Here is a 43,271-nt window from a genome sequence, read left to right on the forward strand (position 1 = left end):
CCGCCGACTTTGAAGGTCGCCTTCTCCCCGGATACGGCGGTCAAGGTCGGCTCAGCCAGGGTTTTCATGACCCCCGACTGCTCCATGGCGTTGACATAGGCCTGCAGTGCCGACGAGCCGATCTGAAAGCCTGAATTCGACAGCTGCTTGCCGAGACCGGTGAAATTGTCGCTGAGCGCACCGTAGCTGATGCCGTTGCTGCCGCCGCTGCCGACCATGTTGACGCCGAGCTGCTTCATCACGGAGCGGCTGACTTCGGCGACCGTGACCTTCAGCGTCACCTGGTCGTCGCCAATGATCTGCAGCAGGTTGACGATCTTGCTGGTGCGGCGCTCCTGGTCCGGATTGTCGATGTCGACACCGCTCTGGGCCGAACCGCCGGCTGCGGTCTGCGAATATTGTCCCGTCGTCGCTTCACCACCGGAAACGAAGATCGTCGCCAGGTCTACCGCGCGCTTTGCATCCAGCGGCGTGTCGACCGTTCCAGTCAGGACGACGTTGTCATTCAGCAGTTCGACCTTGATGGCCGACGTCGGCAGGAAGCGTCTGATATAATCCTCAAGACCGGCAACGTCACGTTCGACGGCCAGGTCAAGACTGACGATCTGCTCGCCATTGGGGCCGAAGACAAAGATGTTCGTCTCGCCGACCGACTTGCCGAACAGATAGATGCGCCTTGCGGTGCGAGTCACCGCGTCGGCAACCGCCGGGTTGGCCACGAGAATGTCGTAGGCATCGCTCGGCAGGTCGATGACCACCGACTTGTTGAGGCCGAGCTTGACGCGCTGAGTGGCCGTCGATGCCGTGACCTGCGCGTTCTTTGCCTCGACGACGCTGCCTTGCAAATTCGATCCGACGAGCAGCAGGCCGAATGCCGCGGCTACAATTGCCGGCAGTTTGCCACCTAGCCTCATTTCCTTGCTCCCACTTCGGAAACTTCGCCCGACTTGATCAGCCTCACCGTTCCTCTGCGGCCATTGCCGGAAACGAGATAGTCGGCCTCACCCAGATTTTTTTCCTGCGTGTCCGCGACCGCCCGCAGCGCCAGGGTCAGGCGATCCGCCATCTGCTGGGCGACGGTGATGATCTCCGCCTGCTTGGGCGTCAGTTCCAGCGTGGCGGTCTGACCCACCCTGGTCTTCTTGCCTTCCTCGTCCTCCTGAATGGTCTGATCGATGGCCAGGACGCGGATGTTCTTGAGGATGGTCTCGGTGTTGAAGCCGGCGGCGCCGCTGGCGGCATCGGCCCTGCGGGTCATGATGACGTCGACGAAATCGTTGGGAAGAATGAAGCCGCCGGCCGACGTATCGGCCGAGATGGCCGTGGCGACCGCCCGCATGCCGGAAGGCAGGATCGACGACATGAAGCTCTGGCCCTCGCCGATCAGCTTGGACCGCCGCAGCGGTTCTCCGGCATACATCGCCACACGGGCAACGGAACTCTTCAGCTTGTCCAGTGCCTCGGGCTCGGCCGTGCGGGTGATGAAATTCGCGTTGACGCCGTCGGCGGGCCAGGATTGCCAGGCGATGTTGTTTTGGATCGGGCTACCCATCGGAACGTCGCCTGAAAGCACAAGCACATCCTGGAGTGCCACCGCCGGGGCCTGAGGGCCGGAATCGACGACGACCTGGGGCGGCGGTGCCACCATGTTCTTCGCGACATAGCCAGCGCCACCCGCCGCGGCCACCGCCACGCTCAGAATTATCAATCGCGATGCTGGCATTTGTCCGAACCCTTGCCCTGGCAAACCACGTAGCCAAGCCGGACTTTGCAGCGGCAATCGTCAAAACAAGGTTAATGTAATGCTTACGATCGTGATTAATTTAAGGTTTACATAAATTAGCCGGAATGTGGCCTGACCGGCCAAAATGGCCGGGCCAGCCCTGTTGAGAACGAGGTTTCGGCAATGCTGACGGACAACAAAATAAGATCGCGCTCAGGTCGCCAGCCTGGCAAGCGCCCATGCCATCAAGGGCGAATCCGGATAGGTCAGCAAGCCGCCAAGGCCGAGCGCGACACCGTAGGGAACACCTTTTTCCTCGTCGGCGAAATGGCGCAGAAACGGATTTTGGCCGGTAACGGCCGCAAGCAGCGACTTCCGGTAGAGGATGATCGCCAGCGTCAGCAGGCCGCCGATGATTGTCGAGGCGACAAGATACTCCACGAGATTGACATTGACGCCCATCCACATCGCGGTGGCGGCCAGAAGCTTGGCGTCGCCGCCGCCCATGCCGCCCATCGCAAACAGGCCGAACGTCACGGCCAGGACCAGGGCGCCGGCGGCGAAATGTCCGCCATAGGCCGCCCAGTCCATGCCTGTCAGGGGCGCGACCAGCGCAAAAACGGCGACAAGCAGCACCGGCACGCGATTGGCGATCGTCATCGACAGCATGTCGGAGATCGCGGCAAACAGCATGCAGAACGGAAAAACGACGAAGATCAGGGCTTCAAGCATCGGCGCCACGCCTATTGTCCGATTTCATAGGGCTCAATCTAAGCATGTTCGATTAACGATTGATGAGGCCAGGAACGAAAAGACGACCTATATTGGCAGCGGCATAGAAAAAGGGCCGCCACGCGGCGGCCCTTTTCCAGAAATGTAATGCAAGTGCTCGGCGATAAGCCGATCAGCTGCCGCTCGGCGTGCCGTTCAGGGTGCTGCCGATGTTGGTGAACTTGGCGTTCAGCGCATTGCCGAGCGTGCCGGCGCCAGTGATGATGGCGAGCGCGATGAGAGCGGCGATCAGACCATATTCGATCGCGGTCGCGCCGGATTCGTCCTTCACAAAACGTGCGATGAGATTAGACATTCGAGAGCTCCTACTCCACGTGTTACAGCACTTCCGTCAACTTCTGTGATGGTTGATCGGATGCTGCCAATCTATGGAGAAGCTCTTTCGATCGGCTTAAGAAACAGCCTTACCGATTCCTTTCCCGGTTCGAACATATTGCGTGGTTAACCTCGGGCTAATGTACCGCTGAGCCTTCCAGACCCGGGTTTGGTAGGCTTGCGACCCGACCGGACCGCGCGTCGCGGACGCCCTTGGCGGCCATTGCACGATTGGCAACATCGCATGCTTAACCGTTGGTTCACCAATCTCGTTCATGTTCCGTTGATCAGTCCGCCTGCGTGGAGCGCCTCAATGGCCCAGCCGAGATCGTCAATCCTGATTGCCGCGCTTCTTGCCGCCACGACCTTCGGCACGCCCGCCATGGCCGGCGCCGGCATCGAGGTCACGATGAACCAGGCCAAGATCGTCAAACTGTCGCGTCCCGCCGACACCATCGTGGTCGGCAACCCGGCAATCGCCGACGCTTCCGTGCAGGACGCATCGACGATCGTGCTCACCGGCAAAGGCTTCGGGGTCACCAATCTGGTCGTGCTCGATACGGACGGCAGCCCCATCGTGGACGAGCAGGTTACCGTGGTGCGGCAAGCCGCCTCGTCCGTGCGCATTTACCGGCGCGCCGAAATCCAGACGATGTCGTGCACACCCTATTGCGAAAGCTCATACAAGAGCGAGGCGGAGAAGTCTTCAGAAGCGGAGATGAGCGTCAGCCGATAGGTGGCGTTGCCGACTGCCGTTCCGGTTATTGTCTGGTTAAGAGGCCTGCGCCGACTTTAACGATCATCCAAACCGGACCTCAATCGGTTTGCGCTAATGCTCCTTCCGAGACCACATAGAGATCGGCAGGATCGGACATGAGCAAGGAATTCGGTCGCGCAGGCGACCACAGAGTGAGACGCCCAAGGTTTTTCGCCCGCTTCCTTCGTGACCGGCGCGGCGCCACGGCAATCGAATTCGCGATCCTTTCAGTCCCCTTCGCGCTGCTTGTCTTTGCCATTCTGGAAAGCTGCATCTCGTTTGCCGGCCAGGAGGTGATGGCCAACGTCACCGACGATGTAGCGCGCAAACTGCGCACCGGCCAGTTGGGGGCGGCTGACGTTGCCGGAACCAATTTGCGGGACATGATCTGCACGAAACTGCAGATCATCGTCTCCCAGGATTGTCCCAATCAACTGCTGGTGGATCTTCGCCAATATACATCGTTCGCCGATGCGGCCACGGCAGGCTTCAAGATCCAGAACGGCGATGTCGTACTGACGAAAGGCACCGCAACCCAATCGTTCTCAGTGACAGCGGGTGCGGCGGAGTCGAGGAACATGCTTCGGGTCTTCTACAAGTGGCCCATCATGACCGACCTCATGGCGCAGTCGATGGGCGGCAACAAGACGCTGCATTTCGCATCGGTGACCTGGCAGAACGAGCCGTTCGACAACTGAGCGGAATGCACGAGCAGTATAAGAAAAGGGTAATGGGCATGATGCGTGCGGGGGCACATCTTATGATTACGGGAGTTTGGCGGAAAGCAAGTCGATTCTGGTCCGATCGGCGTGGCATCGCGGCGGTTGAATTCGCGTTGATCATGCCGATTCTGCTGATCATGTACTTCCTCACGATGGAAGCGTCGCAAGCCATCGAGACCAGCAAGAAGGTCAGCCGTATCGGCAGCATGGTGGCCGATCTCGTCACCCAGCAGACGAACGTCGCCAAGGCGGATGTCGACGCCATCATGCAGATCGGCAGCGTCACCCTTCAGCCCTACAACCGCTCAGACCCGACCATTACCATCACGGCAATCCAGGTCTCGGCCGATGCGACGCAGGCACTGGTGGTCTGGTCTCGCAAATTGGTCGCTGGTGTCGCCAGCGCGGGCGCCGCCGCGACCACCGAGACAACGGTCCCAGCGTCGCTCAAGGTCGCCAACACGTTTCTCATTCGCGTCGAAAGCAACCTCGGCTACACGCCGGTCATCGCGTGGAGCGCGAGCAGTCAACAGAAGCTTGGGCTGACCTCGGCTTTCAGCAACATAACCATGGGCGAAACCTATTACCTGCGCCCCCGCAGAAGCATGGCGATCCCTTGCAGCGACTGTTGAACACAGAAGCAGCCAGGCGCTGGGCAGGCCGCTCCAGCTACTGCTGCGGCCCACGGTCCGAAACGAAGCGCACGATAGCAGCGGCCATCTCGTAATCTTTTGGCGCCACGCGAGCGAAGCCGCCGGAATGTCTCGATTCCAGGAGGTCGTAGATATCGGGCGTGGTCGACTTGAGGTTGGTGAGGAACACGGCAAGCCGGCGCTTGGCTTCCGGGTCGAGATCACTGCGGACCGCATGGGGGCCGTATCTCAACAGGCCCGACGTCCATACGATCCGAAGCGCCGTCACTGAGACCCCTGCCGCCTCCAACCTCGCCTGCGTGCCCGACGGTTCTCGCAGGCCGTCGGCAGCGGCCGTCACCCAGCCGAACAGGCCATCGGCCTTGCCGTCGACCAGCATCGTCTCGGCCGCCGCGGCCGAATCGGCATGGACCAGAAACGGTGCATCTTCCGCGATCTTGCGGCCCTCCGCGGCCAACGCCGCCAATGGCAGGAGAGAACCGCCGACGCTGTCCGAAGGCGCCATGGCGATACGATGGCGGTCCATCGCCCCCAGGGCAGGCAGCTTGCCGTCTCGCGTCAGCAGAACGGAGCGGATGCCGATCGCGCCGTCTGAATCGACCGGAGCGACAAGCGGCTCGATACATAAGCAGCGCTGCGAAGCCGTCGCATAGGCGGTGGCCGAATAGATTGCATATTCGATGCGGGCATTGGCCTGCGCCTCGATCAGCGCGGCATAGTTGCGGGCAACGACAAACTCGACCTTCATGCCCAAGGCCTTGGTGTAGGCGTCGGTCAACAGTGCCAGCCCCGGAACGGAGTTGCCGGCGCCTGGCTCGGCAACGATGCCGATGCGAAACGTGCCGATATCATCGCGCCACTCGGCATGCGCCGGATTGGACCAGAGCCCGACCTGCGCCAGCATGAGAGCGGCATAAATCTTCAGCGCAACCCTCATGACAGGAACCACGGGTCTGTTGTCCTCGATCCATGCCCATGCCTGGGGGCATTTGTGCATGCCGTTGCCCGAAACCGCTGCGCACCTTTGGGCGACATGCAACTCTGCTTGTGCATGTCGTTGTCCCAAAACCGCTACGCACTTTTGGGCGACATGCACCAGACTATCACGCCAAGCCGTTGCCGTTTGGTTTCCGAATTGCCAATGAAGTCGCGGAACCCTATGTCTGGTCGGTCAAACTGGCAACAACTCGATGGCGCGAGCCTTTCTCTTCGTCCTGGACTCATTCGGCATCGGTGGAGCGGCCGACGCCGACCGCTACGGCGACGCCGGCGCCAACACATTCGCGCACATCGCAGAAGCCTGTGCAGAGGGCCGCGCGGATCGCGAAGGGCTTCGCAGTGGACCGCTGTTTGTCCCCCACATGGCCTCGCTCGGGCTTGGCAAGGCTGCCGAAACCGCGACGGGGCTAGGCTTTGCCAGCAGCGGGGCGGATCTGCTCGCCACGGCCTTCCACGGCGCCGCGCAGGAGGTTTCGAGCGGCAAGGATACACCATCGGGCCATTGGGAAATCGCCGGCCTGCCGGTGCGTCTCGACTGGGGATATTTCCCGGATACGGTTCCCGCCTTTCCGGCCGAACTGACCGAGGCTATCATTCGCGAAGGCCAGGTGCCGGGCATTCTCGGCAATTGCCATGCGCCGGGCACCGAGATCATCGAGCGCTTCGGCGAGGAGCACATCCGGACCGGCAAGCCGATCTGCTACACGTCGGTCGACTCGGTCCTGCAAATCGCCGCGCATGAAGTCCATTTCGGCCTCGACCGGCTTTATGAATTCTGCCAGGTGGTGCGCAGGCTGGTTGACCCGCTGAGGATCGGACGGGTGATCGCGCGGCCATTCGTCGGCGAAACCACCGCCACTTTCGAACGGACATACAACCGTCATGACTACGCCGTGCCCCCGCCGGAACCGACCCTGCTCGACCGGCTGACGGCGCGTGGCAGCCGTGTCATCGCCGTTGGCAAGATCGGCGACATCTTCGCCCATCGCGGAATTTCGCAAGTGCGCAAGGCGGCAGGCAACATGGCGATGTTCGACGAGGCTCTGGGTGCGATGGATAATGCCGGCGACGGTGACCTCGTCTTCGCCAATTTCGTCGACTTCGACACCGAATTCGGTCACCGCCGCGATGTCGCGGGCTATGCTGCCGCGCTCGAGGCCTTCGACCTGCGGCTGCCGGAGGCATTTGCGAGGCTGCGGCAGGGCGATCTTCTCATCCTGACGGCCGACCACGGCAACGACCCGACCTGGGGCGGGACCGATCACACGCGCGAGCGCATTCCGGTGATCGGCACTGGACCGGGTCTCAAGGGCGGCGACATCGGACTGAGAACGACATTCGCCGACATTGGCGAGACCGTGGCCGAGCATCTCGGGCTGGCGCCCGGACGCTACGGCACGTCTTTCTATACGGCGATCGGCGGTCATGCCTGAATTGCCGGAGGTCGAAACCGTCCGGCGCGGGCTGCAGCCGGTTCTGGAAGGCGCTACCATCGCCCGCGTCGAGGCGCGCCGACCGGATCTGCGCTTTCCATTTCCCGAGAAATTCGCGCAGCGGCTGACCGGCAAGACGATCACGGCACTCGGCCGCCGGGCCAAGTATCTGACGATGGACCTGGAAGGCGGCCCCATGCTGATCTGCCATCTCGGCATGTCGGGCTCATTCCGCATAGAGACGGCCGATGGCAGCGACATGCCCGGCATCTTCCGGCACGACCGCTCGAAGAGCTCCAATCACGACCACGTCGTCTTCCATATCGTGTCTCCGGCCGGTGCCCGGTCCCGCGTGATCTTCAATGATCCGCGCCGCTTCGGCTTCATGCTGTTTGCGGAAGGGCTGCCGGACGTTCATCCGATGCTGGCTGGACTTGGCGTCGAGCCAACCGGCAACACATTGGACGGTGCGCTGCTCGCCTCATTGATGAAGGGGCGGCGATCACCACTGAAGGCAGCGCTTCTCGACCAGAGGCTGATCGCCGGGCTCGGCAACATCTATGTGTCGGAGGCGTTGTGGCGTGCCGGCCTGTCGCCGCTGCGCGAGGCGGGCACGATCGCCAGGCCCGGAAAGAAAGCCCAGGCCCAAAGCGAACACCTCGCGCAAGCCATTCGTTCGGTGATATCGGATGCGATCGCAGCCGGCGGCTCCTCACTGCGGGACTATATGCAGACCGATGGGTCGCTGGGCTATTTCCAGCACGCCTTCGCCGTCTACGACCGCGAGGGGGAGGCCTGTTCCAAACCCGGGTGCAGCGGCCACATCGAACGTGTCGTGCAGAGCGGCCGATCGACCTTTTATTGCCGCACATGTCAGCGATGAGTCAGAGTAATTCCAGGAAAAGTGGGAACGGTTTCCCGTTCGGAATTGCGTCAAGACAGAGAGATGGAGCGGTTCAGCGTTTCCGTGAAACGATGGACCGCTCTAGGCGAGCGTGAGCAAGGAGAAGCAGCCATGGCCTATGAGACGATCATCACCGAGACGCGCGGCAAGGTCGGGCTGATCACGCTGAACAGGCCGCAGGCGCTCAACGCGCTGAATTCGCAGATTCTGACCGAAGTGGTGGCAGCCGTGAATGGGTTCAGCGCCGATCCCGGTATCGGCGCCATGGTCATCACCGGTTCCGAAAAGGCTTTCGCCGCAGGCGCCGACATCAAGGAGATGCAGTCCATCTCCTACGCGGACGCCTACGCCCAGGACTTCTTCGTCGGCTGGGAGGAACTGACGCGGGCGCGAAAGCCTATTATCGCGGCGGTAGCGGGCTATGCACTCGGCGGCGGCTGCGAGCTGGCGATGATGTGCGATTTCATTATCGCCGCCGACACGGCCAAATTCGGCCAGCCCGAGATCACCCTCGGCGTCATTCCAGGCATGGGCGGGTCACAAAGGCTGACCCGCTTCGTCGGCAAGTCGAAAGCGATGGACATGTGCCTGACCGGGCGGATGATGGATGCCGCCGAGGCCGAGCGTTCTGGCCTGGTGTCGCGGGTGGTGCCTGCCGGCGAGCTTGTCGAGGAGGCGCTGAAGGCCGCAGCCAAGATCGCCGCTTTCTCGCTACCATCGGTGATGATGGCGAAGGAGGCTGTCAACCGCGCCTTCGAGACGACGCTTGCCGAGGGATTGCGGTTCGAGCGCCGGCTGTTTCACTCGCTGTTTGCACTGGACGATCAGAAGGAAGGCATGGCGGCCTTTGCCGAGAAGCGGAAGCCGAATTTCACCAACCGCTGACGCCAATCCCTTGGCTGCGAAGAAGATGGCTGCTGGCCGCCAAAAAGAAGGCCGGGCAGCGTTGACGCGCCGGAAAAGCTGAACTATAAGCCGCACCAACCGAGGCGGCCCCGTGGCTGCCCGTTTGTTTTTTGCGCCCTGCGGCATCCCGCATGCGCCGACCAGATCAGAAGAGAGGCATCATGGCCAATACATCCTCGGCCAAAAAGGCAACGCGCAAGATCGTCCGCCGCGCAGCGATCAACAAGAACCGCCGCTCGCGCGTCCGCACCTATATCCGCCAGGTCGAAGAGGCGCTTGCCTCCGGTGACAAGGCTGCCGCACAGGCCGCCTTCAAGATCGCGGAGCCGGAATTGATGCGCGCCGCGACCAAGGGCGTGATCCACAAGAACACGGCGTCCCGCAAGGTGTCGCGACTGGCTCAGCGGGTCAAGGTACTGTCGGCCTGACATTACTTGCCTAGACTGACGTTCTTCGAACCCGGCCGTTTGTGCCGGGTTTTTTCGTTTGCCGGCAAGCACTTAAAAAGAATGTCCGGAAACGCCGTCTTATGCGGCATTTCACAATTAGGAATAGTTTGCCGGCATATGCATGCCTGCTGGTGATCGGCATGCTTGAAACGGCCGACCTAAAGATTCTTAACTATCAGAAATAGCTTATATCTTTCAGTTACTTACAGATGGTGATCCACAGCTTGTCCACACCGGACCGGCCCGATCGGGGAGAAGTCGCTGTCAAGCGAATTATTTCAGAATATTTCTGTCAGCGCCCGGTTTTTCATATTCGCCGGAAAAGGGTTTGAATCACAATGGCTTTGTTAAAATGTGCCGTCGCGGCACGCCACTCGAACCCGCCTCCACTAACCAGATTCCTTAAAAATCCGTTAGACGTGGCCTTGCCCTATCCACAGCGATTTCGGTAGTGTCGATCTATCGAAAGGGACGGGCTCTGGCTCTTAACCCAAGCCTGAATCGGCCAGCTTAAATTGGCGGGATTTGCAACGCGGATCAAGTCCGCGGACGGCTTTGGTTTGTCTTTTTCGATACGGTAGGGGACTGGCGTAACTAGACATGGCAGGTAGACGGCGCGCCGGCGCTCTTTTCGCCGGGCGGTGTTGTATTGCCCTGACATACCCAACGCGGACTGGCTTCCATGGGCCAGCACCGGTTCCCACGGATAATGGGCGACGTTCATCTGCCGGCGGCGGCAGCGGACATCGTAGCAAAGACTTAGGTCGCCGGAACCGGATGCAGGAGGCGCATCCCCGGTGGAAAACATGTACGGAAGGACAAGGAAAAGATCATGCAGAGCGGCATTGAAAGGGAGCTTACGGGCGACCTCCCATTTCCTGGAACTTTGATCGGAGCAAACGACATGGCGGTGTCCAGCGACGCGGAACAGAAATTCGACCGGGTCAAGACCCAGTTGAAGGCGCGCCTGGGAACCGAAGTCTATTCGAGCTGGTTTGGCCGCATGAAGGTCGCCGAGGCTTCAAAGGGCATCGTCCGCATCTCCGTGCCTACCGCCTTCCTACGTTCATGGATCAACGGCCACTATCTCGACCTCATTTCCGAACTGTGGAAGCAGGAGGATGCCGATCTCCTCAAGATCGACATCGTCGTGCGCACGGCAACCCGTCAGGGACGCAGCCAGGCCGAGCCAGAGGTAACGCCAGCACGCAGCAAGATGACACGGCAGACGCAGACGGCACTTGCCGCCGGCACAGTCAGCCCCAGCCGGGTGGAGCGCGCACCGGCTCCGCGTCCGGGCACACCGATCGAGAGCGAATTTCGCCACAACGTGCTGGGGTCGCCGCTCGATCCGCGCTACACGTTCGGCTCCTTCATCGAGGGACCGTCGAACCGGGTGGCCTTCGCCGCCGCCAAGGCGGTAGCGGAATCGCAATCGAGCGCAGTGCGCTTCAATCCGCTTTTCCTTCACGCAACCGTCGGGCTCGGCAAGACACATTTGCTGCAGGCCATCGCTGCGGAATCGCTGAAGCAGAACCCCAAGTCGCGCGTCGTCTATCTCACGGCCGAGTATTTCATGTGGCGCTTTGCCACCGCGATCCGCGACAACAACGCGCTGACGCTCAAGGAACAGCTGCGCGACATCGACCTGCTCATCATTGACGACATGCAGTTTCTGCAGGGCAAGTCGATCCAGCATGAATTCTGCCACCTCATCAACATGCTGCTCGACAGCGCCAAGCAGGTCGTCGTCGCCGCCGACCGGCCGCCATCGGAACTGGAATCGCTCGAACCGCGGGTCCGTTCGCGCCTCAATGGCGGTGTCGCGCTTGAAATGTCGGCGCCCGATTTCGCCATGCGCCTCGGCATGCTCAAATTGCGCCTTGCCACGGCCAGGAGCGACGACGCATCGCTCGACATTTCGGAGGAGATCCTCAATCACGTCGCCCGCACCGTGACCGGCAGCGGACGCGAGCTGGAAGGCGCCTTCAATCAGCTTTTGTTCCGTCAATCCTTCGAGCCGCAGATCACCATCGACCGGATCGACGAAATCCTCGGCCACATCTATCGCACCGGCGAGCCGAAGCGTGTCCGTATCGAGGACATCCAGCGCATCGTGGCGCGTCACTACAATGTGTCGAAGACCGAATTGCTGTCCAACCGGCGCACGCGCACCATCGTCAAGCCGCGGCAGGTCGCTATGTACCTGTCGAAGGTGATGACGCCGCGCTCGCTACCCGAGATCGGACGGCGTTTCGGCGGCCGCGATCACACCACGGTGCTGCATGCCGTGCGCAAGATCGAGGACCTTTCCGGCAACGACAACACGCTGGCGCAGGAACTTGAGCTTCTGAGGCGGTTGATCAACGACCAGGCCTGATCCTCCGGGGATGGCCGAGCCGGAACAATACCGAAATTCAATGGCTTGCCAGTGCGGCGCTGGGCCTGGATCGGGCCCGTGGCGCCGCCTGGAAGCGATCTGGATTTCGGTTTTACGACACTGGCTCGCGGACTTCGGGCGCGTTATCCCCAGAAAGCCCGCGTAGCCGGCCTGAACCGGTGGCGCGGGCTTGCGTTTGCTGGTTTTTTCCTGTCAGTTTACGCAGATTCTGAGCCTGTTCAGACCTTTCGCGGGACGCCGCTCACTGGTGACCCGTCATTCATTCAAGCGAGCCTGTTTCGTCATGCGTGTTATCCTGGAACGGTCCAATCTCCTGAAGTCGCTCAACCACGTCCATCGCGTGGTCGAGCGGCGAAACACCATACCGATCCTGTCCAACGTGCTGCTCAGCGCCGAAGGCGCCAGCCTTGAAATGAAGGCGACCGATCTCGACCTCGAGGTGACCGAAGCGACACCCGCCAAGGTGGAGCGCGGCGGGGCGACGACAGTCCCGGCACATCTGCTCTACGACATCGTGCGCAAGCTTGCCGATGGCGCCGAGGTGATGCTGAAGACGGACGAGGACGGCAACGCCATGACGGTGACGTCTGGCCGCTCGAGCTTCCGCCTTCAGTGCCTGCCGCAATCCGACTTCCCGGAGCTCTCGGCCGGATCGTTCTCGCATATCTTCCGTCTCGACTCGGTTGCCCTGAAAGGCCTGATCGAGAAGACCCAATTCGCCATCTCCACCGAGGAGACGCGTTATTACCTGAACGGCATCTATCTGCACACGCATGAGGTCGGCGGCAAGTTGAAGCTGCGCTCGGTAGCGACCGACGGCCACCGCCTGGCGCGCGCCGAGATCGATGCGCCAGCGGGTTCCGAAGGCATGCCGGGCATCATCATTCCGCGCAAGACGGTGAGCGAGTTGCAGAAGCTCGTCGACGATCCGGATGTCGCGGTCACCACCGAACTGTCGGACACCAAGATCCGCTTCACGATCGGCAGCGTGGTTTTGACCTCGAAGCTGATCGACGGCACCTTCCCCGACTATCAGCGGGTCATTCCGACCGGCAACGACAAGAAGCTGATCATCGACCGCCAGAGTTTTGCCGCCGCTGTCGATCGCGTCTCGACCATCTCTTCCGAACGCGGCCGCGCGGTGAAGCTGTCGATCAGCGAGGGTCAGGTGACGCTTGCGGTCAACAATCCCGATTCAGGCAGCGCCACCGAAGAGCTGTCCGCCGACTATTCATCCGATCCGATCGAGATCGGCTTCAACGCCAAGTACCTGCTCGACGTTGCCGCGCAACTGACCGGCACGGAAGCCAAGTTCATGCTGGCCGACGCCGGCTCGCCGACGCTGATCCACGACATGGCCGACGAGACCGCACTCTATGTGCTGATGCCGATGCGGGTGTAGCGGCGCGGTGTCAGCACTTCGGTCCTGTTGTGGACCGGCAAGCGCGATATTTACGGCAACTTCTAGAGCAATTCCAGGAAAAGTGTGAAGCGGTTTTCCCGGGAAAAGCGCATAGCGCTTTCCCTTGGGAATTGCGTTAAAACAAAGAGATAGATTGGTTTTGCGTTTCCGTGAAACGATGGAACGCTCTATAGGCGGATAGCGGTTGCCGGCACAGAACCACATAAGTAAGCTTACACTTACCAATTTCCGAAACTACGCGGCGCTGACGATCGATCTGGCGCCAGGTGCCGTGGTTTTTTCCGGCGACAACGGCGCCGGCAAGACCAATCTCCTCGAAGCAATCTCCCTTTTGACACCGGGGCGTGGTTTGCGCCGCGCCCCTTACGTGGATGTCGCACGCGAGGGCGGCGACGGCGGCTTTGCATTGCATGCCCGGCTCGACGGACCTGACGGCCAGGTCGAGATCGGAACAGGCATTTCCGGCGGCGACACCGCCGGCGAAGGCGGCAGGCGGGTGCGCATCAACGGAGCGTCGGCGCGTTCGGCCGAAGACATGCTGGAATGGCTGCGCGTGGTGTGGCTGACGCCAGCCATGGACGCGTTGTTCACCGGACCGGCCGCGGATCGCCGGCGATTTCTCGATCGGCTCGTGCTGGCGATCGATCCCGGGCACGGGCAACGTGCGATCGACTACGAGAAGGCGATGCGCGGTCGTAACCGTCTGCTTACCGAAAACTCCCGGGACGACCGCTGGTTCGACGCTATCGAGACGCAGATGGCCGAAACCGGCGTGGCGATAGCCGCGGCGCGGGCCGAAATGGTGCGCCTGCTCGCCACCATGATCGACAGGCTGCCCGACACGGGACCATTTCCGCGGGCCGATATCGGCCTTTCGGGCGATCTGGAAGCCGAAATCGCCGCCGCGCCGGCGGTCGATGTCGAGGAGCGCTTCCGTCGGACGCTTGCCGGGGGCCGTGAGCGCGATCGCGCCGCCGGGCGCACCCTCGACGGCCCGCACCGTTCGGATCTGGTGGTTGGACACCGCCCCAAGGCGATGCCGGCCGAACTCTGCTCGACCGGCGAGCAGAAGGCACTGCTGGTCGGCATCGTGCTGTCGCATGCAAGGCTGACCGGCGAAATGTCGGGCATGACGCCGATCCTGCTGCTCGACGAGATCGCCGCGCATCTCGACAGCGGGCGGCGCGCGGCGCTGTTCTCCATCCTGGAGGAACTGAACTGCCAGGCGTTCATGACAGGAACCGATGCTGCGCTGTTTTCCAGTCTCCAGGGACGCGCGCAATTCCTGACTGTCGACCATGGGACGGTTGGGCCAACCGAAGGCCCCTGACAAGGTTTTTCCGTCCCTGTATGATCAGGCAATGACCACTGCCGCCCTGACCGCAGACGAGATCGAACGCTATGCCCGCCACATCGTGCTGCCGGAGATCGGCGGCGCCGGCCAGCAAAGGCTGAAACAGGCCCGGGTGCTGGTCATCGGCGCTGGCGGACTGGGCGCGCCGGTGCTTGAATATCTTGCCGCCGCCGGCGTCGGCACACTCGGCGTGGTCGATGACGACACCGTTTCGCTGTCCAACCTGCAGCGCCAGGTCATTCACGGTACCGACACTGTCGGCCTGCTGAAGACCGAGAGCGCCAAGGCGGCAATCGCTCGCATCAATCCCAACACCACAGTCGAACCGCATACGTTCCGGCTGACCACGGACAATGCGCCCGCCCTCGTCGCCCGCTATGACATCGTCGTCGACGGTTCCGACAATTTCGAAACGCGCTATGCCGTGGCCGATGCCTGCGCGAGCGAAGGCAAGCCGTTGGTGCATGCCGCCGTCGGACGCTTCGATGGTTCGGTAACGGTGCTGAAGCCATTCGAAGACGGCAAGGACGGCAAGCCCAACCCAAGCTATCGCGATCTGTTTCCCGAGGCGCCACCGCCGGGCCTGGTGCCGTCCTGTGCCGAAGCCGGCGTGCTTGGCGCGCTGACCGGCGTCGTCGGTACGCTACAGGCGATGGAGGCGATCAAGCTGATCACCGGCGTCGGCGAACCGCTGGTCGGCCGGCTGCTGCTCTATGACGGGCTGGCGGCGCGCTTCGACACCATCCGCTACAAGAGAAGCTGAATTCTTGGACCGGAACGAAGCTGTCTCCATCACGCGAATCCCGGTCGATTTCGAACGGTGGGACGATGTGCTCGCACTGATCATGTGTGCCTTCGCCTCGATGGACGGCATCATCGACCCGCCCTCCTCGGCCCACCTTTTGACCGCCGACAGCCTGCGGGACAAGGCGCGGCAGGAGACCGGCCTCGTGGCGGTGCAGGGCGACAGGATCGTCGGCTGCGTCTTTGCCCTTGAGAGGGCAGCGGACCTTTATGTCGGCAAGTTCGCGGTCGCGCCGGACCGCCAGGGACAAGGCATCGGCCGGCGGCTGATGCAGGCGGTCGAAGACCTTGCCCGTAGCCGCGGCAAGGCCGCCGTCGCGCTTCAGACGCGGATCGAGCTGACCGGGAATCATGAGGCCTTTGCTCGCCTCGGCTTTCGCGAAACTGAACGGACGGCGCATGAGGGCTATGCCAGGCCGACCTCGATCACCATGCGCAAAGCTATCTCGTAAGGTTTATCTTACGGTTTGTGGGCCGCGACAGCGTCAGGTCCTGAGCGGCAGCACCCGATCCGGCGGGCGGTGGCCGTCGACGAAGGCGCGGATATTGATGATGACCTTCTCGCCCATATCGATGCGGCCCTCGAGCGTCGCCGAGCCCATATGCGGCAAAAGCACGACCTTGTTCTTGGCGGCGAGCTTCAGCAGCTTGCTGTTCAAAGCCGGCTCATGTTCGTAGACGTCGAGGCCAGCCCCGGCGATCTTGCCGTCCTGAATCAGCTTGACCAGCGCTTCCTCGTCGATGATGTCGCCACGTGCGGTGTTGACGACATAGGCGGTCGGCTGCAGCAGCGCCAGCCGCCGCGCCGAAAGCAGATGGAAGGTTGCCGGCGTCGAGGGACAGTTGACCGAGATGATATCCATGCGGGCCAGCATCTGGTCGAGGCTTTCCCAATACGTCGCCTCCAGCCCGTCCTCCACGGCCGGCAGCACGCGGTGGCGGTTGTGGTAGTGGATCGACAGGCCGAAGGCCTTGGCTCGTCTGGCGACGGCGGTGCCGATTCGCCCCATGCCGACAATGCCGAGCCGCTTGCCCCAGATGCGCCGGCCCAGCATCCAGGTCGGCGACCAGCCAGCCCATTTCTTGTCACCGGTGAGCACATTGGCACCTTCCGCCAGCCGCCGCGGCACCGCCAGCATCAGCGCCATGGTCATGTCGGCGGTGTCTTCGGTCAGGACATTCGGCGTATTGGTGACGGTGATGCCCCTCTTGGCCGCGGCCGCGACATCGATCTTGTCGACGCCATTGCCAAAATTGGCGATCAGCTTGAGGTTGTCGCCTGCCTGGGCGATCAGCGCCGCGTCGATCTGATCGGTTACCGTCGGCACCAGCACGTCGGCTTCCTTGACCGCGGCAACCAGCTCCGGCTGCGTCATCGGCCTGTCCTCGACATTAAGCCTGGCGTCGAACAGCTCGCGCATACGGGTCTCGACCGGGTCGGGCAGCTTTCGCGTGATGACCACGAGAGGCTTCTTTTTGCCTGCCATTGTTTCCCTCGTTGAGACCTCTTTAACCAAGACCGGCGAAACTGAAAGCCGGTCGCGGTGCCGATTACTCCATGTAACAAGCGGTGCCGCCGAAGACAAAGAAAAAGGGGCGCCGAGGCCGATGGGCAAGCGCCGAAAGGAATGAAAGTGTCTGGTTTCGCGTCGCTTCGCCTGACCCTCAGCGCAGCATTTCTCGGCGCTCTGCTTTATTCTCCGCTTGCCGTGGCGCAGAGTGCCGCTGCACCTGCCCAGGGCGTCGTCACGCTTGGTCCGAGTGGCCTGCCGCTGCCGCGCTTCGTCAGCCTGAAATCCGGCCGTGTCAACTCGCGCGTCGGTCCCGGGGCCAACTACTCGGTCGACTGGATGTATATGAAGGCCGGCCTGCCGATGGAGATCATCCAGGAATTCGACACATGGCGCCGCGTGCGCGATGCCGATGGTTCGGAAGGCTGGATCAACCAGTCGCTGCTTTCCGGCCGGCGCACCGCAATCGTTGCCCCGTGGCAGCGCGGCAAGGGTACCCAGATCAACCTTCTCAACAGCCCCAACAAGGACGCAAGGGTGGTCGCGATGGTCGAGCCGGGCGTCATGGGCACGATCAAATCCTGCGACGGCCAGTGGTGCGAAATGACATTCGATGGCCACACAGGCTGGCTTGCCCAGTCGATCGTCTGGGGCGCCTATCCCGGCGAACGGGTCAAGGACTGATTCTTGACCCAGAATCTTAACCCCGATCCTTCACGGCCCGGTTTGGGTGTGTTGAAATTCAGGTCAGCCTAGCGCCCGATACGGCCGAGATGGGTGTCCTGAAAGCCGGTTGGCAGCTTCAGGCCATAGGCCAGCGCACGGTCGATGGCGATGTGCGCGATCCAGATCAGCGCAACCGCCATCGCGGCCGCATTGCCCCACATGTGCTCGCCGAGCAGCAACAGCACGGGCACGGTAAGGGGGCCTCGCCGGTCATTCGCGGCGTTTGGGGCGCAGCCTCACCACGATATCGACATTGGCGATCTCCATCCCTTCCGGCGGCTCCGGCAGGTTGGCGACCGTCACCGGACCACTGTCGATGTCGAATATGCGGTTTTCGCCTTCGATGTAGAAATGGTGGTGGTCGGAGGTGTTGGTGTCGAAATAGGTTTTCGCGCCCTCCACGGCGAGGATGCGCAAAAGTCCCGCCTGGGTAAACTGGTGAAGGGCATTGTAGACGGTGGCCAGCGACACCGGCACGCCGGCGGCAACCGCCTCCTCGTGCAGTTCCTCGGCCGACAGATGCCGGTCGCCCTTGGCGAAAAGCAGATCGGCCAGCGCAATGCGCTGACGCGTCGGCCTCAGGCCGGCTTCACGGACCCGCTTGTCCACAGCGACATTTTCCTTCCGGCCGTCCAGGTCCATCTTCTCGTCGAACCCCACAGTTCCGCCCCAAGACACGCCCAGAATGGCAAAAAAATGAACGTCTGCCGAAACCGGACCTCTCAGGACATATATTCTGTCGTCCGAATGCGATCAATAGCGCGCATTGACCCAGGCAGACGAGCAGGCTAAGCGCAAACGCCGGTTTCCGGCCTGAAACAGATTGTGTTAGGAAACCAACGACAAGGGCACCCGATAGCCCGGAACGATATGGGGATGAGATTGATGGCGGGTAAATCCAGCTACGAGTACGACGAATTGCTGGCCTGCGCCCGCGGCGAACTGTTCGGACCGGGCAACGCCCAGCTTCCCTATCCGCCGATGCTGATGTTCGACCGCATCACCGAGATCAGCGAGACGGGCGGCGCCTTCGAGAAGGGTTTCATCCGCGCGGAGTTCGACATCAAGCCGGACCTGTGGTTCTTTGCCTGCCATTTCATCGGCAATCCGATCATGCCGGGGTGCCTCGGCCTCGACGCCATGTGGCAATTGACGGGCTTCTATCTTGGCTGGCTGGGCGAACCCGGCAAGGGGATGGCGCTGTCGACCGGTGAAGTGAAATTCAAGGGCATGGTCACGCCCTCGGTGAAGAAGGTCGAATATGGCATCGACTTCAAGCGCGTGATGCGGGGCCGGCTGGTGCTCGGCATCGCCGATGGCTGGCTGAAGGCGGATGGCGAACCCATATACGCGGCAACGGATTTGAAAGTCGGTCTGTCCAAGCAGTCGGCGGTTGGCTGACCGGCATCCCTGGCCAGCTCTCTGGCCAGCACCCCTGGAAGGAGTTGCGAATGAGACGTGTCGTAGTCACAGGCATCGGCATTGTGTCGTCGATCGGCAACAATGCCAACGAGGTGCAGACCTCTCTGCATGACGCCAGATCCGGCATCAGCTTCTCCGATTCCTTCGCCGAACACGGCTTCCGCTGCCAGGTCTGGGGAGCGCCGACGCTCGATCCATCGGCCATGATCGACCGCCGTGCGATGCGCTTCCTGAGCCAGGGGGCTGCCTGGAACCATGTCGCCATGGATCAGGCGATCGCGGATGCGGGCCTCGGCGAGAGCGACATCACCAATGAGCGCACCGGCATCGTCATGGGATCGGGCGGGCCATCCACCCGCACCATCGTCGAAGCTGCCGAAACGACGCTGAAGAACGGCAGTCCCAAGCGCATCGGTCCGTTCGCGGTGCCGAAGGCAATGTCGTCGACTGCATCGGCGACGCTTGCCACCTGGTTCAAGATCCACGGCGTCAACTACTCGATCTCGTCGGCCTGTTCGACCTCGGCGCATTGCATCGGCAATGGCTATGAATTGATCCAGTGGGGCAAGCAGGACATCATCTTTGCCGGCGGCCACGAGGATCTCGACTGGACGATGTCGGACCTGTTCGACGCCATGGGCGCGATGTCGTCGAAATTCAACGACAAGGCATCGACCGCTTCCCGCGCCTATGACGCCAATCGGGACGGCTTCGTCATCGCCGGGGGCGCCGGGGTGCTGGTGCTGGAAGAGCTTGAGCATGCCAAAGCGCGCGGCGCGAAAATCTATGCCGAGATCGTTGGCTATGGCGCGACGTCGGATGGTCACGACATGGTTGCCCCTTCAGGCGAGGGCGCGGTCCGTTGCATGCGCCAGGCGCTGGCCACGGTTTCCACACCGGTCGACTACATCAACACCCATGGTACCTCGACGCCGGTGGGAGATTCCAAGGAAATGGGCGCGATCCGCGAGGTGTTCGGCTCAGAGATGCCGTATATCACCTCGACGAAGTCGCTGACCGGCCATTCGCTGGGCGCGGCTGGCGTGCAGGAATCCATCTATTCGATCCTGATGATGCAGGGCGGCTTCATCGGCGAAAGCGCCCATATCGAGACCCTCGACCCCGAATTCGAGGGCATGCCGATCGTGCGAAAGCGCATCGACGACGCCCGGATCGACACTGTCTTGTCCAATTCGTTCGGCTTCGGCGGCACCAACGCCACGCTCGTTTTCCAGCGCTATTCCGCATAAGGATTTGCCGGCCATGGACGGATTGATGAAGGGCAAGCGCGGGCTTGTCATGGGTGTCGCCAACGATCATTCGATCGCCTGGGGCATCGCCCGGAAATTATCCGAACATGGGGCGGAACTCGCCTTCACCTATCAGGGTGATGCCTTCGGACGCCGGGTCAGGCCGCTGGCCGACAAGCTCGGCGCCTCGCTGGTCGTGCCGTGCGACGTCGAGGACAGCGATTCTGTCGCGGCCACGTTCGAGACTCTGGGCAAGGAATGGGGCGGGCTGGATTTCGTCGTCCACGCCATTGGCTTTTCCGACAAGAACGAGCTGAAAGGCCTCTACGCCGACACCAGCCGGGACAATTTCGTCCGCACCATGGTGATCTCCTGCTACTCCTTCACCGAGGTCGCCCGCCATGCGGCCACCTTGATGAAGGACGGCGGATCGATGATCACGCTGACCTATGCGGGGTCGGTCCGCGTCATGCCGAACTACAATGTCATGGGCGTCGCCAAGGCAGGGCTTGAGGCGAGTGTCCGGTATCTTGCGAACGACTACGGTCCGCGCGCCATCAGGGTGAACGGCATATCGGCTGGACCGGTGCGCACGCTTGCCGGCGCCGGCATTTCCGATGCGCGCCACATGTTTTCCTACCAGCAGCGAAACTCGCCGCTGCGCCGCACGGCGACCATCGACGAGGTCGGCGGCTCGGCGCTTTATCTGTTGTCGGATCTGTCTTCCGGGGTTACCGGCGAAATCCACTATGTCGATTCCGGCTATCATATCGTTTCCATGCCGACGCTCGACGAATTGAAGCAGACCGACGGCGGACGAGACTAACGCCTTCCGGCCAAAGGTGCGCGACGGTTTTGAAATGGCGGACATTTGAAGACACGAAGCTTAAAGCGCGCCAACTGAATCGTTTCAGCGCCAGGCGCATTGATCCGCTCAAGAAATACTTTCGGTCCAATAAAATTGGATTCATTCGCGGAAACTCATTTTAAGGAGATATCCGCTAGAAAGCCCCGTACTCAGGGGAACTTTCAATGCTCGCCGTCAGCAACCCGAAGCGAACACCGGTGTTCCGACTGCTCACCATAGCGAGTTCGGGTCTCGGCAGTTTCGTCCTCGGGCTCTGGGGCCTGAAGCTCGGTCTCGGCGATGGTTTTGCCGGCATCTCCGCGGACTTGATGGTCCCGGTGATGGCCGCTCTTTGCGCACTGGCGGCGTCGGTCGCCGCGATGTCCTTCTTCGCCGGCGTCGATGAATCGGCGGATTTCGTCTTCACGGAAACCCATTTCGACAAGCTGACCGGCCTGGTGGCACGCCCGGCGATGGTCGGCAAGATTGCCGAGGCGGCATGCGCGACCAGCCGGACCGGCGAGCCGATGTTCCTCATCGATATCGACATCGACCGCTTCAAGCAGATCAATGACGCCATCGGCTACAGCCAGGGCGACGAGTTGATCCGCGCCTTCACCAAGCGCTTGAAGACGTGCGTGCCACCGCGCGCGCTGATCGGACGCATCGGCGCCGGTGAATTCGCGATCCTGCTGCCCGACAATCAAGTCTCAGGGTCCTTGGAAAGCACCATAGAGAGACTCATCGACGAGATGATGGAGCCCTATGATCTCGGTACGCACCTGCAATCGGTCAGCCTGTCGGTCGGCATCGTGGCGATGCCAAAGGACGGCGTCGATCCGGTCCTCATCCTGCGCCGCTCCAATCTGGCGCTGCAGAACGCGCGCGCCAGCGGCGTCGGCAACTGGTCGGTCTTCCATGCCGAAATGGGCAGGGTCGCCGACCATCGCCAATGGATCGAATCCGAACTGCACATAGCCTTCGAGCGTGGTGACTTCGACCTTCATTACCAGCCGCAGCTCGATCTCCCGACCGGCCGCATCGTCGGGTATGAAGCGCTTATCCGCTGGCGGCATCCGGAACGCGGCATGATCCCGCCGATGGAGTTCATTCCGATCGCCGAGGAAACCGGCATGATCGGCCCGATCGGCGAATGGGTGCTGCGCAAAGCCTGCAGCGACGCCCGGCATCTGCCCGACGATTGCTTCGTCGCCGTCAACATCTCGCCCGTGCAGTTCATGACCAAGGACTTCGTCGGCATCGTGCGCGACGCCATGACGAGCACCGGCATCAAGCCGTCGCGGCTGGAGCTGGAAGTGACCGAGACGGCGATGATGCAGGACCGCGACCGCGCCGCCGCCATCCTGAAGGAGCTTGCGGATATGGGCATCTCGGTCGCCGTCGACGATTTCGGTACCGGCTATTCCAATTTGAGCTACCTGATCGATTTCTCGTTCGGCAAGCTGAAGATCGACCGGTCCTTCGTCAGCCGCCTCGACACCGATTCCAGCTCGGGTGCGGTCGTCTCGACCATCGTCGGGCTGTCGCGCGCGCTCGGCGTCAGCATCATTGCCGAAGGTGTCGAGACCGAAAGCCAGGCGACGCTGCTCAGGGCGGCCGGCTGCGAGGTGGTGCAAGGCTATCTTTACGGCAGGCCGGCCCCCCTCAAGATCAGGGTCGGCGACGTGCATGTCACCGATGAGGTCCGACGCGTCGCCAATCTGCATTGAACGCGGTGCATTGTATCAACGACGAGCGACAAGCACCTTGAACATGCCATCGCGGGCGAGTTCGGCATGGCTCGAAAAGGCGGCCGCCAGGATCGGCTCATAGGGAAGCTGGCGGTTGGCGACCATGAACAGCCGCCCACCCGGCTTCAAGGCCTTGGCCGCCGCGCGGATCATGCCGGCGCCGATCTCCGGCTCGGCCGCCCGACTACGGTGAAAGGGCGGGTTCATGGCAATCGCGTCGTAGCGCTTCTCGACAGGTTCCTTCAGCAGATCGATCCAGAAGAAGTTTCTGGCGATCGACTGGGTGACCCCTGCCAGATTGAGCTTCGCGGCTTCGAGCGAGGCGAAATCGGCCTCATAGAGGTCGAGCGCCGAAATGCCCGGTGAGCGGACGGCGATCTCGGCAGCCAGATACCCCCAGCCGGCGCAGAAATCGGCAATGTTGCCACGCAGATCATTGGGCAGGTTCTCGACCAGCAATTTGGAGCCGGTATCGATCCGGGCGAAGGAAAACATGCCGGGCCCGGTGGGGAACCGGTTTTCAACCAGCAGAGCGGGATTGGCGGCGCGCAGTTCTTCCGCGGCGGCGAGGTCCGCGGGACGGCGTAACCAGAAGGCGATGCCGTGATATTTTGGCAGATGGCCCTCCAGCGGCACAAGTTCGCCGACGCGCTTGCGCAGGCTGGCAATGCCATCATCCTTGCCGCCGCCAACGACGACCAAGCCGCCCGGCGCCACACGCTCAAGCGCCTGCGCGAGGCGCACTTCGTTCAGACCCCGATGTCGCCCGGCCAGCACAAGTGCCATATCGAAGCCATCGCCTTCCACTTGCGCGGTGACGACGCAGCCAGACGCCTGCAGCGCGCTAAAATGCGGCCGAAAGCCCTGCACGAGGTGAAGCGTCGCCTCGAAGCCTTCAGGCAGGCGAAAACCCGGCTCAGCGCCGAGAAACAGCACGCGCTCGCCCTTTCCCGGCAAAGCAACAGCCTCGGCCTCGAAGGGATGGAAAAGCGTCTTCAACGGCTCGGCGGACATTGTTCGATCTCGACTTGTCTGGGCGATTTGAGAGTGAAAACCGGGGCTGAAATGAAAACGGGCGCGACATAAGCCGCGCCCGCTTCAATTCATGAACTCAAGACGTTCAGGCGGCGTTTTCTTCGCCTTCGGTCTTCTTGTCGCGGGCGAGTTCCTTGCCGGTGGCCTGGTCGACGACCTTCATCGACAGGCGGACCTTGCCGCGCTCGTCGAAGCCCATCAGCTTGACCCAGACCTTGTCGCCTTCCTTGACCACGTCCGAGGTCTTGGCGACCCGGTCGTTGGCAAGCTGCGAGATGTGGACGAGGCCGTCACGCGGACCGAAGAAGTTGACGAAAGCGCCGAAGTCGGCGGTCTTGACGACCGTGCCTTCGTAGATCTCGCCGACTTCCGGCTCAGCGACGATGGTGTGGATCCACTTCTTCGCCGCCTCGATCTCCTTGGCGTTGGACGAAGCGATCTTGACCGTGCCGTCGTCCTCGATGTTGATCTTGGCGCCGGTCTTTTCGACGATCTCGCGGATCACCTTGCCGCCCGAGCCGATCACGTCACGGATCTTGTCGGTCGGGATGTGCATCACTTCGATGCGCGGTGCGAACTCACCCAGTTCCGAACGCGCGCCGGTCAGAGCATGCGCCATTTCGCCGAGGATGTGCTGGCGGCCATCCTTGGCCTGGTCCAGCGCGATCTTCATGATCTCCTCGGTGATGCCTTCGATCTTGATATCCATCTGCAGCGAGGTGATGCCGTTCGCGGTGCCGGCGACCTTGAAGTCCATGTCGCCGAGGTGATCCTCATCACCAAGGATGTCGGACAGAACGGCGAAACGCTCGCCTTCCTTGATCAGGCCCATGGCGATACCGGCGACCGGCTTTGCCAGCGGCACGCCGGCATCCATCAGCGCCAGCGAGGTGCCGCAGACGGTGGCCATCGACGACGAACCGTTGGACTCGGTGATCTCCGAGACGACGCGCAGAGTGTAGGGGAACTGGTCGGCACTCGGCAGCATCGGGCGAATGGCGCGCCAGGCGAGCTTGCCATGGCCGATTTCGCGGCGGCCCGGCGAACCCATGCGGCCGGTCTCTCCGACGGAGTAGGGAGGGAAGTTGTAGTGAAGAAGGAACTTCTCCTTGTACATGCCGGTCAGCGAATCGACATACTGCTCGTCCTCGCCGGTGCCGAGCGTGGCAACGACCAGCGCCTGGGTCTCGCCGCGGGTGAACAGCGCCGAACCGTGGGTGCGTGGCAGGACGCCGACTTCAGAGACGATCTTGCGGACTGTCTTCAGGTCACGGCCATCGATGCGCGAACCGGTGTCGAGGATGTTCCAGCGCACGACCTTGGCCTGGAGTTCCTTGAATACCGAACCGATCTGCTCGGAGGTGTACTTGGCATCTTCGCCTTCGGCCGGGGCAAACGCTGCCTTGACCTTCGCCTTGACGGCATCGACGGCGGCGTAACGCTTCTGCTTGTCGACGTTCTTGTAGGCATTGCTGAGTTCGTCACCGACGATCTTCAGCATCTCGGCTTCAAGGGCGGAATAATCCGGCGCGGTGAAGTCGCGCGGCTCCTTGGCGGCGACTTCGGCCAGCTTGATGATGGCGTCGATGACCGGCTGGAAGCCCTTGTGGCCGAACATGACGGCGCCGAGCATCAGCTCTTCGCCCAATTCCTTGGCCTCGGACTCAACCATCAGCACGGCGTCGGTGGTGCCGGCGACGATCAGGTCGAGCTTCGATTCCTGCATCTCGTCGACATGCGGGTTGAGCACGTATTCGCCGTTGATATAGCCGACGCGGGCGCCGCCGATCGGGCCCATGAAGGGCACGCCCGAGAGCGTCAGGGCAGCCGAGGTGGCCACGATCGACAGGATGTCGGGATCGTTCTCGAGGTCATGCTGGACGACGGTGACGACGATCTGCGTGTCGTTCTTGTAGCCGGAGGCGAAGAGCGGGCGGATCGGGCGGTCGATGAGGCGGGAAACCAGCGTTTCCTTCTCGCTCGGACGGCCTTCACGCTTGAAATAGCCACCCGGGATCTTGCCGGCGGCGTAGGTCTTTTCCTGGTAGTTGACGGTCAGCGGGAAGAAATCGAGGCCGGGCTTCGGCTCCTTCATCGAAACAACGGTGGCGAGAACCTTGGTCTCGCCGTAGGTGGCGAGCACCGCGCCGTCAGCCTGGCGTGCGATCTTGCCGGTTTCGAGGATGAGCGGACGGCCGCCCCATTCGATTTCCACTTTGTGGTGATTGAACATGTCTTGTCCTTAATATGAGGAAAGGGCCGCGCCGTTTCACGGTGCGCGGATGCCCTTTCCCTGGCTTCCTTTCTCGGGCAGCCACGGGCAAGACAACGGGAAGCTCGGGTAATTTCGGCGCGGCGAGCGCGCGCGAGCGTCCTGCAATCCTGCCCCATGACCGTCCATGGGCGGTTTCGAGTGCCCTCTGCACGATCGAAACCGGGTCTGGCCAGTCGATGCGACTGGCAGAATGCGCGACCGGCGGGCTCTCCTTCGAAAGCCCGCCGGTCAATTCGTCAACGGCGCAGACCGAGCTTCTCGATCAACGTCTGGTAGCGCGCGTCGTCCTTGCGCTTGAGATAATCAAGCAGGCTGCGGCGCTGAGAGACGAGAGCAAGCAGACCACGGCGGGAATGGTTATCCTTCTTGTGGTCCTTGAAATGGTCGGTCAGGTTCTTGATGCGCTCGGAAAGGATGGCCACCTGGACTTCCGGAGACCCGGTATCGCCCTTGGCGGTTGCGAATTCACCCATCAATTCCTGTTTGCGCTCGGCAGTAATCGACATCGTGTTTTTCCTTATCTGTTTGAGGAAACGGGTCGCCCTCAGCCGGGATGTCGTCCAGCAGGGGCCGGTGCAAGCAAAGCGTCACAGCGCTATGCTGCGGCGCATATAGTGCAATTCCCCGGAAAACACCAGCCCAATTCACCAGCCGGCTTTTCAGGCCCAAAATGGCAGGTTTATCCTTGTCAAAGCCATTTCTTCCATTTGAAGAAGGCGATCAGCCCGAACGCGACAAGCGCCATGAACAGCAGCGACAAGGGATAGCCATAATAGGCCTTCAGTTCCGGCATGTTCCAGGGCGAAGACTCCGGGTCGAAATTCATGCCCCAGATGCCGACCAGGAAGGTGAGCGGCATGAAGATGACCGATACGATGGTGAGATAGCTGATGACGTCGTTGGTGCGCGCCTGGCTCAGCGACAGGTGCATCTCGATCAGGCCGGTCAGCATGTCGCGCTGGGTTTCGACCAGTTCGATCAGCCGCAGCGCATGGTCGAGCGTGTCGTTGAGGAAGATCTTGGTCTCGGCCTTCACGTAGGGCACGTCGTTGCGGATCAGCGTCGCCAGCGCATCGCGCATCGGCCAAAGCACGCCTTTCAGCACGTTGGCGTCGCGCCGCAATTCATGCAGTTGCCGCATCTGATGCTTGTGCGGCGAATGCAGCATCTCGTCCTCGATGCTGTCGACCGTGTCGCCGGCGGCCTCGATCGGCGGAAAGTAGCTGTCGACGATGGCGTCGATCAGCGCATAGGCGAGGTAATCGGCACCGCGGGCGCGCAGCCGGTTGGGCGCCGAACTTTCGATGCGCTTGCGCACCGGATCGAACGGATCGCCTTCCCGCTCCTGGAAGGTGACGACGAAGTTGCTGCCGAAGAAGACGGCGATCTGCTCATAGCGATGCGAGGTGACGTCGTCGATCATCCTGACGACGACGAAGGCATGGTCCTCGAAGAAGTCGACCTTCGGCCGCTGGCCGGTGTTGACGACGTCCTCCAGCGCCAGCGGATGCAGGCTGAAAATGCGGCCGATCTCCTCGATCAGCGGGATGTTGGCGAGGCCGGTGCAGTCGAGCCAGAGGACCGGCCATTTGTCGCAATGGGTGTTGAGGTCGTCGATGCTGGCATTTTCGATGGTCTTGAATTTTTCGGGCGAGATCAGCGTCAGCCTGAGTTCGCTGCGACGCGCCGAGGGGTCGGCGATCAGCGTGCCCGGCGACGCACCGACTGGCGGCCGCCGCGTCTTCACCGGCGCACGCGTCTTCACGGTCTCAGTCTTTGCCATATGCCCCTCGTGCGAGTCCTCGCCTTGACATTAGACGACAGGAGTCACCCGGCAAAGACCCGCTTGGGCTTGAACATGCCTTGCTCGATGGCACCGATGGCGACCAGCTTGCCGCGCGCCGTGGCGCAGGCTTCCTCGGCTTCCACCGGTGCATCGCGGCCGCGGATGATGACTGGGTTGCCAAGGCGGATCTTGGTCGCCGCATCGTCGCTGATGGCGATCTGCGGCAGGCAATCGAGGGCAGCCGATGTGTCGACCAGGAGCGCATCGATGGCATCGAAGTCGATTGGCACTTCCACCTTGTCGGCAGCCTCTGCCGTGTCGACGGCTACCGTAGCGTCGGCGATATCAGTCGCGTCCGCGTTTCCCTCCACCACGCCGAAACGGGCAGCTTCCAACTCGGCGATGGTAACGAAGTCCTCCGAGGTGAACGGTTCGACCTCGACCCGGCGCAATTCGCTGATATGGCCGAAACAGCCCATGTCGCGGCCCATGTCGCGGGCCAGCGAGCGCACATAGGTGCCCTTGCCGCATTCGACCTCGAAAACAGTGTGGTCGGCGCCATGCTCGACAACGTCCAGACGGCCGATCTCGATCTCTCGCGCGGGTATGTCGACCGTCGCACCGTCGCGGGCCAGATCATAGGCGCGCTCGCCGGCGATCTTGATGGCCGAGAATTGCGGCGGCGTCTGCATGATGACGCCGGTGTATTTCGGCAGCAGGGCGAGCACCTCGGCTTCCGACGGACGCAGATCGGACTCCTTCGTCACCGGACCTTCGAGGTCATCGGTGGAGCGCTCCTGCCCCCATGCGACGGTGAAGCGATAGATCTTGGCGCCGTCCTGCACGTAGGGAACGGTCTTGGTGGCCTCGCCAAGCGCGATCGGCAGCATGCCGGACGCCAGCGGGTCGAGCGTGCCGGCATGGCCGGCCTTTTCGGCCTGGAACAGCCATTTGATCTTGGAGACGGCTTCGGTCGAGCCCATGCCGACCGGCTTGTCCAGGATCAGCCAGCCCGAGATCGGCCGGCCCTTCTTCTTGCCGCGGCGCGCCACTATTCGGTGTCCTTGTTGTCGTCTTTGTCCTGGTCCGCGTTTTGCTGGTCCTCAGGACTCAGATCGCGCGCCACTTCCGGCGATTTCAAGAGGTCGTTGATCCTGGCGAAATTGTCGAAGGAGGTGTCGAGCTTGAAGCGAAACTCCGGCATGAATTTCATCTGCCGCAGCGCGCCGGAAACACGGCCACGGATGAATTTCGCATGCTTGTTCAGCGCCTCGACCACCGCATCGGTATCCTTGGCGCCGAGTGGCGAAACGAAAGCGGTAGCGACCTTCAAATCGGGCGACATGCGCACTTCCGAGACCGACACCACGGTGTTCTCGATCAGCGGATCGATGATCTCGCCGCGCTGCAGGGTTTCGGACAGCGCATGGCGCACCTGTTCGGCGACGCGCAGCATGCGCTGGGATGGGCTGGATGTGGTTGGACGGGGCATTTTTCTCTATCCTGAAGCGTGAGGCGCGGGATGGGACCGTGCCGCATGTCTCATATGGGTCGTTCTCAATAGACCTCGGGCGGCGGCCTTTCGGCCACCGCCCGGTATGGACAAGTCACTCGAACTCAGAGTGTCCGGGTCACCATCTCGACGCGGAAGCACTCGATGACGTCGCCGACGCGCATGTCTTCGTAGTTCTGGAAGGCCATGCCGCACTCCTGGCCGCCGGGGACTTCCGAAACTTCGTCCTTGAAGCGCTTCAGGGTCTTCAGCGTCCCTTCGTGGATGACGACGTTGTCACGGATCAGGCGCACACCCGCGCCACGCTCGACCTTGCCTTCGGTGACACGGCAGCCGGCGATCTTGCCGACCTTGGTGATGTCGAAGATCTCGAGGATCTGCGCGTTGCCGATGAAGGTCTCGCGACGCTCCGGCGACAGCAGGCCCGACAGAGCCGCCTTCACGTCATCCACGAGGTTGTAGATGATCGAGTAGTAGCGGATCTCGATGCCGGCCGCCGCTGCAGCGGCACGCGCCTGGACGTTGGCGCGGACGTTGAAGCCGATGATCGCGGCACCCGAAGTCTCCGCCAGCGACACGTCGCTTTCGGTGATGGCGCCGGCGCCGGCATGGACGATGCGCGCACGCACTTCGTCGGTGCCGAGCTTGTCGAGCGCGGCGTTGATCGCCTCGATCGAGCCCTGCACGTCGCCCTTGATGACCAGCGGAAATTCCTTCAGCCCGCTTGTCTGCAATTGCGACATCATCTGCTCGAGCGAACCGCGCTGGCCGGCATGCTTGGCAACCGCCTTCTCGCGCGCCAGGCGCTGGCGGTATTCGGTGATCTCGCGGGCACGGGCCTCGTTGTTGACCACGGCGAAGCGGTCGCCGGCCTGCGGTGTGCCCTGCAAGCCAAGCACTTCCACCGGCATCGCCGGCGGCGCTTCCTTGATCTGCACGCCACGATCGTTGACCAGCGCACGCACCCGGCCCCATTCGTTGCCGGCAACGAGGATGTCGCCCGGCATCAGCGTGCCGGTCTGCACCAGCACGGTGGCGACGGGGCCACGGCCCTTGTCGAGCTGGGCTTCAATGACAACGCCTTCGGCGGTACGATCCGGATTGGCCTTCAGGTCGAGAATTTCGGCCTGCAGCAGGATCGCCTCGAGCAGCTTGTCGAGATTGGTGCCCTTGGTCGCCGACACTTCGACGTCCAGAACTTCACCGCCCATGGATTCGACGAAAACCTCGTGGCGCAGCAGTTCGGAGCGCACTTTCTGCGGATCGGCATCATGCTTGTCGATCTTGTTGATCGCCACGATGATCGGAACGCCGGCCGCCTTGGCATGGCTGATCGATTCGATCGTCTGCGGCATGACGCTGTCGTCGGCGGCAACCACCAGGATGGCAATGTCGGTCGCCTGGGCGCCACGAGCACGCATCGCCGTGAAGGCGGCGTGGCCGGGCGTGTCGATGAAGGTGATCTTGTGACCGTTCTTCTCGACCTGGTAGGCGCCGATATGCTGGGTGATGCCGCCGGCTTCGCCGGAGACGACATTGGCGTTGCGGATCGCGTCGAGCAGCGAGGTCTTGCCATGATCGACGTGACCCATGATCGTCACGACCGGCGGACGCGAAACCAGGTCCTCGGCATTGTCGGCGATGTTGAACAGGCCTTCCTCGATGTCGGACTCGGCGACGCGGCGGACCGTGTGGCCGAATTCGGTAGCAACCAGCTCGGCCGTGTCGGCATCGATGACGTCGCCCGGCTTCAGGATCTGGCCCTGCTTCATGAAGAACTTGACCAGGTCGACCGCGCGCTCGGACATGCGTTGCGCCAGTTCCTGGATCGTAATGGTCTCTGGCAGGATCACTTCGCGCATGACTTTCTCGCGCGGCTCATTGTGCATCGCGCGCTTGAATTTTTCCTGGCGGCGACGCATCGACGACAGCGAACGGGCTCGCGCGTCTTCGTCGGACAATGCTGAATTCAGCGTCAGCTTGCCGCGGCGGCGGTCTTCCTCGGCCTTGGTCGGCTTGGCCGGACGCGCCACTTCGGGCGTGACCGGACGGCGCACCGGTGCGCCGGCACCAACACGCTTCGGCTTGGCCACTTCCTCGTCATCGACCGTTGCCAGTTCGGCAGCCAATGGCGCGCGTCGACGGGCCTCTTCCTCAGCCCGACGGCGGGATTCGGCCTCGGTCTGCAACCGCGCCTCTTCCTCGGCCTGGCGGCGTGCGGATTCATCGCGTTCGCGCTTGCGGCGCTCTTCGTCCTCTGCGCGACGCTTGGCATCCTCGGCGGCGCGCTGGCGGTCCTCGACCTCGCGAACCTTCGAGCCCTCGAGCGCCCTGCGGCGCGCTTCCATTTCACTGCGCGACAGTTCGTTCAGCACCATGCCGCTGCGTTCGACCGGGGCCGGCGGCGGTGGTGGCGCCTTCGGTGCTTCCGGCACGACGACGGGTGCGGCCACGACCGCCGGCTTCGGTGTGAAGACGGGGGCGGCAACAGGCTCCGGCTTGTCGCCGGGCATCGAGAACTTGCGCTTCTTGGTTTCGACGACGACCTGCTTGGTGCGGCCGTGCGAGAAGTTCTGGCGCACAGTGCCCTGTTCCATACCGGGGCGCTTCAGCGTCAAGGTCTTCTTCGGCGTCACACTCAGCGTATTGTCGTCACCCGATTTCGTATCGCTCATTCCATATCCTCTGCGGCATCATCTTCGTCAGCAACAGCCGCAAGCATTGCCAGATCGTCCGGGGAACCGCCCCGATACCGGTCGAGCGCAACCATGCGCTTCTGGACCGCCCTGCCCGCGTCTCCCGCGAGAACGGCAGCATGTATCACATTTGTACCCCCCAATGCCAAGCTCAACTCGACCTCGGAGAAAAGTTTGTAGGCAAGGATGGCGGGCCCGCCGAGATGGACTGTCGCCCGTCGCGCCTGGCTGATCTTGCGCACGCCGTCATCGGACGCCTCGGTCGCGTGGAGCACGAAAAGCGCCAATCCGCCGCGAACAGCACTTTCGACCTTGGTAGCACCAAGCGAAATTGCGCCTGCCTTACGGGCAAGACCAAGCATGCCCAGAGCGTGCCTGGAAAGCAGCCCGTCGATCATGCCGCCAAGATCGGGCGGCACGACCACCTGTGCCTTGAAGGCGCGGGCAAAGAGGTTCTTCGCCGCAGCCTTGTCGATATGTAGGCGGTCGGCGCTCACCCAGCAACCGCGGCCGGGCAGATTTCTCTTGATGTCGGGAACGACGGCCGAATCCGGGCCGACGACGAACCGGATCAGATCATCCGGTTCGGCTTGTTTGCGCGTAACGATGCAGGTGCGATCGTTCATCTCGTCCAGGGGCGGGTTCGGTGCGATGCGGTTTCACCTCACGCACCAACGGCTTCGTCAGCCGAGACTTCTTCGGCTGCAAGCTCGTCTTCGGTGATCCAGCCGGCCTTGAGGCGGGCGGCCAGAACCATCTGTTCAGCGTCCGCGCGGGTCACGCCATGATTGGCCAGCACGCCCGGATAGACCTTTGTCTCGCCGTCCTTGCGTTCCTTCCAGCCGGTCAGGTCGTCGGCGGCATAGCCGGCGAAATCCTCGATCGTCTTCACGCCGTCCTCGCCAAGCGTCACCATCATGGCGGTGGTGACGCCGGGGATTTCGCGCAACTCGTCCGAAACACCGAGCGCCTTGCGCTTGTCATCGTGCTCGGCCTCGATCTTCTCCAGATATTCGCGGGCGCGGGTCTGGATTTCCGAAGCGGTGTCCTCGTCGAAACCGTCGATCGAGGCGATCTCGCCGGAATCGACATACGCGACTTCCTCGACGCTGGTGAAGCCTTCGGAGGCCAGCACCTGGCCGACCATCTCGTCGACGTCGAGGGCTTCCATGAACAGCGACGAACGCTCGACGAATTCCTTCTGGCGACGCTCGGATTCTTCGGCCTCGGTGAGGATGTCGATATCCCAACCGGTCAGCTGCGAAGCCAGACGCACGTTCTGGCCGCGGCGGCCGATGGCCAGCGACAGCTGGTCGTCGGGAACCACGACTTCGATGCGCTCGGCATCCTCGTCGAGCACGACCTTGGCGACTTCCGCCGGCTGCAGCGCGTTGACGATGAAGGACGCCGCAGAAGGCGACCACGGAATGATGTCGATCTTCTCGCCCTGCAATTCGCCGACGACGGCCTGGACGCGGCTGCCGCGCATGCCGACGCAGGCGCCGACCGGATCGATCGAGCTGTCGCGCGAGATAACGGCGATTTTGGCGCGCGAACCCGGGTCGCGGGCGACCGATTTGATCTCGATGATGCCGTCATAGATTTCCGGCACTTCCATGGTGAACAGCTTGGCCATGAACTGCGGATGGGTACGCGACAGGAAGATCTGCGGGCCGCGCTGCTCGCGGCGCACATCGTAGACATAGGCGCGGACGCGGTCGCCATATTTGTAGTTTTCACGCGGGATCAGCTCATCGCGGCGGATGATCGCCTCGCCACGGCCGAGATCGACGATGACATTGCCATATTCGACGCGCTTGACGGTACCGTTGACGATCTCGCCGATGCGGTCCTTGTACTCGTCATACTGGCGGTCGCGTTCGGCCTCGCGGACCTTCTGCACGATGACCTGCTTGGCCGACTGGGCGGCGATGCGGCCGAAATCCATGGGCGGCAGCTGTTCGGCGATGAAGTCGCCGAGCTGGGCGTCGGGATTGCGCTCGCGAGCCGAGGAAATGGCGATCTGCGTGGCGTAGTCATCGACCTTCTCGACCACTTCCATCAGCCGCTGCAGCTTCATCTCACCGGTGTTCGGGTTGATGTCGGCGCGGATGTTGGTCTCCTGACCGTAACGCGAGCGCGCCGCCTTCTGGATCGCATCGGCCATGGCGGCGATGACGATCGACTTGTCGATCGACTTTTCACGCGCGACCGCGTCGGCGATCTGCAGCAATTCAAGTCTGTTGGCGCTTACAACCATCGTTTTTCTCCGGAGCCTGTTTGCCGGACCTTTGCGCCCGGCAGCTCATCATAGTTCCTGTTCGTGGTCTTCCGTGGCGTCCGCTTCCGCACCCGACTCGTCGTCGTCCGGTTCGCCGCGGCGTTTCTTGGCTTCCTTGCGCGCCCTGTTGTCCTTCGACAGGGCATCGCGGATGAGATCGTCTGTCAGGATCAAGCGCACATCGGCAATCGCATCATAGGGGACGCGCACCGTCGGCTCCTCGCCATAGGCTGCCTTGTCGCGCTCAATCAGCACATCGTCTTCGCCGGCTTCGGCGATCTTGCCCTTGAAGCGCTTGCGGTCGGCGACGACCATCGATGTTTCCATCTTCACCAGATGACCCGTCCAGGTCGTGAAATCCGATTTGCGGACCAGTGGCCGGTCGATGCCGGGCGACGAGACTTCGAGGTGATAGGCCTTTTCGATCGGATCATCGACGTCGAGCGCCGGCGACACCGCGCGGCTGACCTCTTCGCAATCCTCGACGGTCATGGTGCCGTCCTCGCGTTCGGCCATGATCTGCAGCGTCAGCCCGTTCTGGCCCGACAGATGCACCCGCACGAGGCGGAAGCCGATGCCGCGCAGAACCGGCTGGACGATCAGTGCGATGCGCGCATCGATGCCGCTTTCGCGGATGATGCGATCGTCGCCCTCGCTTGCCGTTGCAGTCATTGAAATCCTGTCGTTCTCTACGAAGTTATCGGCAGGTAATAAAAAAGAGCGGGACCGGGTGGACCCACTCTTCGTCATACCGACCAAGAATTTGAGGCTGATATAAACGATCGCGGCCTGTGTTTCAAGCCCGCTGTGCTGGTCGGGCAGCGCCGCCATCGAGGCGGCCCGCGCCAGCGTTGCATGGGACGCATGGCGCCTATGCGGCGATACCCATGGGATTGGCGCCGAAACGCACCTACCTATGTTGCGCTGCACAAATGTGACCGCGCGTCACACGTGCGCGAAAGGACATGATCATGAGCAATCGCAAGATATTTTCTGCAATAGGCGGCAGCGCCGTGGCCGCTTCGCGGGCCGTGGAAGCCGGTCGCAGGCCGCGCGCCGACGACCTGCGCAATCTCGGCGTCGAGCCTGCCGCCTTCGATCGCATCGGCCGCCGCTTCTAGCTTTGACGCAATTCCGGACGGAAAACCGTTTCACACTTTCCAGGAATTTCTCTAAGACCGCGAGCTTATTTCCGAATGAAGGTAAGATAGGCCGGCCGCCGGCCCTCACGAATGGCCTTGGCCTCGTAACGGGTGCCCGGCCAACCTTCATAGGAAAGGTGCCAGTCCGCCGCCTCGCAAGCCTGCCATGCGAACGCGCCATGCGCGCGGCAATGCAGCAGGGTCCAATTGACATAGGTGTCGATGTCGGACGCGAAGCGGAATTTTGAACCAGGCTTCAGCACACGCGCGAACCGCTCGAGATTGACCGGGCTGACGAAGCGCCGCTTCCAGTGTTTCTTCTTCGGCCAGGGGTCGGGATAGAGCAGATCGATGCCGTCGAGCGAGGCTTGCGGCAGCCAGTCGAGCAGCCTTGTGGCGTCGTCGTCATAGACCCGCAGATTGGCGAGTGGTTTCTCGCGCACCGCCATCATCATCTTGGCCATGCCGTTGACGAAGGGCTCGACGCCGATAAAGCCGATCGAAGGCGCCTCGATCGCACGATGCAGGAGATGCTCGCCACCGCCGAAGCCAATCTCAAGGCGAACCGCGCGGACATCCGTCTCAAACAGAGCGTGCAGATCAGCCGGCGGTTCAGCCGTCAGATCGAGCCGATATGTGCCAAAGCCGCTTTCCAGTGCGGCCGCCTGCTGCGGACGCATGGTTTTGCCGCGCCGGCGACCGAAAAAGGCTTCGGTCGCGCGGCTTGGTCTGTCCTTCGGATCCATGGTGGGACTTTGCGGCGCCGCTGTCAGGCGGCGACCGCGTCCTTGAGCGCCTTGGCGAGATCGGTCTTTTCCCAGGAGAAAGACCCATCACGGCCGGCCTTGCGGCCGAAATGGCCGTAGGACGACGTCTTGGCGTAGATCGGTTTGTTGAGATCGAGGTGACGGCGGATGCCCGACGGCGACAGATCCATCACCGTGCGCAGCGCGTCCTCGAGCTTTGCCTCGTCGACCTTGCCGGTACCGTGCAAGTCGACATAGACCGACAGCGGCTGAGCAACGCCGATGGCGTAGGAAAGCTGGATGGTGCAGCGGTCGGCGAGTTTCGCCGCCACGACGTTCTTGGCCAGGTAGCGCGCCGCATAGGCCGCCGAACGATCCACCTTGGTGGTGTCCTTGCCGGAGAAGGCACCGCCGCCATGGGGTGCGGCACCGCCATAGGTGTCGACGATGATCTTGCGGCCGGTCAGCCCGGCGTCGCCGTCCGGCCCGCCGATGACGAACTTGCCGGTCGGATTGATGTACCACATGCAGTTGTCGGCGATCTTCAGCTCGCCCAGCGCCTCCCGGATATAGGGTTCGACGACCTTGCGGACCTTCTTCGAATCCCAGCTCGCATCGAGATGCTGCGTGGACAGCACGATCTGCGTCGCCTCGGCGGCCTTGCCGTCGACATAGCGAACGGTGACCTGGCTCTTGGCATCCGGTCCGAGCCTGCCGGCTTCACCGCTGCCCTCGTGGCGGGCGGCTGCCAGCAATTCGAGGATCTTGTGGCTGTAGTAGATCGGCGCCGGCATCAGATCCGGCGTCTCGCGGCAGGCGTAGCCGAACATGATGCCCTGGTCGCCGGCACCCTCTTCGCCCTGACGGTCGGAGGCATTGTCGACGCCCTGGCCGATGTCAGGCGACTGGCCGTGCAGCAGAACCTCGATCTTCGCGGTTTTCCAGTGAAAGCCGGCCTGCTCGTAGCCGATCTCGCGGATCGCCTTGCGGGCGACCGACTTGAACTTGGCCGGATTGACGACCGAATGCCCGGCGGCATCCTTGAGAATATTGCCTGCCTTGTCCCTCTTGAGCAGCGTGTCGGGAACACGCACTTCGCCGGCGATGACGACACGGTTGGTGGTGGCCAGCGTCTCGCAGGCGACACGGACTTTCCACGGGTCCATGCCGGTCTTCTTGGCTTCGCGATACACCAGATCGACGATCTCGTCGGAAATCCGGTCACAGACTTTGTCGGGATGGCCCTCGGCAACGGATTCCGAGGTAAAGAAGTAGTTCTGCCGCGTCACGGGTGTCCCCTCTTGAAAAACGATCGGCAGGCTGCCGATTTTGGCGCGCCACGTGTTAGCGGGGCGAAGCGCCGCTCGTCAAGCGGTGCTTCGGCTCTGGCATGAATGTCGATGCAGTTATCTTGTGCCACCAGCGGCAAGACGCCGCCGGTGCTGGCGTGATTGAGGATCAGTCGGGATCGTCGGCGGAGAGGGACTTGACCAGGTCTATAATCCTGCGGCGCACCTTGGCATCAGCGATCTTGACAAAGGCCCGGTTGAGCTGAAGGCCTTCAGGGCTGCCGCAGAATTCGACAGCGAAAGCCATCGACGCGTCCTCGGCAAATCCACGGCCCGCCACGGGCTCCTGGCCGGGCGCATCCTCGAAAAAGAAGGCGACCGGCACGCCGAGTATGGACGCTATCGCCTGCAATCGGCTGGCGCCGACGCGGTTGGTGCCTTTTTCATATTTCTGAATCTGTTGAAATGTGATGCCGAGGTTTTCTCCCAGCTTTTCCTGGCTCATTCCCAGCATGTTGCGGCGAAGCCGGATGCGACTGCCAACATGGATGTCGATCGGATTCGGTTTCTTCTTGTTGTCTTCTGTCATTTTTTCCTCGCCGAATTTTTTCGGCTTTCTCTATTTTTTCTTGCCCAAACAAAGCCGGAGGCAACTGCCCCAACAGAACGATCCACCGGCTTCGAGAAATTTTCAGGCACTTACAGTATGAGTTTCTAATGTGTTGGCTGTCAATTCACCCGTAGCCTTTGCCTTACGTTCAACAGCGCTGCCCCAACGGCAAACAGCAACATGATCAGCATTCCGTTAATGCGCCGTTGGCCGGGAGATATGAGCGCCTGTCCGGAAATCGGTATGTGGGCATCGATGGCGCCGCGTGCGTCGATCGCAAGCGCATCGACGATGCGCCCGCGCGGATCGACGACGGCCGAGATGCCGTTGTTGGCAGCACGTACCAATGGCAATCCATTTTCCACCGCGCGGATCTGGGCCTGCCTGAAATGCTGATACGGACCCGGCGTGTCGCCGAACCACGCATCGTTGGTAACGTTCACAATAAGCTGCGCTGACGCAGCGTCAACTGCCACAAGATCGGGAAAGATCACCTCATAACAGATAAATGGCAGCGCACGGATGCCATCGGGCAGCGTGATGGCGTGCCGCTCATTGCCGGCCGCGAAACTCATCGGCCCGGCAACCAGTTGCTCGATGCCGAAACGCTGGAGCAGATCGGCGAAAGGCAGGTATTCGCCGAACGGCACCAGGTGAACCTTGTCGACGGCGTCAGCGATTTCACCCTTGTCGTCGATCGCCACCACGGAGTTGTAGTAACGGCTGTCGGCATTCGCGGCCGAACCGCCTTCCTCGCGAACGACGCCGGCAATCAGCATCTGGCCGGATCCGAGCATGTCTCCCAGCGCCGTCAATGCGTCCGGACGCTCGGTGAAGAGGAAAGGCACCGAGGTTTCGGGCCACAGGATCAGCTGCGGCTTTTGATGGCCTGGGTCCGGCGCCTTGGCCGAGAGCCCCATCAGGACCGCGAAGATGCGGTCGCGCACCGAGGCATCCCATTTTTCCGACAGGTCCACGGCCGGCTGAACGATGCGGACATCCAGGCTGCGTGAAGCTGGCGGTTCGGGAGCGCCAAGCCTGACATAGCCGAAGCCGACATGGGCGGCGGCGAGCATGACAAACAGTGCCGCGCCGAGGCGCAGGTGCCGACGTGCCGCCAGCAGTGCCGGCAGTGCGAAGACGAACACGGCGAGCGCGTTCATGCCGATCATGCCCGTCACCGAGACGCTCTGCATCAGCAGCGGCACGGGCATGGCCGCGTAGCCGACGGCATTCCAGGGAAAACCGGTGAACAGGAAATCGCGCAGCCATTCCGCCAGGCCGAAGCCGAAGGCAAGGGCGGCGATGCGGCCAATGTCGTTGCTCCACAGCAGCCGGGCAACGATTGCCGCAAAGCCGTAGAAAAAGGCGAGCATGAAAGGAATGCCGACCACGGCGAAGGGGAGCGCCCAGGCAAAGCTGTCGGCCTCGACCAGCAGCGCCGAACCGATCCACCAGAGGCCGGCGAGGAAATAGCCGAAACCGAACCACCAACCGACGGCAAAAGCCGGCCGTAGACGCCGGAACAGACTGCCGGAAGCTTCACCGGTGGCGCCGTCGAGCAGCCAGACCAGCAGCGGAAACGAGACGAAACAGGCGGCGAAGAAATCGTAAGGCGCCTGACCAAGCACCGCCAAGGCACCTGCGAGAAACGCCACGAGCGCACGCCGCCAACCCCAAAGCAGAATTATCCGGCCGGTGAGGCGCTCCATGCATACTTCCGAGTCGCGAATCAGGACACAAGATTTAACAGGCTGCGCTCCGCGCTCCAAACGGCGGATGGGCTGGCTGAGATGCACAGCTCCGGCCCTGCCCTACCAGTGCCAACCCTCGATTTGAACGCTCCCCAGCCGCTCGGCCTCCTCGCGCGGAACCGAACGGATGGTCTGCGTGAAGATCCAGACATGGCCCTCGGGGTCGCGGGCACGATACTGGCGCTCACCGTAGAACTGATCCGCCGGCTCCTGGATTATCCCGGCGTCGGTCGCCCGCGCCTGCTCGCAATGCGCATCCAGGCCGCCCTTCAGCCTGATATAGATCGACTGCGTGTTGCTGCCCGAGACCGAAGCCGGGCTGGCGACATAATCGCTCCATTCGGAATCGACGATGATGTAGCTGTCGCCGAACCGCATCTCTGCATGGATGAGTTTTCCCTCGGCATCGCTGACCACCATGCTGCGCTCGAAGCCGAAGGCGGCTTCCAGCCAATCCAGCGCGGCACGAGGGTCCTTGTAGAAGACACCAGACCCCAGACTTGGATGCTTGAACGGGTCGTCGACAGTCATCGGGCGAGCGTGACGCTCACGCCTGTTCGGTGCGCGCGGTGGCGCGCCGGCGGCGCTCACCCTTCTGGCTCTGCACGATGCGCACGCGCTTGACGCGGCGCGGATCAGCATCGAGGACGTGGAATTCGAAGCCGGGTATGGCCTGCACCACCTCGCCGCGGGCCGGAACACGGCCAAGCGTGTTGAAAATCATGCCGCCGATCGTGTCGACATATTCGCCATGTTCACCGGCGGCGAAATCCCCGCCGATCATCTTGGCCACGTCGTCGATCTCGGCCTTGCCGTCGACGATGAACACGCCGTCGCCGCTCTGGGTGATCATCGGCTCGTCGTCGTCATGCTCGTCCTCGATGTCGCCGACCACCATCTCGACGATGTCTTCCAGCGAGGCAAGACCGTCGGTGCCGCCATATTCATCGATGACCAGCGCCATTTGCGTGCGCGTCGTCTGCATGCGGCCCATCAGGTCGGAGGCAAGCATCGACGGCGGCACGAACAGCACCGGGCGGATCAGATTGAGGTCGCCAATGGTGCGTGCGAGGTCGACCTGGGCAAGATCGAGAACCGTGGCAGCGGGGGTTTTCCTGGTCGTGCGGCCCTTCTTGACGCGCGCGATCTTGGTGATGTGGGCCAGCACGTCACGGATATGGACCATGCCGCGCGGATCATCGAGCGTCTCGGAATAGACCGGCATGCGGGAATGGCCGGATTGTTCGAAAGTGCCCAGGAGATCGCCGAGCGTCGTCGTGATTTCGACCCCCTGAATGTCGGCGCGCGGTACCATGACGTCCTCGACGCGCACTTCGCGCAGCCGCAGGATGTTGTTGAGCATGGCGCGTTCGCCGGGCGAGAAGGCGCCGGCATCGCTCGTCGTCTCGGCAAGCGCGCCGGCAATTTCCTCACGCAGGCTGGTTCCGTTGCGTTGCCGAAACAGGCCCAGAACGCGGTCGAACAGGGAGGGACCGGCAGGCAACGTCTCGCTGGCAGCGCTGCCAGCACCGGCAACAGCAGAGGTACTGCTAGCGCCAGAGGTACTGTTAGCACCAGAGGTAACGGTACTCGGACTTGATCCCTCTTCCGACGTGTCGGAAGCCTTGGTCGCACTGCCGGCGTCGGGGCGGGCGGCAGTTTCTGGTTTGTCGTTCATCGTCGTCCGGTCAATTGATCAGATGTAGTTACGCGTAGGGGTCGGGAATGGCAAGCCTTGCAAGCGCCGCGCGTTCGACGGCTTCCATCGCCTCGGCTTCAGTGTCGGTCTCGTGATCGTAACCCAGCAGATGCAGCAGGCCGTGGATGACGAGATGGGTGATATGGTTCTCGACCGGCTTGTCTTCCAGTGCCGCTTCACGCGCGACCGTCTCGGCGGCGAGCACGATGTCGCCCAGCATCGGCGGCAACGGTCCGCCTTGCACAAACGGAAAAGCCGGGAAAGACAAGACATTGGTCGGCTTGTCCTTGCCGCGCCAGCCGGCGTTGAGAACCCGGACATGGGCGTCGTCGGTAAAAACGAGGCTGAGTTCGGAACGGCCCGCCACGCCGGTTTCGGCAAAAGCCGCCTTGACGGCGCGATCGACCAGCCGCGTCAGGCTTGCCTCGTCGGGCCAGTTGCCCGCCTCAACCGATATGTCGATGTCGACGGGAACATTCCCGTCGCCGGATGTTATGTCCTCAGGCATGAAGCCGCATCGTCAACATCAATTCTCGGCGCCGAGGCCGCGCGCCAGCTTGGCGTCCCGGTCGTAGGCCCTGACGATTTCCGCCACCAGTGGATGGCGGACCACATCGCCGTCGTTGAAGCGCACGGTGACCGCGCCCGCCACGCCGTCCAGCACCCGCAAGGCTTCGACCAGTCCCGATTTGGTGTTCGAAGGAAGGTCGATCTGGGTCGGATCGCCGGTGACGATCATGCGCGAATTTTCGCCCAGACGCGTCAGGAACATCTTCATCTGCATCGGCGTGGTGTTCTGCGCCTCGTCGAGGATGACGGCGGCATGCGCCAGCGTGCGGCCGCGCATGAAGGCGAGCGGCGCGATCTCGATCACTTCGGCGGCAATGGCGCGCTCGACCTTGTCGGCGGGCATCATGTCGTAGAGCGCGTCATAGAGCGGCCGCAGATAGGGATCGACCTTCTCCTTCATGTCGCCGGGCAGGAAGCCCAGCCGTTCGCCGGCCTCGACCGCAGGCCGCGAGAGAATGATGCGCTCGACCATGCCGCGCTCGAGCAGCATCGCCGCATGGGCCACCGCCAGATAGGTCTTGCCGGTGCCGGCCGGGCCGATGCCGAACACCAGTTCCGACCGTTCCAGCGCCCGCATATAGGCGTCCTGGTTGAGTGAACGGGCATAGATCGTCTTCTTGCGGGTGGCGATCTGGGCGGCGGAAACCTTGCCCTTGCGCTCCAGCGTCGGCAGGGTCAGCTGATCGTCGGCGGCGATCGCCATGCGCACGGCGCCGTCGACGTCGGACTGGCC

The 43,271-nt window shown here is 62.4% G+C and carries 43 protein-coding genes and 1 pseudogene (1 of these 44 only partly in view); 18 read left to right on the forward strand and 26 right to left on the reverse strand.

Annotation, left to right across the window (positions count from 1 at the left end; all coding sequences use genetic code 11):
* From EOB59_RS05075 to EOB59_RS05090, 4 genes are all read right to left on the reverse strand, one after another.
* Positions 1-914, reverse strand: partial view of a type II and III secretion system protein family protein gene (locus EOB59_RS05075; protein ID WP_128287814.1) — the 5' portion only. It extends 607 nt beyond the left edge of the window; only the first 914 of its 1,521 coding nucleotides appear in the window; its start codon is at positions 912-914; its stop codon lies beyond the left edge, outside the window.
* Positions 911-1,723, reverse strand: a complete 813-nt coding sequence (cpaB, locus tag EOB59_RS05080; RefSeq protein ID WP_023811377.1) for a Flp pilus assembly protein CpaB — start codon at positions 1,721-1,723, stop codon at positions 911-913. The genes EOB59_RS05075 and cpaB overlap by 4 nt, the downstream gene beginning before the upstream one ends.
* A 213-nt stretch (positions 1,724-1,936) precedes the next feature.
* Complete coding sequence (locus EOB59_RS05085) at positions 1,937-2,455, reverse strand: prepilin peptidase (protein WP_127807956.1); 519 nt, start codon at positions 2,453-2,455, stop codon at positions 1,937-1,939.
* Positions 2,456-2,627: 172 nt separating this feature from the next.
* Entirely contained in the window at positions 2,628-2,810 is a 183-nt protein-coding gene (locus EOB59_RS05090) for a Flp family type IVb pilin (protein ID WP_063171181.1), read from the reverse strand.
* Between the two features lie 333 nt (positions 2,811-3,143).
* On the opposite strand from EOB59_RS05090, the gene EOB59_RS05095 reads away from it, so the two are divergent.
* From EOB59_RS05095 to EOB59_RS05105, 3 genes are all read left to right on the forward strand, one after another.
* Entirely contained in the window at positions 3,144-3,566 is a 423-nt protein-coding gene (locus EOB59_RS05095) for a pilus assembly protein N-terminal domain-containing protein (RefSeq protein ID WP_127381302.1), read from the forward strand.
* Between the two features lie 137 nt (positions 3,567-3,703).
* Positions 3,704-4,285 (forward strand): TadE/TadG family type IV pilus assembly protein, encoded by a 582-nt coding sequence (locus tag EOB59_RS05100; RefSeq protein ID WP_128287815.1) that lies wholly within the window; start codon positions 3,704-3,706, stop codon positions 4,283-4,285.
* A gap of 38 nt (positions 4,286-4,323) precedes the next feature.
* On the forward strand, positions 4,324-4,941 hold the full coding sequence (locus EOB59_RS05105; protein ID WP_128287833.1) for a TadE/TadG family type IV pilus assembly protein: 618 nt from the start codon (positions 4,324-4,326) through the stop codon (positions 4,939-4,941).
* A gap of 37 nt (positions 4,942-4,978) precedes the next feature.
* On the opposite strand, the gene EOB59_RS05110 is transcribed toward EOB59_RS05105, so the two are convergent.
* Positions 4,979-5,899: a PhnD/SsuA/transferrin family substrate-binding protein gene (locus EOB59_RS05110; protein WP_164895584.1), complete on the reverse strand. Its 921-nt coding sequence runs from the start codon at positions 5,897-5,899 to the stop codon at positions 4,979-4,981.
* Between the two features lie 253 nt (positions 5,900-6,152).
* Between EOB59_RS05110 and EOB59_RS05115 the strand changes: the two genes are divergently transcribed.
* From EOB59_RS05115 to EOB59_RS05155, 9 genes are all read left to right on the forward strand, one after another.
* On the forward strand, positions 6,153-7,394 hold the full coding sequence (locus EOB59_RS05115; RefSeq protein ID WP_128287817.1) for a phosphopentomutase: 1,242 nt from the start codon (positions 6,153-6,155) through the stop codon (positions 7,392-7,394).
* A complete protein-coding gene (gene mutM / locus EOB59_RS05120) occupies positions 7,387-8,277 on the forward strand; it encodes a bifunctional DNA-formamidopyrimidine glycosylase/DNA-(apurinic or apyrimidinic site) lyase (RefSeq protein ID WP_128287818.1) in 891 nt (296 codons plus the stop codon). The genes EOB59_RS05115 and mutM overlap by 8 nt, the downstream gene beginning before the upstream one ends.
* Positions 8,278-8,409: 132 nt before the next feature.
* Entirely contained in the window at positions 8,410-9,183 is a 774-nt protein-coding gene (locus EOB59_RS05125; protein ID WP_128287819.1) for an enoyl-CoA hydratase, read from the forward strand.
* Between the two features lie 182 nt (positions 9,184-9,365).
* Positions 9,366-9,632: a 30S ribosomal protein S20 gene (rpsT, locus tag EOB59_RS05130; RefSeq protein ID WP_013533694.1), complete on the forward strand. Its 267-nt coding sequence runs from the start codon at positions 9,366-9,368 to the stop codon at positions 9,630-9,632.
* 925 nt (positions 9,633-10,557) lie between these two features.
* The gene (dnaA, locus tag EOB59_RS05135; protein ID WP_236383352.1) at positions 10,558-12,033 is read left to right on the forward strand and encodes a chromosomal replication initiator protein DnaA; all 1,476 of its coding nucleotides are present in this window, start codon (positions 10,558-10,560) and stop codon (positions 12,031-12,033) included.
* Positions 12,034-12,337: 304 nt separating this feature from the next.
* Positions 12,338-13,456 carry a DNA polymerase III subunit beta gene (gene dnaN, locus EOB59_RS05140; protein ID WP_023811387.1) on the forward strand — a complete coding sequence of 373 codons (1,119 nt, stop codon included), beginning with the start codon at positions 12,338-12,340 and terminating at the stop codon, positions 13,454-13,456.
* 205 nt (positions 13,457-13,661) lie between these two features.
* A complete protein-coding gene (gene recF / locus EOB59_RS05145; RefSeq protein ID WP_127396808.1) occupies positions 13,662-14,807 on the forward strand; it encodes a DNA replication/repair protein RecF in 1,146 nt (381 codons plus the stop codon).
* A 31-nt stretch (positions 14,808-14,838) separates the two neighbouring features.
* Positions 14,839-15,594: a molybdopterin-synthase adenylyltransferase MoeB gene (locus EOB59_RS05150; RefSeq protein WP_128287820.1), complete on the forward strand. Its 756-nt coding sequence runs from the start codon at positions 14,839-14,841 to the stop codon at positions 15,592-15,594.
* A 4-nt stretch (positions 15,595-15,598) separates the two neighbouring features.
* Positions 15,599-16,087 carry a GNAT family N-acetyltransferase gene (locus tag EOB59_RS05155; RefSeq protein ID WP_128287821.1) on the forward strand — a complete coding sequence of 163 codons (489 nt, stop codon included), beginning with the start codon at positions 15,599-15,601 and terminating at the stop codon, positions 16,085-16,087.
* Between the two features lie 33 nt (positions 16,088-16,120).
* Here EOB59_RS05155 and EOB59_RS05160 read toward each other — a convergent pair whose 3' ends face one another.
* The gene (locus EOB59_RS05160; RefSeq protein WP_023811391.1) at positions 16,121-17,122 is read right to left on the reverse strand and encodes a D-glycerate dehydrogenase; all 1,002 of its coding nucleotides are present in this window, start codon (positions 17,120-17,122) and stop codon (positions 16,121-16,123) included.
* Positions 17,123-17,269: 147 nt separating this feature from the next.
* Between EOB59_RS05160 and EOB59_RS05165 the strand changes: the two genes are divergently transcribed.
* Positions 17,270-17,830 (forward strand): SH3 domain-containing protein, encoded by a 561-nt coding sequence (locus tag EOB59_RS05165; protein WP_128287822.1) that lies wholly within the window; start codon positions 17,270-17,272, stop codon positions 17,828-17,830.
* Between the two features lie 68 nt (positions 17,831-17,898).
* Here the strand turns inward: EOB59_RS05165 and EOB59_RS05170 are convergent.
* Together EOB59_RS05170 and irrA are read right to left on the reverse strand one after the other, a co-directional pair.
* Positions 17,899-18,069: pseudogene (locus tag EOB59_RS05170) on the reverse strand (DUF4260 family protein); the annotation flags it as partial.
* Between the two features lie 13 nt (positions 18,070-18,082).
* On the reverse strand, positions 18,083-18,514 hold the full coding sequence (gene irrA, locus EOB59_RS05175; protein ID WP_024503471.1) for an iron response transcriptional regulator IrrA: 432 nt from the start codon (positions 18,512-18,514) through the stop codon (positions 18,083-18,085).
* 243 nt (positions 18,515-18,757) lie between these two features.
* On the opposite strand from irrA, the gene fabA reads away from it, so the two are divergent.
* The 4 genes from fabA to EOB59_RS05195 all read left to right on the forward strand — a co-directional run bounded on the left by fabA (position 18,758) and on the right by EOB59_RS05195 (position 23,121).
* Positions 18,758-19,273, forward strand: coding sequence for a 3-hydroxyacyl-[acyl-carrier-protein] dehydratase FabA (gene fabA, locus EOB59_RS05180; RefSeq protein ID WP_013527885.1), 516 nt, complete (start codon positions 18,758-18,760; stop codon positions 19,271-19,273).
* Positions 19,274-19,323: 50 nt separating this feature from the next.
* The gene (gene fabB / locus EOB59_RS05185; protein WP_127318969.1) at positions 19,324-20,544 is read left to right on the forward strand and encodes a beta-ketoacyl-ACP synthase I; all 1,221 of its coding nucleotides are present in this window, start codon (positions 19,324-19,326) and stop codon (positions 20,542-20,544) included.
* A 13-nt stretch (positions 20,545-20,557) separates the two neighbouring features.
* A complete protein-coding gene (gene fabI / locus EOB59_RS05190) occupies positions 20,558-21,370 on the forward strand; it encodes an enoyl-ACP reductase FabI (protein ID WP_128287823.1) in 813 nt (270 codons plus the stop codon).
* Positions 21,371-21,576: 206 nt separating this feature from the next.
* A complete protein-coding gene (locus EOB59_RS05195) occupies positions 21,577-23,121 on the forward strand; it encodes a bifunctional diguanylate cyclase/phosphodiesterase (RefSeq protein ID WP_127807962.1) in 1,545 nt (514 codons plus the stop codon).
* 15 nt (positions 23,122-23,136) lie between these two features.
* On the opposite strand, the gene EOB59_RS05200 is transcribed toward EOB59_RS05195, so the two are convergent.
* The 10 genes from EOB59_RS05200 to rimP form a co-directional block, all read right to left on the reverse strand.
* Entirely contained in the window at positions 23,137-24,156 is a 1,020-nt protein-coding gene (locus EOB59_RS05200) for a class I SAM-dependent methyltransferase (protein WP_128287824.1), read from the reverse strand.
* Between the two features lie 106 nt (positions 24,157-24,262).
* On the reverse strand, positions 24,263-26,410 hold the full coding sequence (gene pnp / locus EOB59_RS05205) for a polyribonucleotide nucleotidyltransferase (protein ID WP_127318977.1): 2,148 nt from the start codon (positions 26,408-26,410) through the stop codon (positions 24,263-24,265).
* A gap of 278 nt (positions 26,411-26,688) precedes the next feature.
* On the reverse strand, positions 26,689-27,000 hold the full coding sequence (gene rpsO / locus EOB59_RS05210; RefSeq protein WP_269470859.1) for a 30S ribosomal protein S15: 312 nt from the start codon (positions 26,998-27,000) through the stop codon (positions 26,689-26,691).
* A gap of 140 nt (positions 27,001-27,140) precedes the next feature.
* Positions 27,141-28,235, reverse strand: a complete 1,095-nt coding sequence (gene corA, locus EOB59_RS05215; protein WP_127398251.1) for a magnesium/cobalt transporter CorA — start codon at positions 28,233-28,235, stop codon at positions 27,141-27,143.
* A gap of 44 nt (positions 28,236-28,279) precedes the next feature.
* On the reverse strand, positions 28,280-29,290 hold the full coding sequence (gene truB / locus EOB59_RS05220; protein WP_128287825.1) for a tRNA pseudouridine(55) synthase TruB: 1,011 nt from the start codon (positions 29,288-29,290) through the stop codon (positions 28,280-28,282).
* Positions 29,290-29,730 carry a 30S ribosome-binding factor RbfA gene (gene rbfA / locus EOB59_RS05225; RefSeq protein WP_127327714.1) on the reverse strand — a complete coding sequence of 147 codons (441 nt, stop codon included), beginning with the start codon at positions 29,728-29,730 and terminating at the stop codon, positions 29,290-29,292. Before rbfA ends, truB begins: the two co-directional genes overlap by 1 nt.
* A 125-nt stretch (positions 29,731-29,855) precedes the next feature.
* Positions 29,856-32,426, reverse strand: coding sequence for a translation initiation factor IF-2 (gene infB / locus EOB59_RS05230; protein ID WP_127294040.1), 2,571 nt, complete (start codon positions 32,424-32,426; stop codon positions 29,856-29,858).
* Positions 32,423-33,073 (reverse strand): RNA-binding protein, encoded by a 651-nt coding sequence (locus EOB59_RS05235; protein ID WP_127270709.1) that lies wholly within the window; start codon positions 33,071-33,073, stop codon positions 32,423-32,425. Before EOB59_RS05235 ends, infB begins: the two co-directional genes overlap by 4 nt.
* A 38-nt stretch (positions 33,074-33,111) precedes the next feature.
* A complete protein-coding gene (gene nusA / locus EOB59_RS05240; RefSeq protein WP_013527896.1) occupies positions 33,112-34,707 on the reverse strand; it encodes a transcription termination factor NusA in 1,596 nt (531 codons plus the stop codon).
* 48 nt (positions 34,708-34,755) lie between these two features.
* On the reverse strand, positions 34,756-35,400 hold the full coding sequence (gene rimP / locus EOB59_RS05245) for a ribosome maturation factor RimP (RefSeq protein ID WP_127270712.1): 645 nt from the start codon (positions 35,398-35,400) through the stop codon (positions 34,756-34,758).
* Between the two features lie 299 nt (positions 35,401-35,699).
* Between rimP and EOB59_RS05250 the strand changes: the two genes are divergently transcribed.
* A complete protein-coding gene (locus EOB59_RS05250; protein WP_128287826.1) occupies positions 35,700-35,849 on the forward strand; it encodes a hypothetical protein in 150 nt (49 codons plus the stop codon).
* A 65-nt stretch (positions 35,850-35,914) separates the two neighbouring features.
* On the opposite strand, the gene EOB59_RS05255 is transcribed toward EOB59_RS05250, so the two are convergent.
* From EOB59_RS05255 to EOB59_RS05290, 8 genes are all read right to left on the reverse strand, one after another.
* Positions 35,915-36,616: a tRNA (guanosine(46)-N(7))-methyltransferase TrmB gene (locus EOB59_RS05255; RefSeq protein WP_127399232.1), complete on the reverse strand. Its 702-nt coding sequence runs from the start codon at positions 36,614-36,616 to the stop codon at positions 35,915-35,917.
* A gap of 23 nt (positions 36,617-36,639) precedes the next feature.
* A complete protein-coding gene (metK, locus tag EOB59_RS05260) occupies positions 36,640-37,905 on the reverse strand; it encodes a methionine adenosyltransferase (protein WP_127266944.1) in 1,266 nt (421 codons plus the stop codon).
* 169 nt (positions 37,906-38,074) lie between these two features.
* Complete coding sequence (locus EOB59_RS05265) at positions 38,075-38,494, reverse strand: helix-turn-helix domain-containing protein (RefSeq protein ID WP_013527901.1); 420 nt, start codon at positions 38,492-38,494, stop codon at positions 38,075-38,077.
* Positions 38,495-38,634: 140 nt separating this feature from the next.
* Positions 38,635-40,227, reverse strand: coding sequence for an apolipoprotein N-acyltransferase (lnt, locus tag EOB59_RS05270; RefSeq protein WP_127327720.1), 1,593 nt, complete (start codon positions 40,225-40,227; stop codon positions 38,635-38,637).
* A gap of 102 nt (positions 40,228-40,329) precedes the next feature.
* On the reverse strand, positions 40,330-40,800 hold the full coding sequence (locus EOB59_RS05275) for a VOC family protein (RefSeq protein WP_128287827.1): 471 nt from the start codon (positions 40,798-40,800) through the stop codon (positions 40,330-40,332).
* Positions 40,801-40,816: 16 nt separating this feature from the next.
* On the reverse strand, positions 40,817-41,947 hold the full coding sequence (locus EOB59_RS05280; RefSeq protein ID WP_127321192.1) for a hemolysin family protein: 1,131 nt from the start codon (positions 41,945-41,947) through the stop codon (positions 40,817-40,819).
* A gap of 28 nt (positions 41,948-41,975) precedes the next feature.
* On the reverse strand, positions 41,976-42,476 hold the full coding sequence (gene ybeY / locus EOB59_RS05285; protein ID WP_127381321.1) for an rRNA maturation RNase YbeY: 501 nt from the start codon (positions 42,474-42,476) through the stop codon (positions 41,976-41,978).
* 18 nt (positions 42,477-42,494) lie between these two features.
* On the reverse strand, positions 42,495-43,271 hold a 777-nt coding region (locus EOB59_RS05290; protein WP_245486531.1), incomplete at its 5' end, for a PhoH family protein.

It is taken from the genome of Mesorhizobium sp. M7A.F.Ca.MR.176.00.0.0, from assembly GCF_004023165.1.
Lineage (GTDB): Bacteria > Pseudomonadota > Alphaproteobacteria > Rhizobiales > Rhizobiaceae > Mesorhizobium.

What these genes read in the sequence shown, in the direction of transcription:
- cpaB (WP_023811377.1), bottom strand. Translation starts at nt 1,723, where the DNA reads ATGCCAGCATCGCGATTGATAATTCTGAGCGTGGCGGTGGCCGCGGCG.
- EOB59_RS05085 (WP_127807956.1), bottom strand. Translation starts at nt 2,455, where the DNA reads ATGCTTGAAGCCCTGATCTTCGTCGTTTTTCCGTTCTGCATGCTGTTT.
- EOB59_RS05090 (WP_063171181.1), bottom strand. Translation starts at nt 2,810, where the DNA reads ATGTCTAATCTCATCGCACGTTTTGTGAAGGACGAATCCGGCGCGACC.
- EOB59_RS05095 (WP_127381302.1), top strand. Translation starts at nt 3,144, where the DNA reads ATGGCCCAGCCGAGATCGTCAATCCTGATTGCCGCGCTTCTTGCCGCC.
- EOB59_RS05100 (WP_128287815.1), top strand. Translation starts at nt 3,704, where the DNA reads ATGAGCAAGGAATTCGGTCGCGCAGGCGACCACAGAGTGAGACGCCCA.
- EOB59_RS05105 (WP_128287833.1), top strand. Translation starts at nt 4,324, where the DNA reads ATGATGCGTGCGGGGGCACATCTTATGATTACGGGAGTTTGGCGGAAA.
- EOB59_RS05110 (WP_164895584.1), bottom strand. Translation starts at nt 5,899, where the DNA reads ATGAGGGTTGCGCTGAAGATTTATGCCGCTCTCATGCTGGCGCAGGTC.
- EOB59_RS05115 (WP_128287817.1), top strand. Translation starts at nt 6,153, where the DNA reads ATGGCGCGAGCCTTTCTCTTCGTCCTGGACTCATTCGGCATCGGTGGA.
- mutM (WP_128287818.1), top strand. Translation starts at nt 7,387, where the DNA reads ATGCCTGAATTGCCGGAGGTCGAAACCGTCCGGCGCGGGCTGCAGCCG.
- EOB59_RS05125 (WP_128287819.1), top strand. Translation starts at nt 8,410, where the DNA reads ATGGCCTATGAGACGATCATCACCGAGACGCGCGGCAAGGTCGGGCTG.
- rpsT (WP_013533694.1), top strand. Translation starts at nt 9,366, where the DNA reads ATGGCCAATACATCCTCGGCCAAAAAGGCAACGCGCAAGATCGTCCGC.
- dnaA (WP_236383352.1), top strand. Translation starts at nt 10,558, where the DNA reads ATGGCGGTGTCCAGCGACGCGGAACAGAAATTCGACCGGGTCAAGACC.
- dnaN (WP_023811387.1), top strand. Translation starts at nt 12,338, where the DNA reads ATGCGTGTTATCCTGGAACGGTCCAATCTCCTGAAGTCGCTCAACCAC.
- EOB59_RS05150 (WP_128287820.1), top strand. Translation starts at nt 14,839, where the DNA reads ATGACCACTGCCGCCCTGACCGCAGACGAGATCGAACGCTATGCCCGC.
- EOB59_RS05160 (WP_023811391.1), bottom strand. Translation starts at nt 17,122, where the DNA reads ATGGCAGGCAAAAAGAAGCCTCTCGTGGTCATCACGCGAAAGCTGCCC.
- irrA (WP_024503471.1), bottom strand. Translation starts at nt 18,514, where the DNA reads ATGGACCTGGACGGCCGGAAGGAAAATGTCGCTGTGGACAAGCGGGTC.
- fabA (WP_013527885.1), top strand. Translation starts at nt 18,758, where the DNA reads ATGGCGGGTAAATCCAGCTACGAGTACGACGAATTGCTGGCCTGCGCC.
- fabB (WP_127318969.1), top strand. Translation starts at nt 19,324, where the DNA reads ATGAGACGTGTCGTAGTCACAGGCATCGGCATTGTGTCGTCGATCGGC.
- fabI (WP_128287823.1), top strand. Translation starts at nt 20,558, where the DNA reads ATGGACGGATTGATGAAGGGCAAGCGCGGGCTTGTCATGGGTGTCGCC.
- EOB59_RS05195 (WP_127807962.1), top strand. Translation starts at nt 21,577, where the DNA reads ATGCTCGCCGTCAGCAACCCGAAGCGAACACCGGTGTTCCGACTGCTC.
- EOB59_RS05200 (WP_128287824.1), bottom strand. Translation starts at nt 24,156, where the DNA reads ATGTCCGCCGAGCCGTTGAAGACGCTTTTCCATCCCTTCGAGGCCGAG.
- pnp (WP_127318977.1), bottom strand. Translation starts at nt 26,410, where the DNA reads ATGTTCAATCACCACAAAGTGGAAATCGAATGGGGCGGCCGTCCGCTC.
- corA (WP_127398251.1), bottom strand. Translation starts at nt 28,235, where the DNA reads ATGGCAAAGACTGAGACCGTGAAGACGCGTGCGCCGGTGAAGACGCGG.
- rbfA (WP_127327714.1), bottom strand. Translation starts at nt 29,730, where the DNA reads ATGCCCCGTCCAACCACATCCAGCCCATCCCAGCGCATGCTGCGCGTC.
- infB (WP_127294040.1), bottom strand. Translation starts at nt 32,426, where the DNA reads ATGAGCGATACGAAATCGGGTGACGACAATACGCTGAGTGTGACGCCG.
- EOB59_RS05235 (WP_127270709.1), bottom strand. Translation starts at nt 33,073, where the DNA reads ATGAACGATCGCACCTGCATCGTTACGCGCAAACAAGCCGAACCGGAT.
- nusA (WP_013527896.1), bottom strand. Translation starts at nt 34,707, where the DNA reads ATGGTTGTAAGCGCCAACAGACTTGAATTGCTGCAGATCGCCGACGCG.
- rimP (WP_127270712.1), bottom strand. Translation starts at nt 35,400, where the DNA reads ATGACTGCAACGGCAAGCGAGGGCGACGATCGCATCATCCGCGAAAGC.
- EOB59_RS05250 (WP_128287826.1), top strand. Translation starts at nt 35,700, where the DNA reads ATGAGCAATCGCAAGATATTTTCTGCAATAGGCGGCAGCGCCGTGGCC.
- EOB59_RS05255 (WP_127399232.1), bottom strand. Translation starts at nt 36,616, where the DNA reads ATGGATCCGAAGGACAGACCAAGCCGCGCGACCGAAGCCTTTTTCGGT.
- EOB59_RS05265 (WP_013527901.1), bottom strand. Translation starts at nt 38,494, where the DNA reads ATGACAGAAGACAACAAGAAGAAACCGAATCCGATCGACATCCATGTT.
- lnt (WP_127327720.1), bottom strand. Translation starts at nt 40,227, where the DNA reads ATGGAGCGCCTCACCGGCCGGATAATTCTGCTTTGGGGTTGGCGGCGT.
- EOB59_RS05275 (WP_128287827.1), bottom strand. Translation starts at nt 40,800, where the DNA reads ATGACTGTCGACGACCCGTTCAAGCATCCAAGTCTGGGGTCTGGTGTC.
- EOB59_RS05280 (WP_127321192.1), bottom strand. Translation starts at nt 41,947, where the DNA reads ATGAACGACAAACCAGAAACTGCCGCCCGCCCCGACGCCGGCAGTGCG.
- ybeY (WP_127381321.1), bottom strand. Translation starts at nt 42,476, where the DNA reads ATGCCTGAGGACATAACATCCGGCGACGGGAATGTTCCCGTCGACATC.